The 55,759-nt window shown below is 70.1% G+C and carries 52 protein-coding genes (1 of these 52 only partly in view); 27 read left to right on the top strand and 25 right to left on the bottom strand.

All coding sequences use genetic code 11. The features are described 5' to 3' along the window. From FHW79_RS17360 to FHW79_RS17335, 6 genes are all read right to left on the bottom strand, one after another. Positions 1-921: the 5' portion of an iron ABC transporter permease gene (locus FHW79_RS17360; RefSeq protein WP_183180114.1), read on the bottom strand. The gene continues 873 nt to the left of window position 1, outside the view; the window shows 921 of its 1,794 coding nt (coding positions 1-921); it begins with the start codon at positions 919-921; its stop codon lies off the left edge, out of view. A gap of 175 nt (positions 922-1,096) precedes the next feature. Then, a complete protein-coding gene (locus FHW79_RS17355) occupies positions 1,097-2,152 on the bottom strand; it encodes an extracellular solute-binding protein (RefSeq protein ID WP_183180113.1) in 1,056 nt (351 codons plus the stop codon). A gap of 67 nt (positions 2,153-2,219) precedes the next feature. Then, positions 2,220-2,990, bottom strand: coding sequence for a 3-oxoacyl-ACP reductase FabG (gene fabG, locus FHW79_RS17350; RefSeq protein WP_183180112.1), 771 nt, complete (start codon positions 2,988-2,990; stop codon positions 2,220-2,222). Then, positions 2,987-3,436, bottom strand: a complete 450-nt coding sequence (locus tag FHW79_RS17345) for a MaoC/PaaZ C-terminal domain-containing protein (RefSeq protein WP_149163666.1) — start codon at positions 3,434-3,436, stop codon at positions 2,987-2,989. Before FHW79_RS17345 ends, fabG begins: the two co-directional genes overlap by 4 nt. A gap of 13 nt (positions 3,437-3,449) precedes the next feature. Continuing rightward, positions 3,450-3,851 carry an OB-fold domain-containing protein gene (locus tag FHW79_RS17340; protein ID WP_183180111.1) on the bottom strand — a complete coding sequence of 134 codons (402 nt, stop codon included), beginning with the start codon at positions 3,849-3,851 and terminating at the stop codon, positions 3,450-3,452. Positions 3,852-3,860: 9 nt separating this feature from the next. Continuing rightward, entirely contained in the window at positions 3,861-5,027 is a 1,167-nt protein-coding gene (locus tag FHW79_RS17335; RefSeq protein ID WP_200775580.1) for an acetyl-CoA acetyltransferase, read from the bottom strand. Between the two features lie 443 nt (positions 5,028-5,470). Here FHW79_RS17335 and FHW79_RS17330 point away from each other — a divergent pair, with 443 nt between their 5' ends. The 4 genes from FHW79_RS17330 to FHW79_RS17315 all read left to right on the top strand — a co-directional run bounded on the left by FHW79_RS17330 (position 5,471) and on the right by FHW79_RS17315 (position 11,025). Continuing rightward, positions 5,471-6,673 carry a CaiB/BaiF CoA-transferase family protein gene (locus tag FHW79_RS17330; RefSeq protein ID WP_183180110.1) on the top strand — a complete coding sequence of 401 codons (1,203 nt, stop codon included), beginning with the start codon at positions 5,471-5,473 and terminating at the stop codon, positions 6,671-6,673. After that, positions 6,673-7,731 (top strand): LysR substrate-binding domain-containing protein, encoded by a 1,059-nt coding sequence (locus FHW79_RS17325; protein ID WP_211108343.1) that lies wholly within the window; start codon positions 6,673-6,675, stop codon positions 7,729-7,731. The genes FHW79_RS17330 and FHW79_RS17325 overlap by 1 nt, the downstream gene beginning before the upstream one ends. A gap of 9 nt (positions 7,732-7,740) precedes the next feature. Further along, positions 7,741-8,289, top strand: coding sequence for a thioesterase family protein (locus tag FHW79_RS17320; protein ID WP_183180109.1), 549 nt, complete (start codon positions 7,741-7,743; stop codon positions 8,287-8,289). A gap of 195 nt (positions 8,290-8,484) precedes the next feature. Next, positions 8,485-11,025 (top strand): FtsX-like permease family protein, encoded by a 2,541-nt coding sequence (locus tag FHW79_RS17315; RefSeq protein WP_211108342.1) that lies wholly within the window; start codon positions 8,485-8,487, stop codon positions 11,023-11,025. Between the two features lie 12 nt (positions 11,026-11,037). On the opposite strand, the gene FHW79_RS17310 is transcribed toward FHW79_RS17315, so the two are convergent. After that, on the bottom strand, positions 11,038-12,102 hold the full coding sequence (locus tag FHW79_RS17310; protein WP_183180107.1) for a serine hydrolase: 1,065 nt from the start codon (positions 12,100-12,102) through the stop codon (positions 11,038-11,040). A 147-nt stretch (positions 12,103-12,249) separates the two neighbouring features. Here FHW79_RS17310 and FHW79_RS17305 point away from each other — a divergent pair, with 147 nt between their 5' ends. After that, positions 12,250-13,464, top strand: a complete 1,215-nt coding sequence (locus FHW79_RS17305; RefSeq protein WP_183180106.1) for a putative DNA modification/repair radical SAM protein — start codon at positions 12,250-12,252, stop codon at positions 13,462-13,464. Between the two features lie 2 nt (positions 13,465-13,466). Then, the gene (locus FHW79_RS17300) at positions 13,467-14,894 is read left to right on the top strand and encodes a UdgX family uracil-DNA binding protein (RefSeq protein ID WP_183180105.1); all 1,428 of its coding nucleotides are present in this window, start codon (positions 13,467-13,469) and stop codon (positions 14,892-14,894) included. A gap of 45 nt (positions 14,895-14,939) precedes the next feature. Here FHW79_RS17300 and FHW79_RS17295 read toward each other — a convergent pair whose 3' ends face one another. Then, positions 14,940-15,158 (bottom strand): hypothetical protein, encoded by a 219-nt coding sequence (locus FHW79_RS17295; RefSeq protein WP_035680398.1) that lies wholly within the window; start codon positions 15,156-15,158, stop codon positions 14,940-14,942. A gap of 328 nt (positions 15,159-15,486) precedes the next feature. After that, positions 15,487-15,681, bottom strand: coding sequence for a hypothetical protein (locus tag FHW79_RS17290; RefSeq protein WP_183180104.1), 195 nt, complete (start codon positions 15,679-15,681; stop codon positions 15,487-15,489). A gap of 479 nt (positions 15,682-16,160) precedes the next feature. On the opposite strand from FHW79_RS17290, the gene FHW79_RS17285 reads away from it, so the two are divergent. The 3 genes from FHW79_RS17285 to FHW79_RS17275 all read left to right on the top strand — a co-directional run bounded on the left by FHW79_RS17285 (position 16,161) and on the right by FHW79_RS17275 (position 19,920). Continuing rightward, entirely contained in the window at positions 16,161-18,044 is a 1,884-nt protein-coding gene (locus tag FHW79_RS17285) for a methanol/ethanol family PQQ-dependent dehydrogenase (protein ID WP_183180103.1), read from the top strand. Positions 18,045-18,144: 100 nt separating this feature from the next. After that, the gene (locus tag FHW79_RS17280) at positions 18,145-18,582 is read left to right on the top strand and encodes a cytochrome c (RefSeq protein WP_183180102.1); all 438 of its coding nucleotides are present in this window, start codon (positions 18,145-18,147) and stop codon (positions 18,580-18,582) included. 21 nt (positions 18,583-18,603) lie between these two features. Then, positions 18,604-19,920 (top strand): quinoprotein dehydrogenase-associated putative ABC transporter substrate-binding protein, encoded by a 1,317-nt coding sequence (locus FHW79_RS17275; protein WP_247884455.1) that lies wholly within the window; start codon positions 18,604-18,606, stop codon positions 19,918-19,920. A gap of 30 nt (positions 19,921-19,950) precedes the next feature. Here FHW79_RS17275 and FHW79_RS17270 read toward each other — a convergent pair whose 3' ends face one another. Further along, complete coding sequence (locus tag FHW79_RS17270) at positions 19,951-20,565, bottom strand: hypothetical protein (protein WP_183180101.1); 615 nt, start codon at positions 20,563-20,565, stop codon at positions 19,951-19,953. 49 nt (positions 20,566-20,614) lie between these two features. Between FHW79_RS17270 and FHW79_RS17265 the strand changes: the two genes are divergently transcribed. The 6 genes from FHW79_RS17265 (at position 20,615) to FHW79_RS17240 (ending at position 24,941) form a co-directional block, all read left to right on the top strand. Continuing rightward, complete coding sequence (locus FHW79_RS17265; RefSeq protein WP_183180099.1) at positions 20,615-21,124, top strand: DUF3280 domain-containing protein; 510 nt, start codon at positions 20,615-20,617, stop codon at positions 21,122-21,124. Between the two features lie 63 nt (positions 21,125-21,187). Then, entirely contained in the window at positions 21,188-21,622 is a 435-nt protein-coding gene (locus FHW79_RS17260; RefSeq protein ID WP_183180097.1) for a dihydroneopterin aldolase, read from the top strand. Continuing rightward, complete coding sequence (locus tag FHW79_RS17255; RefSeq protein WP_183180096.1) at positions 21,619-22,305, top strand: aspartate/glutamate/uridylate kinase; 687 nt, start codon at positions 21,619-21,621, stop codon at positions 22,303-22,305. Before FHW79_RS17260 ends, FHW79_RS17255 begins: the two co-directional genes overlap by 4 nt. Then, a complete protein-coding gene (locus FHW79_RS17250) occupies positions 22,298-23,665 on the top strand; it encodes a DUF6513 domain-containing protein (RefSeq protein WP_183180095.1) in 1,368 nt (455 codons plus the stop codon). The genes FHW79_RS17255 and FHW79_RS17250 overlap by 8 nt, the downstream gene beginning before the upstream one ends. Next, the gene (locus FHW79_RS17245) at positions 23,662-24,240 is read left to right on the top strand and encodes a DUF447 domain-containing protein (protein ID WP_183180093.1); all 579 of its coding nucleotides are present in this window, start codon (positions 23,662-23,664) and stop codon (positions 24,238-24,240) included. Before FHW79_RS17250 ends, FHW79_RS17245 begins: the two co-directional genes overlap by 4 nt. Continuing rightward, positions 24,237-24,941 (top strand): (5-formylfuran-3-yl)methyl phosphate synthase, encoded by a 705-nt coding sequence (locus FHW79_RS17240; protein WP_183180091.1) that lies wholly within the window; start codon positions 24,237-24,239, stop codon positions 24,939-24,941. Before FHW79_RS17245 ends, FHW79_RS17240 begins: the two co-directional genes overlap by 4 nt. A gap of 12 nt (positions 24,942-24,953) precedes the next feature. Here the strand turns inward: FHW79_RS17240 and FHW79_RS17235 are convergent, their stop codons facing one another. From FHW79_RS17235 to FHW79_RS17185, 11 genes are all read right to left on the bottom strand, one after another. After that, positions 24,954-25,358: a hypothetical protein gene (locus FHW79_RS17235; protein ID WP_183180090.1), complete on the bottom strand. Its 405-nt coding sequence runs from the start codon at positions 25,356-25,358 to the stop codon at positions 24,954-24,956. A 52-nt stretch (positions 25,359-25,410) separates the two neighbouring features. After that, entirely contained in the window at positions 25,411-25,593 is a 183-nt protein-coding gene (locus FHW79_RS17230) for a hypothetical protein (protein WP_183180089.1), read from the bottom strand. Positions 25,594-25,687: 94 nt separating this feature from the next. After that, positions 25,688-26,503 (bottom strand): ABC transporter permease, encoded by an 816-nt coding sequence (locus tag FHW79_RS17225; protein ID WP_183180088.1) that lies wholly within the window; start codon positions 26,501-26,503, stop codon positions 25,688-25,690. Beyond that, complete coding sequence (locus FHW79_RS17220) at positions 26,500-27,294, bottom strand: ABC transporter ATP-binding protein (RefSeq protein ID WP_183180086.1); 795 nt, start codon at positions 27,292-27,294, stop codon at positions 26,500-26,502. The genes FHW79_RS17225 and FHW79_RS17220 overlap by 4 nt, the downstream gene beginning before the upstream one ends. Positions 27,295-27,476: 182 nt before the next feature. Next, positions 27,477-28,457 (bottom strand): PQQ-dependent catabolism-associated beta-propeller protein, encoded by a 981-nt coding sequence (locus tag FHW79_RS17215; RefSeq protein ID WP_247884477.1) that lies wholly within the window; start codon positions 28,455-28,457, stop codon positions 27,477-27,479. A gap of 39 nt (positions 28,458-28,496) precedes the next feature. Next, on the bottom strand, positions 28,497-29,612 hold the full coding sequence (locus FHW79_RS17210; protein ID WP_247884454.1) for an ABC transporter substrate-binding protein: 1,116 nt from the start codon (positions 29,610-29,612) through the stop codon (positions 28,497-28,499). An 85-nt stretch (positions 29,613-29,697) separates the two neighbouring features. Continuing rightward, positions 29,698-30,522, bottom strand: a complete 825-nt coding sequence (locus FHW79_RS17205; protein ID WP_183180084.1) for a formylmethanofuran dehydrogenase subunit C — start codon at positions 30,520-30,522, stop codon at positions 29,698-29,700. Further along, positions 30,519-31,418: a formylmethanofuran--tetrahydromethanopterin N-formyltransferase gene (gene fhcD / locus FHW79_RS17200; RefSeq protein WP_183180083.1), complete on the bottom strand. Its 900-nt coding sequence runs from the start codon at positions 31,416-31,418 to the stop codon at positions 30,519-30,521. Before fhcD ends, FHW79_RS17205 begins: the two co-directional genes overlap by 4 nt. Further along, the gene (locus tag FHW79_RS17195; RefSeq protein ID WP_183180082.1) at positions 31,418-33,067 is read right to left on the bottom strand and encodes a formylmethanofuran dehydrogenase subunit A; all 1,650 of its coding nucleotides are present in this window, start codon (positions 33,065-33,067) and stop codon (positions 31,418-31,420) included. The genes fhcD and FHW79_RS17195 overlap by 1 nt, the downstream gene beginning before the upstream one ends. After that, positions 33,061-34,362 carry a formylmethanofuran dehydrogenase gene (locus tag FHW79_RS17190; RefSeq protein ID WP_183180080.1) on the bottom strand — a complete coding sequence of 434 codons (1,302 nt, stop codon included), beginning with the start codon at positions 34,360-34,362 and terminating at the stop codon, positions 33,061-33,063. The genes FHW79_RS17195 and FHW79_RS17190 overlap by 7 nt, the downstream gene beginning before the upstream one ends. A gap of 4 nt (positions 34,363-34,366) precedes the next feature. Then, on the bottom strand, positions 34,367-34,744 hold the full coding sequence (locus FHW79_RS17185) for a 4a-hydroxytetrahydrobiopterin dehydratase (protein ID WP_183180079.1): 378 nt from the start codon (positions 34,742-34,744) through the stop codon (positions 34,367-34,369). Positions 34,745-34,877: 133 nt separating this feature from the next. Here FHW79_RS17185 and FHW79_RS17180 point away from each other — a divergent pair, with 133 nt between their 5' ends. The 7 genes from FHW79_RS17180 (at position 34,878) to fae (ending at position 41,346) form a co-directional block, all read left to right on the top strand. After that, on the top strand, positions 34,878-35,873 hold the full coding sequence (locus tag FHW79_RS17180; RefSeq protein WP_183180078.1) for a beta-ribofuranosylaminobenzene 5'-phosphate synthase family protein: 996 nt from the start codon (positions 34,878-34,880) through the stop codon (positions 35,871-35,873). 34 nt (positions 35,874-35,907) lie between these two features. Then, complete coding sequence (locus tag FHW79_RS17175; protein ID WP_183180076.1) at positions 35,908-36,804, top strand: NAD(P)-dependent methylenetetrahydromethanopterin dehydrogenase; 897 nt, start codon at positions 35,908-35,910, stop codon at positions 36,802-36,804. Further along, a complete protein-coding gene (locus FHW79_RS17170; RefSeq protein ID WP_211108341.1) occupies positions 36,770-37,921 on the top strand; it encodes an ATP-grasp domain-containing protein in 1,152 nt (383 codons plus the stop codon). Before FHW79_RS17175 ends, FHW79_RS17170 begins: the two co-directional genes overlap by 35 nt. A gap of 78 nt (positions 37,922-37,999) precedes the next feature. Next, positions 38,000-38,989, top strand: a complete 990-nt coding sequence (gene mch, locus FHW79_RS17165; protein WP_183180075.1) for a methenyltetrahydromethanopterin cyclohydrolase — start codon at positions 38,000-38,002, stop codon at positions 38,987-38,989. Then, the gene (locus FHW79_RS17160; RefSeq protein ID WP_183180074.1) at positions 38,979-39,866 is read left to right on the top strand and encodes a RimK family alpha-L-glutamate ligase; all 888 of its coding nucleotides are present in this window, start codon (positions 38,979-38,981) and stop codon (positions 39,864-39,866) included. The genes mch and FHW79_RS17160 overlap by 11 nt, the downstream gene beginning before the upstream one ends. Further along, the gene (locus FHW79_RS17155; RefSeq protein ID WP_183180072.1) at positions 39,863-40,807 is read left to right on the top strand and encodes a triphosphoribosyl-dephospho-CoA synthase; all 945 of its coding nucleotides are present in this window, start codon (positions 39,863-39,865) and stop codon (positions 40,805-40,807) included. The genes FHW79_RS17160 and FHW79_RS17155 overlap by 4 nt, the downstream gene beginning before the upstream one ends. An 11-nt stretch (positions 40,808-40,818) precedes the next feature. Beyond that, complete coding sequence (fae, locus tag FHW79_RS17150) at positions 40,819-41,346, top strand: formaldehyde-activating enzyme (protein WP_275945596.1); 528 nt, start codon at positions 40,819-40,821, stop codon at positions 41,344-41,346. A gap of 5 nt (positions 41,347-41,351) precedes the next feature. Here fae and FHW79_RS17145 read toward each other — a convergent pair whose 3' ends face one another. Then, on the bottom strand, positions 41,352-42,095 hold the full coding sequence (locus FHW79_RS17145) for a HisA/HisF-related TIM barrel protein (protein WP_247884453.1): 744 nt from the start codon (positions 42,093-42,095) through the stop codon (positions 41,352-41,354). On the opposite strand from FHW79_RS17145, the gene FHW79_RS17140 reads away from it, so the two are divergent. Genes FHW79_RS17140 through FHW79_RS17125 form a run of 4 tightly spaced genes read left to right on the top strand, consistent with a single transcriptional unit; the run spans position 42,094 to position 46,006 of the window. After that, a complete protein-coding gene (locus tag FHW79_RS17140; protein WP_183180070.1) occupies positions 42,094-43,092 on the top strand; it encodes an ATP-grasp domain-containing protein in 999 nt (332 codons plus the stop codon). The two genes, FHW79_RS17145 and FHW79_RS17140, sit on opposite strands and share 2 nt — an antisense overlap. Positions 43,093-43,095: 3 nt before the next feature. Beyond that, positions 43,096-44,193, top strand: coding sequence for a hydantoinase/oxoprolinase family protein (locus FHW79_RS17135; RefSeq protein ID WP_183180069.1), 1,098 nt, complete (start codon positions 43,096-43,098; stop codon positions 44,191-44,193). A gap of 21 nt (positions 44,194-44,214) precedes the next feature. After that, positions 44,215-45,171 carry a quinoprotein relay system zinc metallohydrolase 2 gene (locus FHW79_RS17130; protein WP_247884452.1) on the top strand — a complete coding sequence of 319 codons (957 nt, stop codon included), beginning with the start codon at positions 44,215-44,217 and terminating at the stop codon, positions 45,169-45,171. Positions 45,172-45,175: 4 nt separating this feature from the next. Next, positions 45,176-46,006, top strand: a complete 831-nt coding sequence (locus tag FHW79_RS17125) for a quinoprotein dehydrogenase-associated SoxYZ-like carrier (RefSeq protein WP_183180067.1) — start codon at positions 45,176-45,178, stop codon at positions 46,004-46,006. A 22-nt stretch (positions 46,007-46,028) separates the two neighbouring features. On the opposite strand, the gene FHW79_RS17120 is transcribed toward FHW79_RS17125, so the two are convergent. Continuing rightward, complete coding sequence (locus FHW79_RS17120; RefSeq protein ID WP_247884451.1) at positions 46,029-46,370, bottom strand: hypothetical protein; 342 nt, start codon at positions 46,368-46,370, stop codon at positions 46,029-46,031. A gap of 285 nt (positions 46,371-46,655) precedes the next feature. Here FHW79_RS17120 and pqqA point away from each other — a divergent pair, with 285 nt between their 5' ends. Next, positions 46,656-46,736: a pyrroloquinoline quinone precursor peptide PqqA gene (gene pqqA, locus FHW79_RS33525; protein WP_014242213.1), complete on the top strand. Its 81-nt coding sequence runs from the start codon at positions 46,656-46,658 to the stop codon at positions 46,734-46,736. 143 nt (positions 46,737-46,879) lie between these two features. Here the strand turns inward: pqqA and FHW79_RS17110 are convergent, their stop codons facing one another. Next, positions 46,880-47,728 carry a dihydrofolate reductase family protein gene (locus FHW79_RS17110; RefSeq protein ID WP_348984191.1) on the bottom strand — a complete coding sequence of 283 codons (849 nt, stop codon included), beginning with the start codon at positions 47,726-47,728 and terminating at the stop codon, positions 46,880-46,882. A 61-nt stretch (positions 47,729-47,789) separates the two neighbouring features. Continuing rightward, on the bottom strand, positions 47,790-55,754 hold the full coding sequence (locus tag FHW79_RS17105; protein WP_211108340.1) for an Ig-like domain-containing protein: 7,965 nt from the start codon (positions 55,752-55,754) through the stop codon (positions 47,790-47,792). Between the last annotated feature and the right edge of the window lie 5 nt (positions 55,755-55,759).

Here is a 55,759-nt window from a genome sequence, read left to right as displayed (position 1 = left end):
GCTCTTGCCGGAGATGGTGACGAACTGCTTGCGCCCCAGGATGCGGCGGCGCATCCAGAACAGCATCGCGGTGACCAGCAGCAGCGGCATGCAATAGGCGGCCGCCATGTAGATTTCCGGCGGGAACAGCTGGTAGAACTCGGCCAGCTTGGTCGTCACCACCGGGATGCCGGTCGGCGTCAGCAGGAAGGCCGGGACGCCGAACAGCGTCAGCCCCTGGATGAAGGACAGGATGAAGCTGGCGATCACCGCCGGGGTGACCAGCGGGATGGTGATGCTGAGCATGGTGCGCAGCGTGCCGGAACCCAGCGTGGCGGCGGCGTCCTCAAGCTCCACGGCCATCTCGTCGAGCGCGCTCGACACCATGGTGAAGCTGTAGGGGACGGTGTAGATGCCGCAGATGAAGATCGCCCCGGTCATCGAGTAGATGTTCAGCAGCGGCCCCGCCTCCGCCCCGGCGAGCGAGCGCCACAGCGCGTTCAGCCAGCCCGAGTTGGGAGCCGCCAGCAGAATCCAGCCGGTCGCCCCGATGAAGGACGGGGTGACGAAGGCGGTCAGCGTCAGCACGCGGATGGTGCGGCGGAACGGCAGGTCGGTCCGTGACACCAGCCAGGCCAGGGGCACGCCGATGCCGACGGCGATCACCGCGGTCGCCACGGCGAGGAGCAGCGAATTGAACAGCGGCTCCAGCAGGTCCGCCGACTGGAAGATCCGCGCGTAGTTGCCGAGCGTCCAGGCGCCGGTCAGGTCGTCGTGGAAGCTGTTGTTGAGAACCCAGCCGAAGGGCAGAACCACCAGCAGGAAGAGAAGAAGGGCGACGGCGCCGAAGACCACGGTCCTGGCGAGCGGCACGCGGGCCATCACCGGCCGCGCGGTCGCCGCGGCTGCGCTGTCTGGACTGTCCGTAGAAATGACCCCCATAGGGTCCGCCTCCATTGTCCATCAGAACCCTCTCCCGCCCCGGGAGAGGGTGCCCGCAAAGCGGGCGGGTGAGGGTCGGGCGAGGATCAGTGGATGATCCTAGACGGCACCCTCACCCTTCCCACGCTTCGCGCGGGCCCCTTCCCTCTCCCGGGACGGGAGAGGGAGTCTGGCATCAGCGCACCAGTTCCTTCCACTTGGCGATGCCTTCCGCGACCTCCGGGCCGAGGTCGTCGCCGGTGTTGCGATACCACTTCAACTGGTCCAGCGCCCGCCCCTCCGCCCAGGGCACGTCCTTGCGCAGCGTCGGCCAATAGTTCTTCTGGAGGATCATCGACACCTCCGTGGAGTAGAGGAAGTTGGTGAACAACCGGGCGGCGTTCGGGTGCGGGGCCTTGGCCAGGATGCCGGTGACGCCCAGGTTCAGGATGGCGTCGTCGGACGGCGCCACCACGTCGATGGGGTTGCCGGCGGCCTTCTGGGTCAGCGTGTAGCTGAAGGGCGCGCCGGAGCCGACGACGCGCTCGCCGGCCAGGATGTCGGTCACGGTGTCGACGTTGGACTGGCCGACCTTCGGCTTCTGCTTGCCGAAGGCGCGCAGGAAGTCGTCGCCGTACTTGCGGCGGATGGCGACGACCCAGTTCGCCACGTCGCCGGAGAAGGCCGGGCTGCCCGTGGTGATCTTGCCCTGCCACTGGTCCTCCAACAGAGCCTGCCAGCTCTGCGGCGGCGACGGGACCTTGCCCGGCGCGAAGTTGATGCTGGTCAGGCTGATGGCGCCGACATGGAACATCTTGTCGGGGTCGAGGGTGCGGAAGGCGTCCGGGATGTGCACGCCGTCCACCGGCTCGAAGGGCGCCAGCGCGCCGATCTTCTTCAGCTCCGTGTAGTGCAGCATGTTGGTGGTGCCCAGCGAGTCGCACTCGTGGACGCCGCTCTGCAGCTCCATGCGCAGGCGGGTGTAGACCGTCTGCGAGGCCTGGCGCAGCAGGTTGACCTCGATGCCCGGATACTTCGCCTTGAAGGCGTCGCGGATCGCCTCCATCGTCTGCTGCTCGTAGGAGCCCCAATAGAGGGTCAGCGCGCCTTCCTTCTTCGCGGCGGCGTAGAGCGGGTCGTCCGCCGCCGACGCGATGCGCGAGAAGGCGGTGCCGGCCAGCCCGCCGGTCACCAGGGCGGTGCCGACGAGTCCGCCGGTCTGGAGAAGGCGGCGGCGCGAGAATTCCATCATGTTGCCAATCCCTGTCTTGTGTTGCGGTACCGCCGTTTCGGCGTCGTTCTTCGTTCTTCAGTAAAAATCAGTAGTCGCCGGTGGTCGCCCCACCGTCGGCGACGATGGTCTGGCCGGTGACGTAGGCCGCGTCATCGGACGCCAGGAAGGCGACGACGGCGGCGATCTCCGCCGGCTTGCCGAGGCGGCCGATGGGGGTCTTCTCCAGCCATTGCGAACGCACCGCGTCGGGCACGCCCTCGACGATGGCGGTCTCCACGACCCCCGGAGCGACGGCGTTGACCAGGATGCCGCGGCGCGCCCCTTCCAGGGCGGCGGTGCGGGTCAGCCCAACCACCCCGGCCTTGGAGGCGGAGTAGTTGGCCTGCCCGAAGGTCCCCAGGATCGCCGTGGAGGCGATGTTGACGATGCGCCCCCAGCCGCGGTCGCCGACCAGCCGGAAGGCCGTCTGGCAGCCCAGCCATGTGCCGCGCAGGTTCACGTCGATGACGGCGCTCCATTCCGCGTCGGTCATCTTGGGCAGCGAGCGGTCACGGACGATGCCGGCAACGTTGACCATGATGTCCACGCCCCGGAAGGCCTCGGGCAGGCCGGTCACGGCAGCGCCCCAGCTTTCCCGGTCGGCGACGTTCAGCGCGGTGGCGTGGGCCTGGGCCCCTTCGGCGCGCAGCGCGGCGGCGACGGTCTCGGCGGCCTCCGCGCCGATGTCGGCGACGACGACCGCGGCACCCTCCGCGGCCAGCCGCTCGCAGACGGCGCGGCCGATGCCGCCGCCGCCGCCGGTGACGAAGGCGACACGGCCGGCGAGACGGCTGGAATGAGCGACGGGGGAACTCATGCCTGCGCCTCCTTGCGGGCGATGGAGAGCACGTCCTCGCCCTCCTGCACGGTCTCGCCGCGCTGGTTCTTCACGGTGATGGCGACGCGGACGATGCCGCGATCCGGCTTGGAGGCGCTGGGGCGGACTTCCGCCACCTCCGCCTCGTAATGCACGGTGTCGCCGGCGAAGACCGGGCCGACGAAGCGGCGGCGTGTCTCCAGAAAGGCGAGGATCGCCCAGTCGTCGATGGCCGAGCGCAGACCGGTGCTGAGCGAGTGGGTCAGCATGCCGTGGGCGATGGTCCGCCCGAAGCCGTTGGCCTTGGCGGCCTCGGCGTCCATGTGCAGCGGGTTGAAGTCGCCGGTCAGCCCGGCGAACCAGACGATGTGCGCCTCGGTGACGGTGACGCGCGAGGAGCGCGCCCGGTCGCCCGGCTTGATGTCGTCGAGATGGATGGCGGTCATTCTTAAGGCCCCTTCAGGCGGATGTCCGCGGGCGGAACACGGGAAGGCTGGTGGTCTCGTCCAACTGGTGGAAGGCCACGACGAGCGGCAGACCGGCCCGCAGATCGGCCTCATCCACCCCCTCGACGCGGGAGAAGACGGTGACGCCCTCCTCCAGCCGGATCAGGGCGCAGACGTAGGGATCGCCGCGCTGGTTGCCGCGGTGGACGACCGAATAGGTCAGCAGCTCGCCGCGCCCGCTGGCCTGGACCCATTCGGGACGGGCGTGGGGGGCGTGGATGGAATGGGCGCGCGGGTACCACTGGAACCGTCCGGTCTCCGGGCAGCGCTGGATGAGGAAGCGCCCCTCGCGCGCCGCGTCCCAGAAGGGGGCGGAGGTCTCGTCCTGGACGGGCGGGATGGTCATGGCGGTCATCGGGGCACCTTACCGGGCAAGGATGGCGGTGGCGGCGGAGCAGAAGGTGCCGCCCAGCCCATGGGCCAGGGCGATGCGGGCGTCGGGCACCTGGACGCCCGGCCCCTCGCCGCGCAGCTGGCGGACACTCTCGATCAGGGTGAAGATGCCGCGCTTGCCGGGATGGTTGGACGACAGGCCGCCGCCGTCGGTGTTGGTCGGCAGGCTGCCGCCCAGCGTCAGGTTGCCGTCCGCGACGAAGGCGCCGCTCTCCCCCCGCCCGCAGAAGCCCAGATCCTCCAGCGCCAGCATCGGCGTGATGGTGAAGGCGTCGTAGATCTGCGCCACGTCGATCTCGCCGGGGGTCAACCCGGCCATGGCGAAGGCGCGCGGGCCGGACAGCGCCGCCGGGGTGGTCAGGTCGTCGGGGATCTGGCTGTTCTGGGTGCGCGCCACGGCGGCCCCATACCCCACCAGATGGACCGGCGGCTTCTTCAGGTCGCGTGCCCGCTCCCGGCTGGTCATCACCACGGCGCCGCCGCCGTCGGTCACCACACAGCAGTCCAGCCGGTGCAGCGGTGACGCGATCATCGGCGAGGCCAGCACGTCGTCCACCGTGATCGGCTTGCGCAGCCGGGCGTCGGGGTTCTTCGCGGCGTGCTCGCGGAAGGTCACGGCCACCTGGGCAAGCTGTTCCGGCGTGGTGCCATACAGGTCCATATGGCGACGGGCGAACAGGCCGTAGGTCGAAATCAGCGTCGGCGCGTAGGGAATCTCATACTGGCCGGGGCCGGCGGGAAAGACGAAGGGGTCGAAGGACGGGCTGCTCAGCGGCCACCAGCGCGGGCAGGCGGCGTAGCTGATGACCACCACCTCGGCCAGCCCGGTGGCGATGGCCGCTGCCGCCTGCCCGGCCTGGAGGATGTAGGAGCAGCCGCCGACGTCGGTGCTGTTCACGTAGGTCGGCGCGATCCCGATGTATTCGGCCAGTTCCACCACATCCATGGTGCTGCCGCCCTCGGCCCAGTCGCCGGAGGCCGCGCACAGCCCGTCCACGTCCTTCAGAGTCAGCCCGGCGTCGTCCAGCGCGCCGAGGATGCACTCCATCTGAAGGGCGAAGGGGTGGACGCGCGGCGCATCCCGGCGGGGCGATTCAAAAACGCCGGCGATGGCCGCCTTTCCCGAAAGATCGATCACGCGCGGGTTGTCCTTTCCTGGTTGTGGAAGGCCGCACATCGCTGCCGCGACGCGCGCCGAGCGGCTTCATTGGACAGGCGATGAGAGTAAAGAGATCGCCCGCCTCGGAAATCACGAAGACTATCCGATGGCCGGCAGAGATTTCGTTCAGGCCGATCCGCTCCCGGCAAGATCAAGACTACCGGACACAGTTCGTGTCACAAGCAGAAAAAACGATGCGGTCCGGTGCACGGAACGCACCAATATCATACCAGACAAATCCGCGGAACGGTGCCTTCCATGCACCGGATTGGGCCAAACTAAGCGATTGTTTTCCGGTCGCCGTGGCGCAAGCCTTTGGGTGTCGCATTCCCGCCGCCGCCCTGGACCGGACCGGTTTCCAGCCGGGCGCGCGGCCCCGCCCGGACCGCCTGCGCGGCGTCCGGCCATCCGAAGGATCATGCATGCTCAACACCGATACGCAACGCCGCGAAGGCCCCCTGGCCGGCGTGCGCGTGGTCGATCTCACGCACATGTTGGCCGGCCCCTACAGCACCTGGCTGCTCGGCGCGCTGGGGGCGGAGGTCATCAAGATCGAGCGTCCCGGCAAGGGCGATTTCACCCGCATCATTGCCCCCTTCAGCGAGGAGGAGAGCATTTACTTTCTGAGCGTCAACCGCAACAAGCGGAGTCTGACGCTCAACTTGAAGGAGGAAAAGGGGAAGGAGATTTTCAAGAAAATCGTCGCCACCTGCGACGTGCTGGTGGAGAACAACCGGGCCGGGGCGATGGACCGGCTGGGGCTGGGCTACAACGATCTGAAGGCGGTGAACCCGCGGCTGGTCTATGCCTCGATCTCCGGCTTCGGGCAGGACGGCCCCTACCGCCACCGGCCCTGCTTCGACGTGGTGGCCCAGGCCATGTCCGGCATGATGAGCATCACCGGCGAGCCGGGCGGCGATCCCTGCCGGGTCGGCGCGTCGATCGGCGACATCGGGTCGAGCCTGTTCGCCGCCGTCGGCATCCTCGCCGCCCTGCAGAAGCGGACGGCCACCGGCGAGGGCAGCTTCATCGACGTGGCGATGCTGGATTGCCAGCTCGCCCTGATGGAGAACGCCATCGCCCGCTTCCTGAACGCCGGGGAGACGCCGCGGGCGCTGGGCAGCCGCCACCCGCTGATCGCCCCCTTCCAGGCCTTCCCCACCGCCGACAAGCCCATCGCCATCTGCGTCGACACCAACGAGCAGTGGGACCGGATGTGCCGCGCCATGGGGCTGGAGCATCTGCTGTCCGACCCGCGCTTCCCCACCGGCTCGGCCCGCAACGCCAACCATGCGGAGTTGGAGCCGCTGCTGCGCGAGGTCTTCCTCACCCGCGGGCGCGACGCCTGGCTGGATGCGATGGAGGACGCCGACGTGCCGGCCAGCCCGATCAACAGCGTGCCGGACGCGCTGAACGATCCCCAGGTGATCCACCGGAAGATGGTCGTGGAGGTGCCGGAAGGCTCGGGCAAGCGCTTCGCCGCCGTGCCGATCACCATGCCGGAGGCCCCCCTGCCCGCCGAAAGCCCGGCGCCACGGCTGGGCGAGCACACCGACGCCATCCTGGCGGAGCTGGGCTTCAGCCCCGACGAGATCGGCGCCTTCCGCCGCGACGCGGTGGTGTGATGGCCGGCGGCGCGGGGGGAGAGCGGCGGGCGGCGGGCGGCGAAGGGGCGCGTGCGGTGCTGGCGGAAATGTTTCATACTGCTGTCGAGATCACTGCCGCCGGGATCGCTCCCAGCCTCGCCCCGGCTTCCGTCCACAGCCCAAAGGTCCGCATGGCGCGCCGCCTTCCGCCCCTCCTCGCGCTTCGCGCCTTCGACATCTTCGCCCGGCAGGGTACGGTGCGGGCCGCCGCCGACGAGCTGGCGGTGTCCCACACGGTGGTGTCGCGCCACATCCAAAATCTGGAACAGGCGGTGGGGGTGAAGCTGGTGGCGAAGTCGGGGCGCGGCCTGTCCCTGACCCGCGAGGGCATCCGCTACGCCGCCCAGCTCCGCCGCGCCTTCGACCTGATCGGCGAGGCCAGCAACGAGCTGCGCAACGGCGGGATGGAGGCGGTGCACATCTGCTGCCTCGCCGGGCTGGCCTCGCGCTGCCTGCTCGCCCGCCTGCCGGAGTTGGAGGAGGCGCTGACCGGGCGGGAGGTGATCCTTCAGCCGACCTCGACCCGCCCCGACTTCAGCCGGGAGGAGGCCGACGCCGAGATCATGTATCTGGAGGACGGCGGCTCCGTCGCCGACGGGCTGCGCTCGGAGATGTTCGCGCGGCCGCGCATCCTCGCCATCGCCAGCCCGGAGTTCAAGGCGCGCTACCCCGACGTGCGCACGCCCGCCGACCTCGTCGGCCTGCCGCTGATCCACGAGCAGTCCACCGGCATGTGGGAAGCCTGGCTGGAGGAGGCCGGCATCGCCGACATCCCCCGGCTGCGCGGCCCACGGCTGTGGCAGGCGCACCTGACCATCGAGGCGGCCCGGCTGGGGCGCGGGGTGGCGCTGGTCAGCGACCTGCTGGTGACCGAGCCGCTGGCCAACGGCGAGCTGGTCGAGATGGTCGACAGCAACGTGACCATCGGCGGCTATTACTTCATCGCCCCGGTCCACCGCTGGAACACGCCGGTCATCTCGGCCATCCGGCAATGGCTGCGCGGCGTGTTCCCGCCGGACCAGACCTCCCCCCTCTAAGGCACTTCCATGACCCAGGACCACGCCCTGCCGCCGGACATTCTGCTGTCCGGCGTGCACACCGTCGACGAGAGTTGGATCGACCTCTACGGCCACATGAACATGGTCCGCTACGTCGCCCTGTTCGACGAGGTCGGCTACGACCTGATGGAGCGGTGGGGGCTGGGCGAAACCTACACGCGGGACGAGGGGCTCGGCCTGTTCGTCGTCGACGTGGCGGTGCATTACCGGCGGGAGCTGCGCGCCGGAACGCCTCTGCAAGTGGCCTTGCGGCTGCTCGACGCCGACGACAAGCGGTTGCTGAGTCTGCTGGAGATCCGGCGGGCCGACGACGGCACGGTCGCGGCGACCATGGAACAACTGTCGATCCACGTTGATCTCGGCACCCGCAAGGTGACGCCCTTCCCGCCCGCCCTTGCGGAGCGCCTGCGCGCCCTGGCGGCGGTCCAGTCCGCCCTTCCCCTGCCGCCCCGCCACCGGCGGCGGCTGCATCTGGCATCCAATCCCTCTCCCGCCCCGGGAGAGGGTGCCCGCGCAGCGGGCTCTCGCGCTGGCTGAAAGCCAGCGCTGACGCGGCAGGCGGACCTTCGGTCCGCCGAGAGCGGGTGAGGGTCGCGCGAAGATCAAGGCGCTGATCCTCGGCTTTACCCTCACCCTTCCCACGCTTCGCGCGGGCCCCTTCCCTCTCCCGAGACGGGAGAGGGGATTCTGTATGCGGCCGAAACGGTTGCCGGCCGGCGGGACCTTCACGATATGTCCGCCATGACTCATCTGCGCATAGCGTTGCGGCTGGCTTGGCGGGACCTGCGGGGCGGCGTCGCCGGACTTTGGATCGTCGTCCTTGGCGTGGCGCTGGGGACCGCCATGATGGCCGCCGTCGGCTCGCTCAGCGGCGGCATGTTGGACGGGATGCGGGCGACCGCGCGCGAGGCGGTCGGGGGTGATCTCTCCCTGCGCCTGTTCCACGCACCAGCGACGCCGGAGCAGCGGGCCGTCCTCGACACGATGGGCAGGGTCGGCGAGACCGCAGAACTGCGGCCCGTCGCCTCGACGGTAACCGGCAGCGCCCGCGCCCTGGTCGAGTTGAAGGCGGTCGAGGAAAGCTACCCGCTGGTCGGCATGGCGGCGGTGTCCGGCGCCGTGTCCCTCGCCGAGGCGCTTGCCCAACGGGACGGGCGATGGGGCGCGGCGGTGTCCCCCGACCTTCTGTCCGCGCTGGGACTTTCCCTCGGCGACCGCCTGCGGCTCGGGGCCGCCGAGGTCGCGGTCCGCGCCGTGCTGGCGCATGAGCCGGACCGGGCGTTCCGCGCCTTCACCCTCGGCCCGCGCGTCGTCATCGACCGCCGGGCGCTGGACGCGACCGGCCTCGCGGAGCCGGGAATGCCTGTCTACTGGTATTATCGCCTCGTCCTGCCGGAAGCGGCCCGCTCCGATACCGTCCTGCGCGATCTGGAGCGCCGTTTTCCAGACGCCGGATGGCGGATCGTCGACGCCGCTCACGGCATTCCAGGCGTGGACCGCACCGTCCACCTCGCCCGCGCGCTGTTCCTTCTCGGGGCGCTGTCCATCCTGCTGATCGGTGGTGTCGGCATCGGACGGGCACTGTCGGCGCACCTCGCTCGGCGGTTGCCGGTCCTGGCGACGCTGAAGGCGCTGGGCGGCTCGCCGCGCCTTCTCTTCACCGCTTTCCTGCTGCAGACGCTGGCCGTGGTCGGCGTGGCGCTGCTGATCGGCGTGACGACCGGCGCCGCCCTGGCCGCCATGGCGGTGAACGCGCTGCCGCTCGACTGGATGCCGGAGACGGGCGGTGCCGTCGATCCGGCGGCCTTGCTGCTGGCGGGAGCGGTCGGGCTTCTGGCGGCGCTGCTCTGCGCCGTGCCGCCGCTGACCCGCGCCGCCGGAACCAGCCCTGCCGCGATCTGGCGGGGGGCGGTGGATGGCTTGTCCCAGCGGTTGGGGTGGCGGACCCGTGGCGCCGTCGCGCTTCTGGGGCTGGCGCTCGCCGGCGTGCTCGCCGCCTGGACGGGGATGCCGCTCGCGGTCGCCGGCTTTCTTCTCGTCGCCGGGCTGGTGGCGGCGGGTTTCGCGCTGCTCGGGCGGGGGCTCGCCGGAATGGCCCGCCGGCTGGCGCGTGGACAGACGGCGGTCGTCCGGCTGGCCGTCGCCAACCTCGGGCGGCCCGGCGCGCCGACGGTCCCGATGGCCGTCGCGCTGGGCATCGGCCTGACCCTGCTGGTGACGGTCGGCGTGGTCGGACGGTCGGCAACCAGCCATGTCGAGGCGACGCTGCCGGCGCAGACGCCTTCCGTCGTCGTGCTGAACATTCCACCGCCGGACGGCATCGGCTTGAGCGCACGCCTGTCCGCCCTGCCCGGCGTCGGGCGGGTCGAGACCGCGCCCTTCCTGCACGCCCGGATCAGCCGCCTCAACGGCGTTGCCATCACCGAGGCGGACGCCCCCCGCTCCGTCGGCTGGGCGGTGCGCGGCGACCGCGGCCTGTCCTGGCGCGACCGCCCGGCCTCCACCGACCAGATCGTGGCGGGGGACTGGTGGCCCGAGGGGTACGCCGGCCCGCCGCTCGCCTCGCTGGACGCGCAGGTGGCCCGCCGGCTGGGGCTGGCGGTGGGGGACAGCCTCACGCTGGCCCTGGCGAGCGGCCCGGTGACCGCGACCATCGCCAACCTGCGGCGCATCGACTGGACGCGGCTCGACCTGGACTTCCCGGTCCTCCTCTCCCCTTTCCCCGAACCGCCGCCGCACAGCCTCGTCGCTGCCGTCTGGTCCCCACCCGAAGCAGTTCCCGCCCTAGAGGCGGCGGTGGCACAGGCAACCCCGCAAGCCCCCACGATCCGCATGGCGGAGGTGCTGGACACGCTCGGTTCCACCGTCCGGACCGTGCGGCAGATGCTGGATGGCCTGTCGGCCGTCGCTCTCGGCGCGGCGGCCGTGGTGCTTCTCGGCGCCGTTGCCAGCAGCGCGCAGCGGCGGCGCCATGAGATGGCGATCCTGCACACCCTCGGCGTCGGGCGGCGCTCGATGGTTCAGGCTGTGGTGCTGGAGTTCGCCATCCTGGGCGCCGCCGTCGCCGCGGTCGCGGTGCCGCTCGGCTGGGTCGGCGGCACGGCGGTGGTCGCCAGCCTTGCCGATGGCGCGCCCCTGCCTGGAGGCGCTGTTCCCCTGGCCGCCTTCCTCGGCACCGTCGCCGCGATGGCCGCGGTCGGGGCCGTGCTGGTGGCGTGCCTGCCGCGACGGAACGTGATGCGGCGTTTGCGCAGCGACACCTTGTCCGCCTGACCCGCCGGCCGGTCAGGCCATCTCCGCCGCCGGGATGATGTCGTCGGTCAGCAGGGCGTTGAGCAGGCCAACATGGCCATCCGATCGCGCCGGGCGGGTGGGGTCGGAGGTCACGACGACGGTCAGCCCCAGGCCGGGCACAACATAGAGCATCTGCCCGCCATAGCCGCGCGCGTAGGCGATGCGGTGACCCTTCGCCTCGGCAAGGAACCAGCCGTACCCGTAGTCGTCGCCGGAGAAGGGGGAGCGCGTGCGCGGCATCCACGACGCCTCCACCCAGGCGGCGCTGATGATGCGCTGCCCGTTCCACAGCCCACCCTGCCTCCACAACTCGCCAAAGCGGAAGAGGTCGAGCGGCGACAGCGCCATGTTGTTGCCGCCGAGGTAGAAGCCCTGCGGGTCGCGCGTCCAGGACGGCACCTCGATGCCGAGGGGCTCGCCCAGCCAATCCCGCGCCAAGTCCAGCAGGCTGCGCCCCGACGCGCTGGACAGGGCCGCGCCCAGCAGATGATAACTCCCGGTTGAATAGAGCATCCGCGCGCCCGGCTCGGTGACGAAGGGACGGCGCAGCGCGTCGAAGACCCAATTGTGGCTGTTGATCCAGCGGCCGTAGCCCGGCCCGGAGGTCGGCTCCAGGCCGGCCTGCATGGTCAGAAGGTCGGCGATGGTGATCCGGCGCACCCGCGGATCGACGCCCGCCGGAACCAGCCCCGGCGCCGCCTCGGCGAGGGTGACATCGACGCCGCGCAGGACACCGCGGTCGATGGCGATGCCGGCGAGCGAGGCGGCGATGGTCTTGGACACCGACTTGACGTTGACGGCGCGGTTCACCGCTGGCCCCCGGAAGGCCTCCGCCGACACCACCACGCCGTTCCGCCCGATGATCAGCGCATGGATCTGCTCCAGCGCCGCCGCCCGTTTGACCGCCCTATCCAGCAGGACCGGATCGAACGCGGCCCCGGCCGCCGGTTGGGCGGCAAGCAGCGGGCGCGTCAGAGCGCCGCTGAGGGACGCGACGGTGACAGCGGCGGCGAGGACGGTGCGTCGGCCGAGCCGAAAAGGCGGTATCGAGGTCATCCCGGATATGTGGTCCCGCTTCGGTGCCATCCAAGTTTGCCACAGAGATCCTGATCGGACTTTGTCCCACCCGGCACCGCACGCGCCGCTTGCCTCCCCACCCCATGAGAACATATTAAGAACACACAAGCACCGTGGGATGGGACGATGGACGACGCCTTGATCGAGAAGCTCGGCATTCTGGCCGACGCGGCGAAATACGACGCCTCCTGCGCCTCATCCGGCGCCAAGCCGCGGCGCGGCGGCACGGAAGGGCTGGGCTCGACGACCGGCGCCGGCATCTGCCACGCCTACACGCCGGACGGTCGCTGCGTCTCGCTCTTGAAGATTCTGCTGACCAACCACTGCCTGTTCGACTGCGTGTACTGCATCAACCGGCGCTCCTCCAACGTCCGCCGCGCCCGCTTCACGGTGGCGGAGGTGGTGGACCTGACTCTCGGCTTCTACAAGCGCAACTGCATCGAGGGGCTGTTCCTGTCCTCCGGCATCATCCGCTCGCCGGACCACACGATGGAGCAGATGATGCTGGTGGCGCGGACGCTGCGGCGCGACCACGGCTTCGCCGGCTACATCCATCTGAAAACCATTCCCGAGGCCAGCCCCTGGCTGATCGAGCAGGCCGGGCTGTGGGCGGACCGCCTGTCGATCAACCTCGAACTGCCCACCGACCACAGCCTGAAGGCCTTCGCGCCGGAGAAGAACGGCGGCACCATCAAGGCGGTGATGGGGCAGGTCAACGAGCGCATCGTCGAGGCCAAGGAGGAGCGCCGCCGCTTCTCCCCCGCCGGCCAGAGCACCCAGCTCATCGTCGGCGCCGACGACGCCACCGACCGCTTGGTGCTGGAGACCAGCGGCACGCTCTACCAACGCTATGGGCTGCGCCGCGTCTACTATTCCGCCTTCAGCCCGATCCCGGAGGCCAGTTCGGTGCTGCCGGTCAAGCCGCCGCCCTTGCAGCGGGAGAACCGGCTGTATCAGGCCGACTGGCTGCTGCGCTACTACGGCTTCACCGTGGAGGAGATCGCGTCCGGCGGCGAGGGCGGGATGCTCGACCTCGGCATCGACCCCAAGCTGGCCTGGGCGTTGAAGAACCGCGAGCGCTTCCCGGTCGACGTCAACCGCGCCGACCGCGAGATGCTGCTGCGGGTGCCGGGGCTGGGGGCGCGCGCCGTCGACAAGATCCTGTCGGCGCGCCGCCACACCCGCCTGCGCATGGAGGATCTGGGGCGGCTGTCGAGCGGGCTGAGGCGGGCGCGCCCCTTCCTGATCGCCGCCGACTACCACCCCGTGGGTGGACTGACCGACCGGCTGGACCTGCGCCAGCGGTTGGTGACCCCGTCCAGACAGTTGAGCCTGTTCTGACGATGCACACGATCACCTTGCAGGAGGGCGCGGACCTCGACGGCTTCCGCCGGGCGGTGCGCCGCCTCACCGCCGCCCGGACAGCGCCCGAGGAAGTGCTGTGGAGCGTCGGCGCGCCGTCGCTGTTTGGCGACGATGCACTCGCATCCGACGCGGATGCGCCGGTCTTCTTGCCCCAGGCGGTCGGCCCGTTGATCGAAACCGTTGTCTGCCACGGCGACCCGGAACGCTACGCCCTGCTCCACCGGCTGGTCTGGCGGGTGCTGAACGGGGAGCGGGCGCTGCTCGACCAGCACGCCGACCCGCTGGTGCACCGGTTGGAGCGGCTCGACAAGGCGGTGCGGCGGGACATCCACAAGATGCACGCCTTCCTGCGCTTCCGCGCCCTCCCCCCCACTGCGCCCGGTCCCGAAGGCGGGGAACGCTACGTCGCGTGGTTCGAGCCCGACCACCACATCGTCGAGGCCGTCGCCCCCTTCTTCGTCGAGCGCTTCGAAAGCATGGTGTGGACGATCCTGACACCGAAGGGCTCGCTGCACTGGGACCGCCGGCGCCTGATGACCGGCCCGCCCGCCGAGCGTCCGGATGCGCTGGCCCATGACCGCGTTGCTGATGACCGCTTCGCCGAGGGCTGGCTGCGCTATTACGAGAGCACCTTCAACCCGGCGCGGGTCAACCCGACGGCCATGCGGGCGGAGATGCCGCGGAAATACTGGGCCAACATGCCGGAGACGGCGGCTATCCCGGCCATGGTCCGCTCCGCCCCCGCCCGTGTCCAGGCGATGCTGGAGGCGGAGGCCGCCATCCCACGCCGCCGCATGCCCGAAAAGGCCGTGGCGGCGATGGCCCGACAGGCCCCGGAAAGCCTCGCCGACTTGAACCGCCTGATCCAGCGCTCCGAGCCGCTTGTGCCAGGCGCGACGCAGGCGGTGCTGGGCGAGGGGCCGGAGGGTGCAGCCATCGCCATCGTCGGCGAGCAGCCGGGCGACCAGGAGGACCGTGACGGCCGCCCCTTCGTCGGCCCCGCCGGCCAGTTGCTGACCGCCGCGCTGGAGGAGGCCGGCATCGACCGCGAAAGCCTCTACCTGACCAACGCCGTCAAGCATTTCAAATTCGTCCAGCGCGGCAAGCGGCGCATCCACCAGTCCCCCACCGCCGGCGAGGTCAAGCATTACCGCTGGTGGCTGATGACGGAGCTGGGCTTCGTCCGCCCCCGCCTCGTCGTCGCGCTGGGAGCCACCGCGGCTTTGGCGCTGAGCGGCCGGCCCGTTTCGGTGCTGCGCGAGCGCGGACCGATGGCCTTCGACGGGTGGAACGGCTTCGTCACCGTCCACCCTTCCTACCTGCTGAGGCTTCCGGGAGACGAGGATCGGCGGCGGGCGCAGGCGGAGTTCGTGGCCGACCTGCGCCGGGCCGCGGCGCTGGCGTGAGACGGCACCGAACCGTCCCCCGTCAAAACCCTCACGGTCAAACCCTCACGCGCCCTGCTGCTTGAACCGCTTGCCCACCGTGCATTGGATGCGCTGAAGCTCGTACTTCGGGTGGTCGTTGATCCACTTGGCGCTCTCGATCTGACCGGCGATCGGGCAACTCGACATGGTCAGGGGTTCGGTATCGGGAACCATCGGGTTGATGGTCCGGCACTGGGTCGGGTCGGACGCCAAGCAGAAGATCATCGACAGGGTAACAAACATCGGGCGCTCCAAACTGCAACGGCACGGCTGTGCCAACATCCTGCGGGTCAGCGAGAGCAAGCCGCATGCCATGCCCAAGGGGGAGGACAGGATGCCGGGACTTCGGCTGCTCAGAAATGAGCCACCCCACAGGGCGCCGAAACATTAGGCATCGAAGGTTAACCAATGCCTAAACGTTAGGAGTTTGCGAAGGCGAGGGTGCGGGCGATGAAGCGAAATGGGCTGCGAGGCCCAGAGAATTCTTCGCGCACGTCTAGATCTGGCGCGCCGCAGATCAACGGAACGTTGAATGACGTGTTTCGTTTCCTTGAAGCAACCCGCGACGCAGTCAGGCCCCGGGCTGCTCGCACCGCCATTGGCGGACATTCCAGGTCGGATGCTCCATAAGCCAGTGCACGACATGGACATAGCTGTTTCGGGTGCATTCCACCGCGGTCGGGTACCGTTGGATGGAAAGTGGGCGCTCGATGGCGCATTGGTCAGGCCGCATGGCCAGACAGATCACCAGAACCAGTTCAAACATGGTTCGCGTTTCCTGTACGAATGCTTGATGAGCCGGCGCCTTCGGCGCTTCCGCCAAGGCGGGCGAAGGCCGGAACACACCCATCAACAATCGAGTCCACGGATCGGGCCACGCTGCTTTGCAGCAAATATTGTTGCTGTGCACAAAAATTTCTCTGGAAACTGCAAATAAATAGACTACAAAACCACGCTTTGAAGGATTAATCGCTTACTACCAATTTGCGTTCAGTCATGGATAAATCTGGTGCGGGACGATTGTTGAGCGTTTTCTATTCGGCAGAGCCTTGACGAGAAGATGGTCCCAATATAGCATTAAGTCCCAATTTGGCGTCAGCTTTTCTGAATATTGAATTCAGAACCGAACATACCGCACGAAAACATTCGTGCGACAACGCCCTTTTGCACTCTGCGCCGCGCTCATAAGCAAAAAGCCCATTGGTTTTTGGGTAAACAATAAGCGCCACCACGGGAGGGATCGTCATGAAGGTGTTGTCTCGCTGGCTTCTGGCGTCTGTCGCCATCGTCGCCGCCGGCTCGGTTTCCGCGAATGACAGTATTCTCAAGAATGAAGCGAACCCCAACAACTGGGCGTCCCAGCTTGGCAATTATGCCGGGCAGCGGTACAGCCCCCTCGACCAGATCACCACGAACAACGTCAAGAATCTTCAGGTCGCGTGGTCGTTCTCGACCGGTGTTCTGCGCGGCCATGAAGGCGGGCCGATCGTCGTCGGCGACGTGATGTACATCCACACGCCGTTCCCCAACAAGGTCTTCGCGCTGGACCTCAACAACCCGGGGCGAGTCATCTGGAAATATGAATCGGTCCAGGACCCGACCGTTATCCCGGTGATGTGCTGCGACACCGTCAACCGCGGCGTCGCGGTCGCCGACGGCAAGGTCTTCCTGGCGCAGGCGGACAACACGCTGGTGGCACTCGACGCCAAGACCGGCAAGGAGATGTGGAAGGCCAAGAACGGCGACCACACCAAGGGCGAGACCCTGACGGCGGCCCCGCTGGTGGTCAAGGACAAGGTCTTCGTCGGCATCAGCGGCGGCGAGTTCGGCGTGCGCGGGCATCTGACCGCCTACGACACGAACAGCGGCAAGATGGTGTGGCGGGCCTTCTCGACCGGTCCCGACGCCGACGTGAAGATCGACCCGTCGAAGACGATGATGATGGGCAAGCCGATCGGGCAGAAGGATCTCGGCGTCTCGACCTGGCCGGGCGAGGAATGGAAGCGCGGCGGCGGAACCACCTGGGGCTGGTACACCTACGATCCGGCGCTCAACCTGATCTATTACGGCACCGGCAACCCCGGCACCTGGAACCCGACGCAGCGGGCCGTCGACAAGGACCGGGCCAAGAGCGACAACAAATGGTCGATGACCATCTTCGCCCGCGATCCCGACACCGGGGAGGCGAAGTGGGTCTACCAGAAGACGCCCTTCGACGAGTGGGACTTCGACGGCGTCAACGAGAACATCCTGGCCGACATCACCATGAACGGCCAGCAGCGCAAGGTCCTGGTCAACTTCGACCGCAACGGCTTCGCCTACACCCTGGACCGGGCGACCGGCGAGTTGCTCGTCGCGCAAAAATACGACCCGACGGTCAACTGGGCGACCGACGTCGACATGAAGACCGGACGGCCGAACGTCGTCGACAAGTACAGCACCTTCGCCAACGGCGAGGACAAGAACACCGCCGCCGTCTGCCCGGCAGCACTCGGCACCAAGGACCAGCAGCCGGCCTCCTTCTCGCCGGACACCGGCCTGTTCTACGTCCCGACCAACCACATCTGCATGGACTACGAGCCGTTCTCCGTCTCCTACACGGCGGGGCAGGCCTATGTCGGCTCGACCGTGTCGATGTACCCGACGCCGAACTCGCACGGCGGCATGGGCAACTTCATCGCCTGGGACGCGGCGGCCGGCAAGATCGTCTGGTCGCGGCCGGAGCGCTTCGCGGTGTGGAGCGGCGCCCTGACCACCAAGGGCGGCTTGGCCTATTATGGGACGCTGGAAGGCTACATCGTCGCCGTCGACATGAAGGACGGCAAGGAGCTGTGGCGGTTCAAGACCCCGTCCGGCATCATCGGCAACATCAACACCTACACCCACAACGGCAAGCAGTATGTGGCCGTCCTGTCCGGCGTCGGCGGCTGGGCCGGCATCGGTCTCGCCGCCGGTCTGACCCAGGAATCCGGGGCGAACCAGTGGCATCAGGCCGTCCATCCCAACCGCACCGGAGGAACGGGTGTGGAGACCGCCGGCCTCGGCGCGGTCGGCGCCCACCAGTCGCTGGGCGAGTACACCCAGCTCGGCGGGGTCCTGACGGTGTTCCACGTTCCGGACCAGAAGTGATCGGCAGACCTGCCCCCGGTGCCGCGACGCACCGGGGGCTTTGCTTTACGGCTTTCGGCATTCACTGGGACCCGGCTTCCGGGCAAGGAACTCGACACACATGAAACCCAGACTTGGCTTGCTGACCGGCATGCTGACGGCGGGCACCGTCGCCTGTTTCGCCGCCCTGGCACAGGACGCGCCGACGACACCCGACGGGATGCCGACCTACATCGTCAAGGACGGTCAGGTGGACAAGGGAACCTACAACGGCTACCGGCGCTTTCACGCGACCTGCCACACCTGCCACGGCTTCGACGCCTCGGGCTCGTCCTTCGCCCCCAGCCTAGCGGACTCGCTCAAACGCATCAGCTACGACGAGTTCAAGGAGGTCGTCGTCAACGGCCGCCAGAACCAGGGCGCCACCGGCGACAAGGTGATGCCCTCCTTCGGGCTGGACCCAAACATCATGGATCACCTGGACGACATCTACCGCTACCTGAAGGCGCGGGCCGACGGCGCTCTGCCCGGTGGACGCCCGCAACGCATCGGCGGCTGATCCGGCGGAGGGAAACCGTTCATGGCACATCCTTCCACACCCGCGGCCATCGCCGTCGCCAGCGCCGCGGCTCTGCTGTCCGTCACCCTGCCGGCCCGCGCCGTCGAGGTGACGGAGCGCGAAACCGTGCGCGTCTGCGCCGACGGCAACCTCCTGCCCTATTCCAACGAACGGATGGAGGGTTTCGAGAACGAGATCGCCCGGCTCATCGGCGAGGACCTGAAGAAACCGGTGACCTATTACTGGTGGCCCCAGACCATCGGCTTTGTCCGCAACACGCTGCGCGCGCGGCAGTGCGACCTCGTGATGGGCACGGCGTCCGGCGAGGAGTTGATGCAGAACACCAACCCCTACTACCGGACCGTCTATTCCCTCGTCTACCGCACCAAATCGGGCATCCGGGCGGAGAGCGTGGGCGATCCGTCCCTGAAGGACGCGCGCATCGGCGTCGTCGAGAAGACGCCCGCGGTCAACCTGCTGCGCCTGTACGGAATCACCCGGACGGAGCCCTACCAGCTCAACACCGACACGCGCGCCAACAACCCGGCCCGCGACGCCATTGAGGACGTCGCCGCCGGCAAGACCGACGCCGCGGTGATCTGGGGACCGATCGCCGGTTACTTCGCCGCCCAGCAGAGCGAGCCGCTGACCGTCGTTCCGCTGGTCAGGGAACCGGCGGGCGCCCGGCTGCAATTCAACATCTCCATGGGCATCCGCTCCGACGAGCCGGAGTGGAAACATTGGCTGAATGACTTCATCAAGCGCCGCCAGGACGACATCGACCGCATCCTGCTGCGCTACCACGTCCCGATCGTCGGCCCGGACGGCACGCTGAAGTCCGCCGCCGCCATTGAGCCGCCGGGCTACCGGATGGACCAGTACCGCGCCCCGACCCCCGCCGGACTGTCCGGCGCCTCCACCGTGACCCTGGCGGAACTGCGGCGGCTGATCGAGCGTTTTCCCGACGCGCGGCTGATCGACGTGATGCCGGCGCCGCCGCGCCCGGCCGACCGCCCGGAGCCGGCCGTCTGGGTGCCGCCGCCCCGCCGCAGCCTGCCGGGGGCGGTCTGGCTGCCCAACGTCGGTTATGGCAGCCTGTCGGGCGAGCAAGAGCGCTATTTCCGCGCCGGGCTGGAGACGGTGAGCCACGGCGATCGGGCCGCCCGGCTGGTCTTCTTCTGCGAGCCGGACTGCTGGATGTCGTGGAACGCCGCGAAGCGCGCCGTGGAGTGGGGATACGGCAACGTCTACTGGTATTCCGACGGCGCCATGCGCTGGCAGGAGGCGGGATACGGACTGGAGACCGTCGAACCTTTTGCCGGCGGCGCGTCGAACTGATCGACGCGGTTCGCCACGGTCCAAGCTGGCTCAATCCAGGCGGGCGGCGATGTCCCGGGCGATGCGGCCGGCCTTCTGTTCGAACTGGACAGGCTGCTCGCACAGCGCCGCCTGGTTGCGCCGCCGCTCGTCGAGGATGCGCCGCCGCCACGCGATCTCCTCGCGCAGAGCCACCGCCTCGGGGGCGTCGGCGGGAAGCGCCTGGAGACGGGTCAGCGCCGCGTCGATGCTGTCGAGCAGGACGCGCTGCTGGTGGGCGTAGCGCTTGATGGCCGAAATGGCCTGACCGCGCTCGCGGTTGAGCGCGTCAAAGGCCCCGGCGAACAGGGCGGTGAGGGCGGCGTTGCGGTCCGCCGCCGCCCCGTTGGCCTCCAACTGGTCGGCGAAGCGGTCGATCGCCGCCCGCTCCTGTTCCGGATCGAGCCGGCGGTCGAGAAGCTGCTTCAGGACCGGTTCGGTGCCGGGAATGTCGCGCCAGTCGCCTTCCTTCCCCTCGATGGGGTCGCCGGGCCAGATCTGGCCGGACGACAGGGTCGGCACGAGGATCTGGATGCAAGGCCAGTCCGGATCGCTCCCGGCCGCCCCCGCCGGGACGGGCGCCAGGATAAGCAACGCGGCGGCGAGGACAGCGGAGCGGTGACGCATGATGAGAGCCTGCCGGATATCGGGCGTCCTTGCCCATCCACGCATTCGGATGAGGCCGACGGAATTCGCCGCGACGGCGCTCCTGTTCCTTCTGCTGAGCTGTGCGGCTCCGGCGGCGGCGCAGGCGCCGGCCAAGGCTCTGGTCTTCGATCTGGAACTGGTGGACACCAGCCGGGAAGCCCCCGACCCGGACCATGCCGCACGTCTGGAGCGGGTGACGGCGCTGCTGCGCGACGGGCTGAAGAATGGCGGTTACGAGGTGACCGGCGTTCGCGACAGCGCCGTTGCCGCGGAGGTGCCGGCGTCGCTCCATCGCTGCAACGGCTGCGAACGCGACCTCGGGCGCCGGGCCGGCGCGGACATCGTGGTGACGGGTTTCATCCATAAGATCAGCACGCTGATCCTCAACATGCAGATTATAATGCGCCGCACCGGAGACGGCGAGATCATCGCCGTCGCGAACGCGGACATCCGCGGCGACAACGAGCGGTCCTGGCGGCGCGGCGTCGAATGGCTGCTGCGTCACCGCCTGCTGGCCGCACCGCCGTCCGACCGGTGACGAACCCTGATGACATCCGAGGCGGGGGAGCCAACCTTCGTCCTACACGGGGAGGAGGATCGCTTGGCCGACGACGCTTTGCTCTCCTATGTGCCGTACCGCCCGGCGGCGAGCCGTGTGCGGTATTACGACATCACGCTGCGCGACTATGTGGACCAGTTCCGGATCGGCGTCTGGGATGAGGAGAAGGAGCGCACCCAGCGCGTCCGGATCAACGTCTCGCTGACTCTCCCCTGGCCCGACCGGCCGATGACCGACAGCCTGGACGAGGTGCTGTCCTATGACTTCCTGATCGACGGCATCCGCGCCCTGCGCGACGGCGCCCATGTGAATCTCGTCGAGACGCTCGGCGACCGCATTCTCGCCTTGTGCTTCTCCAACCCGGATGTGACCCGCGCGCGGGTGCAGGTGGAGAAGCTGGACGTCGTCCCGGAATCCGGCGGCGTCGGAATCATCATCGAGCGGTCCCGCCCCGAGGGAGCACGAACGGCATCATGAGCAGCGCGCCGTTGTGGGTCGTGAAGCTGGGCGGCAGCCTGTGGCGCGCCCCGGAGTTGCGGCGCTGGCTGGAAATCCTGGCCGCGGCGCGCCGCCTGCGCGTCGTGCTCGTTCCCGGCGGTGGCCCCTTCGCCGACGCCGTCCGCGACGCCCAGCCGGCGCTCGGCTTCGGCGACCGCGCCGCGCACCGCATGGCCCTGCTCGCCATGGAGCAGTACGGAACCGCCCTGGCCGACCTGGAGCCGCGGCTGTCCCCGGCCCGCAGCCTCGCCGATCTGCGCGGCCGGCCGAGCCCGACCGTCTGGATGCCCCTTCCCCTGGCGGACGACGCCGACGTGGCGGAAAGCTGGGACGTCACCTCCGACAGTCTGGCGGTCTGGCTGGCCGGCGCGCTCGGTGCCACCTGCGCGGTTCTCGTCAAGTCCGCCCCGTTGCCGGACGCGACCGCCCCGGTGACCCGGCTCGTCGCCGACGGCGTGGTCGATCCGGCCTTGCCGGACCGCATGGCGCGCTTCGGCGGGGCGGTTTGGTGCGTGTCGCGAGAGGATCACCGCCGTTTCGCCCGGGCGCTGGACCGCGGCAACCCCTGCGGGACCCGGCTGATGTTGGATGCCGAAGCGCAGGACGCCGATCACCGGAATGCCGATGGCCGGAATACCGATGGCCGGAACGCTTATGGCTGACCCCCCCGAACACATCCTGTTCCTGACCGGCGCGCTGGCCGAGGCCCGCCTGCGCCATGTGCTGGCCTCCCTGGAACCGCTGGAATTCCAGGCGACCGTCGTCAATCTCGGCATCAAAGTCGCGGCGCTGGCGACGACGGAGATCGTGCTGCGCCGCCTCGCCTCGACCGAGGGGGCCGACCGCGTCCTGCTGCCCGGCCGGTTCCGCGGCGACCTCGACCGGCTGTCCGCCCATTTCGGCGTGCCCTTCGAGCGCGGCCCCGACGAGTTGGAGGACTTGCCGCAGCATTTCCGGCGTCAGGCAGCCCCGCTCGACCTCACCCGTTACCACACCAAAATCTTCGCCGAGATCGTCGAGGCGCCACTGCTCGGCGTGCCGGCCATCCTGGAGCGCGCCGCCCGCTTCGCGGCGGACGGCGCCGACGTGATCGACCTCGGCGGGCTGCCCGACCATCCCTTCCCCCATCTGGAGGAAGCGGTGACGGCGCTGCGCGCGGCCGGCCATACGGTCAGCGTCGATTCCCTCGATCCCAGGGAGTTGCTGCGCGGGGCGTCGGCCGGAGCCTCCTACCTGCTCAGCCTGACCGAGGAGACCGCCTGGGTCGCCCGCGAGACCGACGCGGTGCCCATCGTCATCCCCACCACGCCGGGCGATCTGCCGTCGCTCGACCGGGCGCTGGACACCATCCGCGGCGCGGGACGGCGCTGCATCGCCGACCCGATCCTGGAGCCGATCCACCACGGCTTCACCGACTCCCTGCTCCGCTACCGCGAGGTCCGGGCACGCCATCCCGACTTGGAGATCCTGATGGGCGTCGGCAACGTCACCGAGCTGACCGACGCCGACACGCCGGGGATGACCGCGCTTCTGATGGGAATCGTCTCCGAGCTGCGCATCGACCACATCCTGACGGTTCAGGTCAGCCCCCATTGCCGCTGGACCATCCGCGAGTTCGACGCGGCGCGGCGCCAGTTCTTCGCCGCCGCGGAGGCCGGCGCCCTGCCCCGCAACTTCGGCGGCGCTTTGCTCTGCCTGCGCGACCGCAAGCCCTTCACCAGCACGCCGGAACAGGTCGCCGACCTCGCCGCCCGCATCCGCGACCCGAACTACCGGATCGAGGTGACGGAACAGGGGCTCCATCTCTACAACCGCGATGGGCATCATGTGGCCGGCGATCCCTTCGCCCTGCTCCCGCACATCGATCCCCGCATCGATGCCGGGCACGCCTTCTACCTTGGGGCGGAACTGGCGCGCGCGCAGATCGCCTGGCAGCTCGGCAAGCGCTACAGCCAGGACAACGAACTGCGCTGGGGCGTGGCGGTGGGCGCGCCGGACGGTGCCGGAGGGCGCGAGACGTGACCTTCATCCGCGAAACCATCATCACGAGCTGCGACGCGGCGGGCAACGTCCACGTGGCCCCCATGGGGGCCACGGTGACCGAGAGCGGCTATGTCCTGGCCCCCTTCCGTCCGTCGCGCACGCTCGACAACCTGCTCGCCACCCGCTGCGCGGTCGTGAACTTCACCGACGACGTTCGGGTGTTCGCCGGTTGCGTCACCGGGCGGCGACGCGACTGGCCGACCGTCCCGGCGGAGCGCATCCGCGGCGCGGTGCTCGCCGGGGCGCTGGCGCACGAGGAGGTGGAGGTGGCCGCGGTGGAGGATGACGGCGTGCGCCCCCGCCTGGATTGCCGCCCGGTGCATCGCGTCACCCACCGCCCCTTCCGCGGCTTCAACCGGGCGCAAGCCGCGGTGGTGGAGGGGGCGATCCTGGTCAGCCGCCTTCATCTCCTGCCGCCCGAGAAGATCGACCGCGAGATCGATTATCTGTCCATCGCCATCGGCAAGACCGCCGGCCCCGTGGAGCTTGAAGCGTGGGGCTGGCTGCTCGACCGCATCGCCGAGCACCGGGCGGGCGAGGACCGCGAACCATGACCCGGTTGCTCGCCAGTGTCGCGTCTTTGGAAGAGCTTGCGCTCGCCGCGAAGGGCGGCGCGGATATCCTCGACGTGAAGGACCCCCGGGCCGGCGCGCTCGGGGCATGGCCGCTGGACGGCATCGTCCACGCCGTGGAGACGGCCCGCCATTCGCTCATCCACGCGCCGCTGAGCGCCACGGTGGGCGACCTGCCGATGGAACCGGCGGCCGTGACGAGGCGCGTCGCCGAGACTTGGGCCTGCGGCGTCGACTACGTGAAGATCGGGCTGTTCCCGTCCGGCGATCCGGCGGGCTGCGTGGCGGCACTGGCGACCGAGGCCCGGCGTGACGCCCGCATCGTCGCCGTTCTGTTTGCCGATCTTTGGAGCGACCCCGGCACTCTGCTCCCCGATATCGCGAAAGCCGGTTTCGCCGGCGCCATGCTCGACACCGCCGGAAAAAGCTCCGGCGGGTTGCTGCGGCACAAGACGAAGGATGAACTGGCGCGCTTCCTGGCACAGGCGCGCGGTTACGGCCTGTTGACCGGGCTCGCCGGTTCACTGCGCCTGGACGACATCCCGGCGTTGCTGCCGCTCGCGCCGGATTATCTGGGCTTCCGCACCGCGCTGTGCGCCGGTGCTGAGCGGGGCGGCGCGTTGGACCCGGCCGCGCTGGCCGCGGTCCGCAACGCCGTCCCGAGACAGCCCCTCACCGGTTGAACGCGCGCCCCGCTACTGCCCGGAGCCCTGCTTCGGCGGTTCGGAGGTGACGTTGCCGCCCTGCGACACCGAGCCGCCGCCGATGGTGCCCTGCCGCTGTCCGGCCAGGGAGTTGTCCGGCAGAGCGCCGGTGCCGCTCGTGGAACCACCCGACGCACCGGACGCCGGCGTGTCAGGCGTGGAAGTGCCGGACGTGCCGCTTTGTCCACCGCCTTGAGTGACCCCGCCGCCGACGGTGCCCTGCCGCTGCCCGGCCAGGGAGTTGTCCGGCAGAGCGCCGGTCGATGGGCTGGAGCCTTGGCTTCCGGAGCCCTGAGACATCGCGCCGCCCGTGCTTTGGGCCGACGCCGGAACCGCCGCCGCGGCCGACGCAACGGCCAGCAGAGACGCAGCGGCCAGGATGTGCAGATGTTTCATGGACCTGTCCTTCGGCATGATGTTGGACGAATCTGGGGACGATCGGGCACCGCTAACCCACGTCCTTCGTGCTGCGGTTCTGGCGGGACGCCTTGCCCATTCGGCCGATGTCCTCCTTCGCCCGCTCGTCCCGGCCGGCGTCCTGCGGTTGGTCCTTCTTGAAGTCCTGCTCGCTGCCGAGAACGCTCTTCTCGCCGCGCGGCTGGTCCTGAGCCTTGTCGGAATGACCCGTCATGACGTTTCCTCCACCCGAGCCCGCCCGGCGGGATGACCGGACGGTCGTCTGTACCATCAACCGGAGGTCGTCGGGGGCGGTTCCGTCCGTTCTGTCACCCCTGTTCCGCCGGCCCGCCGCGGCGGGCCCAGAAGCCCCGCCCGGGATCGTAGGCGAGGATCGCCCCCCCGAGAAACAGCGCGAGACACGCGGTGACGGCCAGGAACGCCGCGCCGTTGAACTGCAGGTACAGCGCGAAGCGGATCAGCTCGACGGCCTGCGTGAAGGGGTTGACCCCGGCGATCCAGGCGAGCGTCGGGCTGCCCTCACGGATGCGCCACAGCGGGTAGAGCGCGGAAGAGGCGAAGAACATCGGGAAGATGACGAAATTCATCACGCCCGCGAAATTCTCCAACTGCCGGATGAAGGAGGACAGCAGGAGGCCGAGCGCGCCCAGCATCAGCCCACTCAGCACCAGGGCCGGCAGCACCGCGAGATAGCCGAGTTCCGGCGGCTGGACGCCCCAGAACCAGGCGATGGCGAGGAAGACATAGACCTGTGCGATGGACACCAGAACGCCGGCCAGCAGCTTGCAGACCAGCAGGTACCAGCGCGGCAGCGGGCTGACCAGCAGGGTCTTCATGCTGCCCATCTCGCGGTCGTAGACCATGGACAGCGAGCTCTGCATCCCGTTGAAGAGCTGGATCATGGCCACCAGCCCCGGCGTCACGTAATCCTCGTAGAGGATGTAGGTCTCGTAGGGCGGGATGATCGACAGGCCGAGCACGGCGCGGAATCCCACCGCGAAGATGCCCAGCCAGACCAGCGGCCGCACCAGGGCGGCGAAGAACCGCTCGCGCTGGTGCACGAAGCGCAGCCCCTCGCGGACGATGACCGCGCGCAGGCAACGCCAGTGGAGCGTCGCGTTCATTCCCTCCCTCCCGTCGCCGTCAGCCGGACGAAGGCGTCGCCCAGGGTCGCGGCGCCGGTGGCGGCGCACACCTCCTCGACCCGCCCGGCGGCCAGCACGCGCCCGCGGTGCAGCACCACCACGCCGTCGCCGTCGCGGGCCTCGTCGATCAGGTGGGTCGCCCACAGCACGGCCAGCCCACGCTCCCGGCAGAGGTCGTGCACATGGTCGAGGACCTGCCGGCGCAGCGCGATGTCGAGCCCGACGGTCGGCTCGTCCAGCAGCAGCAGGCTGGGGCGATGGAGCAGAGCACGGGCAATCTCCACCCGCCGCCGCTGGCCGCCGGACAGGGTGCGCACGCGCTCGTCGGCACGCTCGGCCAAGCCGATGCGGGCCAGTTCCTCGCGCGCCCGCGCTTCGATGTCGGCGGGCGCCAAGCCGTGAAGCCCGCCGTGGTAGCGCAGGTTTTGGATGACGGTCAGGTCCGGGTCGAGCGTCGGCTGCTGGAACACCACGCCGATGCGCGCCAGCGCCTGGGCCGGGTGCCGGCGCATGTCGGCGCCGAAGACGCGGATGCTCCCCCGGCGGGTGTTGTAGAGCCGCGTGATCAGGGAGAAGAGCGTCGTCTTGCCGGCGCCGTTGAGCCCCAGCAGCACGGTGAACCGCCCTGCGGGGACTCCGAACGACACGCCGTCCAGCGCCGCCCGCGCCCCGAAGCTGTGGCTCAGCCCTTCGACCGCCAGGACCGGGGTCGCCGCGGCGTCACCGGGAACGGCAGGCGGCTCGGGAGGCGCCGTTTCGAAGCAATCCATGTCGTCTCCATCGCCCATCACTGCCGCTGTTCAAACCCTCTTCCCTCCGGGGAGAGGGAGGGACCCGCCGAAGGCGGGAGGGTGAGGGTCGGGCGTGGATCAATGCACTGACCCTTGCCAGTACCCTCACCCGGCCGCTTCGCGGCCACCCTCTCCCGGGGCGGGAGAGGGGAGCGTCCCCATCACGGCTTGACGATCACGCCCCAGGGCGCGCCGCCGACCGAGATCGACTTCACGACCCGGCCGCGCTCCAAATCCATCACCGACATGTCGTTGCTGACGCCGTTGGTCGTGTAGAGGCGTTTCTCGTCCGGCGACAGCGCCAGATTCCAGACGCGCTGGCCGACGAGGTGGTAGCGCTTCACTTCGTAGGTTTTGGCGTCGATCTCGGCGACCCGATTGGCCGGGCCGAGGGCGACGAAGGCCCGCTGCCCGTCGCTGGTCAACTGGATGCCGACCGGCTGGATGGATTCGCGCGGCACGCCCTGGACCGCGAAGCTGATCTTGTGGACGAGCTTGCGCGAGGCCGCATCGATGACGCTGATCGTCCCGCCGACCTCCGACGACACCCAGACGAACCGCCCGTCCCCGGTGAACTGGGCGACGCGCGGGCGCGCATCGACCAGCACGTTGTCGATGATCTTGTGCGATTCCGTGTCGATGAAATGCGCCATGTTCGTGGTCTCGGACGTGTTCACCAGCATCTTGCCGTCCGGACTCACGCCCATGCCCTCCGGCTCCACCCCCACCTGGATCTCGCCGATGATCTTCTTGGCTCCGATGTCGACCACCGAGACCATGTTGTCGTCCTCGTTGGCGACGTAGAGCCGGTGCCCCTGCGGGTCCAGGACGAACAGCTCCGGATCGGGGCCGGAGGGCAGCCGGTCGACCACCTTCTGGGTCGCCACGTCGATGACGTCGATCCGGTTGTCGTCACCGACGCAGACGAAGATCTGCGTCATGTCCTCGTTGAAGGTGATGCCGCGCGGCCGGCGGCCGACCTTGATCGTGGCGACCACCTGCAGCTTGCCGCCGTCGACCACCGAGACGGTGTTGCTCTTCTCGTTCGACACGAAGATGGTGTCCGCCTGCGCGGGCTGGGCGACGGCGAAGCCCAGCAACGCTAACGCGCCGATCCGGGCGGCTCCTCCGGTTAACAACATCACGTTCCCTCCCATGGTTGCCCCCTGCCGGGGCTTTTCTCAGCGGTTGCGGCACCGGCTTTCCGGGCGATCGTCGCCGAGCGTGTCGAGTTCCGAGAACTGGTGCAGGTAGCCCGGCTGCGGCGACACCGAGACGAGCACCCGCGGCCCCGCCAGCAGCACCGGCTGCCGAAGCTGCCCGTCCCAGGCGCGGAAGGTCAGGCCCTGCCCCTTGAAGGCCGGCAGGGTGAAGTCGGGGCCGCGCACGAAGGCGGCGAGCGCCGCGGGGTCGGCGGACTTGGTGCGCGTCGCCGCCTCGCCCACGGCGCGGACGGCCATCCAGGCGGTGTAGTCGCGCGGGCGCATCCAGCGCCCGGCCTGCCGTTCGAAGCGGCTGTGGATCTGCGTCGCCCCCCACTGCTCATGCACGCGCGACCACGCGGTCGGGACGAGCCCATGGGTGCCGACGACCGGGCGGGGCAGCCACGTCTGGTAGAGCAGATATTCGCCGAACCCGTCCGCTTCGTCGGCGACGACCAGAACGTCGTGCTCGGTGCCCTGGGTGAAGGTGAGGATTTCCGACTGGACGGTGACATGGCCAGTGTCGACGCGGCGGTTCGCGTCCTCGAAGGTCCAGCGCTTTTCCTCGACGATCTTGGCGCGGTAGCGCTTGGCGGCGGCGCGGATCGCGTCGGCGTAGGCGGCGTCCTGCGGCGTCCGCCCGACCACCAGCAGCCAGTTCATCCATTTCCGCGACGCGAGATACTGGGCCAGCGCGTCGGCCTGCATCCGCCGGCTGAGCGTCACATGCAGCAGGTTGGCACGGCAGCGCTCGTTGCGCAGGTCGTCGTCCGGAGCGCGCGTGTTGAAGATCAGCATGTCGGCCGCCTCGGGCGCCGCCGCTGCGGCGAGCAGGGCGTCCTCCTTCAGGTCGGCGACGAGCAGCCGCACGCCCTGCCCGGCGAGGTCGCGCACGGCCTCCTCGACGCGCCCGTCCTCCGGCACGGTCACCTCGACCAGATCGAAGCGCTGGTTGAGGAAACGCCCGGTCGTGTTGTTGTCGGCGATGGCGAGGCGGGCGCCCTGGATGCCCTCATCCTCCGACACCGGTTCGAGGAAGGTCTGGGGAATCCGCGGCTCCTCCGCGCGGGTCAGGTAGCCGATCCGGACCAGCATGGGTTCATCGCCCCAGGCCGGGGTCCCGAGCAAGACAGCCACGGCCAGGGTCAGAAGGGCGGCCCGCCACGCGGGTGGGCGTCCGCTAGACCTCCGACACGATAAGCATCTCTCCAATCCCTCCCGTCGACCGGTCGCCGATAAGGCGCCGGGCACGGGTTCCGCCGGTTGGGAATCCACTGGGCCAAGCCCCGCCATCGATCAGCTCCTTCCGCATCAGGTCCAGAAACAGCCAGTCGTTCATGCCGCCGTCGACGAAGCCGGACGGAACGGACGCCGGCGCTTGGGGCAGCAGGATGGAGCCGCGCCGCATGGCCTGCCCTGCATCGGGACCGCAACCGGCGCCGACGACTATGGTCCCAGCGATCATCCGGGCGCCGCACAGGCTCCCCACGCGGCCGTGAACGGCGATCAGGCCGCGGCGCATCCGCTCGCCGACGCGGTCCCCGGCGTTGCCCGCGACGACGACGGAACCGCCGCTCATGCCACGCGTGCCGCCGGCCAGCGGCGCCCCCAGGAAATCGCCGGCATCGCCCGCGACGCGCAGGTTCCCGCCGGCCATCCCGGCCGCAGCGAAGGCGCCGCAGTTCCCCGAGACGGTCAGCGTGCCGCCGCGCATGGCACTGCCGGCGTAGGCGCCGCACTCCCCCTCAACCCGGAGTTCCCCGGCGGTCATGCCGGTCCCCACCCCGTCGAGCACCGCACTGCCGGGATGCAAGACCAGGGTGCCGGGAGGGCCACCGTCCTCCAGCTTGAACAGCGTATCCAGCCGATGGCGCCCCCGCCCACGGACCAGCATCAGCCCGGCCAGTGCTTCCCGCCCACCCTCAAACAGCCGTTCGGGCAGGACGCCGGTCATGTCGATCGGCGGACCGGAAGGATCCCGCGTGGTGAGGACAAGGCTGCTCATGCCATCACCTCGTGGAGATGGAACTGGTAACGGCCGAGTTTGCCGCCGTAATTGCCGGCGGTGACCGACACCACGCCACCTGCGGCGCCCAGCTCCGCCACCGCGGCGATGCCCGCGCGCATGGCGGCGGCGACCGCCGCTTCGCTCACCCCGTCGATCACCAGTTCGAGGATGGATTCCACCCCCTCCGGCACCAGCGAGACCGGCACCGCCGCCCGCAGGGTCGGGCAGAAGGCGGTGTTGGTGGAGGCGATCATGCCCTTGTACTTGCCGCCGATCTTGGAACCGGACCGGACCACTCCGCCGGGAAAGGGCAGGATGGCGCCCGGAACGTCACGGATCGCCAGGACCGCGGCCTGCGCCGCCGCCAGCCCGGCGCGGCGGTCGGCCGCCAGGATGATGACGTTGCCGCCGCCGACGCCGTCGACCGCAGCCGTGGCCGCCTCGCACAGGAACTCGCCGTCCATCACCGGGATGCGCCAATAGCGGCGGGACCCAACCCGCTTGGCAATCTGCCAGCCGTCACCGAAATAGCGCAACGCGTTGCCGAGCGGGATTGGCGCCCCCTCCCGCAGCCCCGCGTAGCAGGCCGTCCCAGGGCAGGTCATCACGCATTGCCCGACGCGGCGCGCCACCTGCTTCGCCAATTCCGCCTTCGACATGGCGAACAGCAGCACTGCGGCACCGGGCCGGGAGTCCGGCGTCTCCTCGGGTGGCAGCGGGCGCTCCATCGCCGCCTCGCAGCCGCAGGCGATCACCGAGGTGGCGAAACCCGTCATGCTGACCACCGCCGCCTGCACCCAGGCCGGCGTGTCGGCGGTGATCACCAGCCGCGTGCCGAGCATGGGGAAGGCCTCGGCAAAGGTGTCCTCGATGTGGACGCCGTTGAGCCGCATCAGAAGGCCCCCGGCTGACACGCGTGGCGGAGCAGGCCGTTGCCGCCGCGGATCTCCTCCTCCGCGATGCGGAAATGCGTCAGCCGCTGGCCCATGCGCTCGTCGAAGCGGCGCGCCATCCAGGACTCGATCGTCGGGTCGTAGGCGGGCTCCACCACATGCGTGCGCCCCTGGACCAGCGCCACCACCACGCCGTCGCGGACGATCAGGCGGCCGTCCTTGAAGACGAGGTCCGGTGTCTCGAACATGGCGCGGCGGTCCGGCCGGTCGGTGTAGACGGTGATGTCGGCGACCGCCCCCGGCCCGAGATGGCCGCGATCGGTCAGGCCCAGGATGCGCGCCGGGGCGGCGCGGGTCATGGTGGCGATCTCGCCCAGCGAATATTCGCGCGTCAGCGATCCCAGGATGGTGTGTTCCGGCAACGCCGGGTGCAGCTCCGCCATGTGGGCGAGGCGGTGGTCGCGGTCCATCAGCAGGCGGATCAGCTCGGGATAGCTGGTGAAGGGCGCGCCGTTGGGGTGGTCGGTGGTGAGGAATATTCGCCAGGGGTCCTCGATCAGCAGGAACAGCTCCAGCCCGATCGCCCATTGCAGCGCGTTGACGAAGGCCTTGTCGCGGTAGCGGAAGGGCACGACGCCGCAGCCGGCGTCGCATTCGATGTCCATCATCACCCATTTCTTCGGGTGGGCGAGCCCGGCGTTGTTCATCTGCGCCATGGTGTCGGCGGACGCGGTCACCGTCTGGCCGAACATGATCTGCCCGACATCCACCGAGATGTTGGGCCGGCGATTGACCGCCTCCGCCACCCGCGCGGCGGCGGAGGAGAATTTCCGGTCGCCCTCCGCGCCATAGGCGTGGAACTGCACATGGGTGAGGTGAAGGCGCAGGCCATCGACCGCCGCGATGCTGTCGAGCGTCGCCTCGACGTTGCCCGGCACGCCGAGGTTGAAGCCGTGCAGATGCAGGGGATGCGGGATGCCCAGCCGCTGCACCGCCCCCGCCAGAGCGGTCAGAATGCGGCGCGGCGTGATGGCGTGGAAGGGACCGGTCTCGTCCACGTCGAGGCGGCGCTGGTTGTACTTGAAGGCGTTGATGCCGCCGGGATTCACCGCCTTGACGGCGAGGCTGCGCGTGGCGTTCAGCATGAAGCCGACGTAATCGGCCACCGCCTCCTCCCCGGCGCCGGAGGCGAGAAGCTCCAGCAGCAGGTCGTCGTTGCCCAGCACCAGATAGCCGCCGGTGTCGATCAGCGGGATATCCGCCATCTCCAGATGGGCGTGGCGGGCGTTGCTCGGCAGCATCGCTGGCTCGAAGGCCGCCGTGTAGCCCATCTGGGCGTAGCGGCAGCCCGTGGCGTGGGTGGACGGGGTGGCGAGGCCGCCGCAACCGCAAGGCCCCTCCGCCGTCGGGCGATGCTCCTCCGCCATCAGCAGGCGCGCGATGTTGACCTTTCCGCCGGCGATGTGGCTGTGGATGTCGATGGCGCCGGCCATCACAACCCGCCCGGACAGGTCATGGACCTCGTCCGGGGCGGCGCCGGGTCCGGGATCGGCGACGATCCGCCCGTCCCGGACGAACAGGTCGCCCACCGCGCCGTCGCGCCCGTTGGCCGGGTCGTAAACGCGCCCCCCGGCGAGTTTCGTCAGCATGCGGGAGCCTCCTGCGGCAGAGTCCCGGCGATGGCCGCCAGCACGGCCGCGACGTCCGGCAGACCACGGTCGATGAGGCCCCGCGCGCGCAGGGCGACGACCGTGTCGCTGCGGAAGACGTGGGCCGCATGATCGATGCCCGGCGTCCCGACGGGAATGAACACCGCCGGCTCGTCGGCGAAAACCGTTCCCGGCGGGGCCAGGGCGATGACAGTCTGTCCCGCTGAAAAGGCAGGCACCTCCGGCTGGAAGGCGGACACCCAGACGACGGCGTCCGCCACCGCCCCATAGCGCGTCCAGGCAAAGCGGTGGGGATCGTGCAGCGGCGCCCCTCCGGCGAGGGATGTGCGCAAGGGCACTCCAAAGCGCCACGTGCAGACTTGGTTGACCCCGACCACGTTGTCGTGCCCGGCCAGCGGCAGGCCGGCGCAGCGGGTGTGCCGGTTCGCGTCGTGCACAAGGCGGACCAGCCGCTCCACCGTCAAGTCGGCGTGTGGCGCCTCGAAGGCGGCGGCGGCCCAGGCCACGACCGCGTAGCGCGCCTTGCGCACCCGCTCCGCCAGGGCGGCGATGTCCTCCGCGGCGATGCCGGCGGCTCCCGTAACACGGGACGGATCGGCTAAGGCCGCGGCCAGCGCTGCCGCCGCCTCCCCAATCTTCGCAGGGTCACCGGCCAGCACCGTGACGGGAAGACCCGAGAGCGTGACCCGCGTGGCGTCCAGCGGCTCGCCGCACAGAAACACCACCTCGCGCGACGGCGGCGTCTGGAAGGCCGGCGCGGGCGCCACCCAGCGCTCGAAGAGGCGTGGGTGCAGCGCCGCCGGGTCCGGTCCGGCCAGCAGCAGCAGATCGCAGCGGTTGCGCAGTTCGGCCAGGGTCGTCGCGATCCAGCCCGTCCGTTGGAGCACCGCCAGATTGCGGTACAGCCCGTCAGACAGCGCGTGATCGACCACCGCCCCCAGCCGTTCGGCAAGCGACAGGGCGGCCCGCGCGCCATCGACGTCGGTGCCGAGACCGGCCACCAGCGGTGCTTGCGCCGCCGCCAGCACCGCGGCGGCAGCCTCCAGGGCCTCCGCCAGCGGCACCGGGACGCCCGCGACGCGCGGCGGTTCCGCCGCCGGCGTGCGGGAAAACCGTTCGCGCGCCACCGGGCAATCGGTGGAGCACACCGCCAGCGTCGCAGGCGGTTCCTCCTCGACAATCAGGTCGTCGCAGCCAAGGCCGCAGAACGGGCACACGACGTCACGATGGACGACGGGTCGCGCGACGGGAGGGGTTGGCCGCTCGCTCGCCATGCCGTCAGTCGTACTTGATGTAGGCGAAGCGCGGATCGTCTTTGGGCGTTCCCTCCAGCGCGCCGCCGTCGCGGGTGGGCTGCCACTGGATGACCTCCTCGATCTTGCGAGCGAGGTCGAAATCCTTGTCGGTGATGCCCTTGGCCGAATGGGTCTTCAACCGCACCTCGACCCAAGCGTAGGAGGCGGTGAGGTCCGGGTGATGCCACGCCGCCTCGGCCAGATGGCCGACCGCGTTGATCACCATCAGGGTGCCCTTCCAACTGTTCGTCTTGTACTTCCGCCGGATCCAGCCGTCCTCGAACCGCCACCGCGGCAATATTTGCTGCAGTCGCTCAGCGATTTCCGTATCGGAATAGGTGGTTTCCTGAACCGCGGTCATGTCTTCCTCCCCGAAGTGACCGAACAGTCCTCACCCCGAAGAGGTATATACTATTGGATCGGGGTCTTTTTTTAACGCAAGATTATCATGACCAAAAGAACGACGCAACTTTCCTTAAACGAGTGAGGTCCTCATGCCACTCGGCGTCGATGAAGTCACGGAGTTGAGGATCACGGCGCCCGCGCGCCTGCATCTGGGTTTTCTCGACATGAACGGCGGCCTGGGCCGCCGTTTCGGCAGCCTGGGGCTGACGCTCGACGGGATGGCGACAACCCTGCGGGCGCGCCCGTCCGACCGCCTCTGCGCGAGCGGCCCGTCGGCGGAGCGCGCGCTGAAGGCCGCGCGGGCGGTCTGCGACCGCTTCCGCTGGCCGGCCCGCGCCGAATTGACGGTGGAGGAGGCCATTCCCGAGCATGTCGGGCTGGGGTCCGGCACCCAGCTTGGTCTGGCGGTCGGCACCGCGCTCGCGCATCTGCACGGGCGGCCCTCGACGGTGCGCCGCCTCGCCGCGGAGCTGGAGCGCGGCGCCCGCTCCGGCATCGGGATCGGCGCCTTCGAGAAGGGCGGCGTCATCCTGGATGGTGGCCGCGGGCCGGACGACGCGCCGCCGCCCATCGTCGCTCGCCTGCCCTTCCCGGAGGCGTGGCGCGTGCTGCTCATCCTGCACCGCGACGGCCAGGGGTTGCACGGCACCGCCGAGCTGCAGGCCTTCAAGGCGCTGCCGCCCTTTCCGGCGGAGCGGGCCGGACATCTCTGCCGCCTGATCGTCATGGCGGCCCTTCCGGCGCTGATCGAGGGCGACGCCGACCGTTTCGGGCGGGCGGTGGGTGAGTTGCAACGCACGGTGGGCGACCATTTCGCCCCGGTCCAGGGCGGGCGCTTCACCAGCCCCCTGGTCGCCGAGGCGCTGGCATGGTTGGAGGCCGAGGGCATTCCCGGCGTCGGACAGACGTCCTGGGGGCCCACCGGCTTCGCCATCGTCGGCGACGCCCGACGGGCCGAGGCCCTGCTGGCGGAGGCGCGGCGCCGCTGGGCGGGGTCCGCGCTGGACTTCCATCTGGCCCGCGGCCGCAACGACGGCGCGACTCTGGAATCCACCACCGACCGGGTGGTGCTGCGGGCCTCCTGACCCCTCCACCCCCGAGCCAAGCGGGAGGCGCGCGATGGCCGCACCCTACGTTCTGCACATGCTGACGCCGCTGAAGCACGTCAGCCCCTTCGACGTCAACATGGCGGCGGACGCCGGCATGGGCCCCCTGTTCCCCTACACCGGCGTCGCGCTGGAGGAAGTCACCGGCATCACCCAGGACGCCATGTTTTCCCGCGACCCGGCGAACGCGGCGCGCACCGGGCTGTTCATCGGCGGGCGCGACGCGGTCTTGGCGCTCGACATGATGGACGCCGCCCGGAAGGCCATGTTCGCGCCCTTCACCATCTCGGTCATGGTCGATCCGTCGGGCGCCTTCACCACAGCCGGCGCCATGGTCGCCGTCGTCGAGCGCGCCCTGCGCCGCAGCCACCCGGACGGGATCAAGGGGCTGACCCTCAAGGTGTTCGGCGCGACCGGCGTGGTCGGCGGAATTGCCGCCGTGATCGCGGCGCTGGCCGGCGCCCGCGTCACCCTGGTCAGCCACCGCGGCCTGTCGGGGGTGGAGCCCAAGGCCGCCGAGTTCCGGCGGCGCTTCGGGGTGGAGTTGGCTTGCGCCGACGCGCCCGACGACGCGGCGCGGGAGGCGCTGCTCGCCGATGCCGAGGTGGTGTTCGGCTGCGGGCGGGCCGGCGTGCAGATCCTGTCGGCGCGCAACCTCGCCGCGGCGGGCCGCCTGCTGGTTGCGGCGGACATCAACGCGGTTCCGCCGTCCGGGATCGAAAGAGTCGGCGCCAAGGACAACGGCACGCCGCTTCCCGGCGGGCGCGGCGTCGGCGTCGGCGCGCTGGCGGTCGGCGCCGTCAAGTTCCGCGTGCAGCACGCCTTGCTGACTCGCCTCGCCACGGCGAAGACGGCGGTGTATCTGGATTTCTGCGATGCCTACGACGCCGCCCGCCAGATCGCCGGCTGACACGGTGGCGGAGGGGCCGGACATCGTCGTCGCGGCCCTGTCGGCGCGGGCACTGGCCGCCGCCGCCCGCCGCGCCGGCCGGCGGCCGGCGGCCATCGATCTGTTCGCCGATCTGGACACTAGACAGCTCGCCGAGTCCTGTCTGCGCCTGCCCTCCGACGCCTTGCGCCTGGAATCCGGCCACCTTCGGGATTCCCTGGCGCGGATCGATCTGCGCGGCCTGCCACTGGTCTACGGCGCCGGCTTCGAGGATGATCCGGCGCTTCTGGCGGCCCTCGCGGAAGACCGCCCGCTGCTCGGCAACCGGGCCGAGGTGGTGGCGCGCGTCAAGGACCCGTTCCGCTTCGCCGCCGCCCTGAACCGGCTCGGCATTTCCCATCCTACGGTCGCGCCGGCCTTGGACGGATCGCCCGGCGTCCATCTGCGGAAGCGGATCGGCGGCAGCGGTGGCGCGCACATCACCGCCGCGACGGACGCCCAGGCCAAGCCGGGCTGGTACGTCCAGCGCCGTGTCGCCGGCCATGCCGTGTCGGTCCTCTTCCTCGCGGACGGCGACCGCGCCGTCGTCGTCGGGCTGAGCCGGCAGTGGACCGCGCCGACCGCAGCAAGCCCCTACCGCTACGGCGGGGCGGCCGGACCGTGGCGCTGTCCGGAACGGTGGACCCCGACCTTGCCCGCCATGATCAATCGCCTTGCGGCGGCGTTCGAGCTGGTCGGACTGAACAGCGCCGATTTCCTGGTGACCGGATCGGCCGTCCATCTGTTGGAGATCAACCCGCGACCGGGCGCGACGCTGGACGTCTTCGACCGCCCGCCGCTGCCGCCCTTGCTTGGCCTTCACCTGGACGCCTGCGCCGGGCGCCTTCCCGATCGCCTGCCGGCCTTGTCGGGATGCCACGCAGCGGCGGTGCTCTACGCCGACGCGCCCATCCGGATCGAGACCGGACGGCGTTGGCCGGCCTGGACCGCCGACCGGCCGTCGGCGCCGACCGTCATCGGGTGCGGCGAGCCGGTCTGCACGGTGTTCGGGGAGGGGCCCAGCGCCACCGCGGCACGGCATCATGCCGAGCGGCGGCAACGCGAACTGGCGGCCCTCGCCGCGATGGAGATGCAGTGATGACCATGGAAAGCCCGTCCGACGTGAATCGGCAGCACGCGCATTTGATCTCCCCTCTCCCCAGAGGGGAGGGCTAACATGACCAAGCCCAACAACCCCGATCCGCGCCCGAGCCTCGCCGCGCTGTCGGCTCCGCTGGTCGAGCGGCTGATAGCCGATGCCCCGATGCTCCGTCTCGGCGTCCAGAAGGTCGGCGGGGCCTGCGTCGTCGATGCCGGGATCGGCCATCCCGGCGGGCTGGAGGCCGGACGGCGCATCGCCGAACTGTGCATGGGCGGCCTCGGCCACGTCACGCTTGGTCCGGTACCCGGCCCGCAGTCCTGGCCGTTCGGAGTCACCGTCCACAGCGCGCAGCCGGTCCTCGCCTGCCTCGGCAGCCAGTATGCCGGCTGGAGCCTCAGCCACGGCAGCGGCAAGGGCGCCTTCTTCGCGCTGGGCTCCGGTCCCGGCCGCGCGCTGGCCCGGCAGGAGGCGCTGTTCGACGAGCTGGCCTACCGCGACAGCGCCGACGCGGCGGCCTTCGTCATGGAGGCGACGGCGGTGCCGCCCGCCGACCTGATCGCCCACATCGCCGCCACCTGCGGCATCGCCGCGGACCGGCTGACCCTGATCCTCACACCGACGCAGAGCCTCGCCGGCAGCACCCAAGTGGTCGCCCGCGTGCTGGAGGTCGCCCTGCACAAGCTGCACGCCCTCGGCTTTCCGCTCGACCGCGTCGTCGACGGCATCGGCATGGCGCCGCTTCCCCCACCCGGCGGCAAGTTCCTGACCGCGATGGGCCGCACCAACGACGCGATCCTCTACGGCGGCACGGTCCACCTGCACGTCACCGGCCCGGACGACGCGGCGGAGGATCTGGCGCGCCGCCTGCCCTCCTCCTGCTCGCGGGACCACGGGCGCCCCTTCGCCGAGGTCTTCGCGGCGGCGAAGGGGGACTTCTACGCCATCGATTCCATGCTGTTCAGCCCGGCGCGCGTGACCGTCACCGCCCTGGACAGCGGGCGCAGCTTCCACGGCGGAACCCTGGCGCCGCACCTCGTGGAGCGCTCGTTCCGCGATGTCCGATGAACGCGCCGCCCTGATCCTCACCGAGCGGCCCGACTGGCACACGCCGCGGCTGGTCCAGGCCATCGAGGCGCGCGGCCTCCCCTGCCGCTGCGTTTCGCCGCGGCGCTGCGGGATCGCCGTCGGTCACACGGCGACGGGCCTGCTGATCCCCGGCTTCGAGGATACGCTGCCGGCGGGCGTCTTCGTCCGCGCGGTCGGCCAGGGCAGCTTCGAGCAGGTGACGCTGCGCCTGGGCGTGCTCCACGCGCTGCGCGACCTCGGGGTGCCGGTCTGCAACGACGCGCGGGCCATCGAGCGCTGCGTGGACAAGAGCATGACGAGCTTCCTGCTGGACCGCGCCGGCCTGCCCACCCCGCCGGCCCTCGCCGTTCAGGAGGCCGAGCCGGCCCGACACGTCTTGGGCCATGCGCCCGACCATGTGTTGAAACCGCTGTTCGGCGCGCAGGGACGCGGCCTGCAACGGTTGGACGGTCCGGAGGCGTTGCCCGACGCGGACGCGCTCGGCGGGGTCTACTACCTCCAACCCTTCATCCCGCCACGGACCGAAGGCGCGTGGCGGGACCGCCGCGTCTTCGTGACAGGCGGGCGGGCGGTCGCCGCGATGACCCGGCACGGGCGGAGCTGGATCACCAACGTCCATCAGGGCGCGGCGTGCGAGGCCGCGCCCGCCGACGACGAACCCGCCGCGCTCGCCGTCCGCGCCGCGGCGGCGGTCGGCGCGAGCTATGCCGGTGTCGATCTGATCCAGGACCGGGCGGGGCGCTGGCTGGTGCTGGAGGTCAACAGCATGCCGGCGTGGCAAGGGTTGCAGCGGGTCAGCGCGGTGGACATCGCCGGCGCGCTGGCCGCCGACTTCGTGAAGCGGGTCGGCTCATGATCGGCGGGCGCTTGATCGACTGGGCGCCGATCCCCCCCGACCCGGCCTCCGGCGTGGCCGGCGCCTACCGCGCCGCCTGCCATCTGGAGTTGCGCGCGCTGAAGCCCGGTAACGTCCACATCCACGCCGAGGGGCACCGCATGACCGTCGCCCAGTTCCTCGCCAGCGCCGAGGCGACCGCGTCCATCCTCGCACGGCCGGGGCTGGGCGTCGGGGAGCGGCTGCACGCCGCCGTCCGCGCCACGCGGGACGCCGTCGGGTGCAACACCAACCTCGGCATCCTGGTGCTCGCCGCGCCGCTGGCCCAGGCCGCACTGACGACCGGCGGCGGTTCGCTGCGCGACCGGCTGGGCCATGTCCTTGCCGGCCTGACGGTGGCGGATGCGGAGCTGGCTTTTCAGGCCATCGCGCTGGCCGAACCCGCCGGGCTGGGCCGCGTCGAGGGGGCGGACGTGCACGCCGCGGCGCAGGTGACCCTGCTCGACGCCATGCGGGAGGCGCGGGACCGCGACACCATCGCCCGGCAATACGCGACGGGCTTCGCAGACATCTTCGACACCGGCGTGCCGAGCCTGCGGCGATGGCTGGACGCCGGGGCGGATTTCGAGCAGGCCACGGAAATGATTTATGTCGAATTCCTCGCCACCCTGCCCGACAGCCATGTCATCCGAAAATACGGGCGGGAGCGCGCTGAATGGTTACGCGCGCGGGCTTCGGAATTGAGGGAAAATTCTGTCCCGGACCGTGCATTCACGCTAACGCGATCGCGCTTGGCGGAACTGGACCGGGACCTCAAATACAATGGCGTCAACCCGGGAACGACCGCGGATATTGTCGTGGGTTGCCTCCTTGCGTTCTGGCTCATGCAATCCCCGCAGCCGCCCGTCATAACGGACGTTCTTCAAAACGGCGCGCTCCGCGAAGAACGCCGGCAACGCTAGGGAGAGAGGACATGCCGATGTGGGGAGGACAATCCACGAAGATCAACCGCGTGCTCGTCGGCGAGTCGCTGGTCGGTGATGGGAACGAGGTCGCCCACATCGACCTGATCATGGGACCGCGCGGCAGCGCCGTGGAAACGGCCTTCTGCAACGCGCTGACCAACAACAAGGACGGCTTCACCGCCCTTCTCGCTGTCGTGGCGCCCAACCTGATGTGCAAGCCGGCGACGATCCTGTTCAACAAGGTCACCATCAAGGGCGCGGAGCAGGCGGTCCAGATGTTCGGCCCCGCCCAGCACGCCGTCGCCAAGGCGGTGGCCGACTGCGTCTCGGAAGGCACCATCCCCCAGGACGAGATCGACAACATCTTCATCTGCGTCGGCGTCTTCATCCACTGGGAAGCCAAGGACAACGCCAAGATCCAGGACTACAACTACCGCGCCACCAAGGAGGCGATCGAACGCGCGGTCGCCAGCTTCCCGAGCGCGCAGGACCTGATGAACCAGAAGGACAAGGTGAAGCACCCCTTCGCCGCGTGATGGGCTTATCGGGACAGGGCTTCCAACTCCGCGCCGCCGATGCGGCCGTCGTGCAGCGCCGTCGCCACCAGGGCGCCGGCGCTGCCCCGCGCCGCGAGATCGCGCAGATCGTTGCCGTCGCGGACCCCGCCGGCGGCGAACAGGCTTGCCTGCGGCTTGGCCCGGCCGATCTCCGAAAGCCGGTTCCAGTCAGGCCCCTCGCCCGAGCCGACGCGGGCGAGGGTCATGGCGATGATCCGCCGCGGCCACAGGTCTGGGCGGTCGGGCAGGTCCGGCGGTCCGACGAAGCGATCGCGGAAATCGAGCGAGAGGATCATCCGCTCCCAGGCCGGATCGGCCTTCAGCGCGAGCAGCGGCGCCAGCCCGTCCAGGCTCTCGCTGCCAAGCACCGCGTCGCCGAGCCCCGACGCGACGAAGCCCCGCACCGCATCGGCGGTGCGGAACCCGGCATCCACCCAGAGTTCAATGTCCGGAAAGCCCGCCTTCAGCCGCGCCAGCGCCGGCCGGTTGTCGCCGCTGCCCTGGATGGCGTCGAGGTCGGCGGCATAGACAACGCGGAATGGATGCAGGCGGAGCAGGCCACCGACCACCTCCACCGGGTCGTTGCCGGTGCACAGCGCCGAGCGCAGGGGCGGGTAGCGGCCGCGGTCGCCGCGGCGGGCGTGCACCACGCCGCCATCCCTGAGGTCGATCACCGGAACGACGTGGAACATCTCGCCCTCCCTCGGCTGCATGGTGGCGGACCGCATGCGCATCCTGGTTGTTGAGTTCGTGACCGGCGGCGGCATGCCACCGGACGATCCAATCCCCGCCAGCCTCGCCCGCGAAGGCGACCTGATGCTCCACGCCCTGCTGGCCGACCTGCTGGAGGTGCCGGGGGTGGCGGTGACGGTCACCCGCGACGCCCGCCTTCCGCCACCCATGGCCCCCGTGAGCAGCATAACCATCACCGACCCGCGCGAGTCCTGGTCGCTTTGGGAGGACCTCGCCCGGCAGGCCGACGGCGTCTGGCCGATCGCTCCCGAGACGGACGGCGCGCTGGAGCGCTTCAGCCGCATGGTCGAGGCCAGCGGGCGCACCCTGTTCAACAGCCGCGCCGACGCGGTGGCCGTCGCGTCCAGCAAGGCTGCGACGGCGGCGGTGCTGTCGGAAGCCGGGATGCCCGTCGTCCCGGTCTGGCGGGTCGGTGCCGTCGTTGCGGACGGCCCACCGGAAAAAGGTCCCTGGGTGGTCAAGCCCGACGACGGGGCCGGCTGCGTCGACACCCGGCTGATCCGCGACCACACCGAGTGGCGGGGCTGGCTGGGAGAGGCGGACCGCAGCGGTTTCGTGGCGCAGCCCTTCCAACCGGGCACCCCGGCCAGCCTGTCAATGTTCTGCCGCGATGGACGAGCGTGGCCGCTGACCGCCAATCGTCAGACCGTTTCGCTGTCCGGCGGCCGCTTCTCCTACGGCGGAGGGATTGTCGGCGGGATGGCATTGACCCCTGCCCTTGCCGATCTCGCGCAGGGCGTTGCGGCCGCGCTGCCCGGCCTCTTCGGCTGCGTGGGCGTCGACATCATCATCGGTCCGGAGGGGCCGACGATCATCGAGGTCAACCCGCGCCTGACCACCTCCTTCGTGGGGGTGCGGCGCGCGACCGGGCTGAACATCGCCGCCACGGTGCTGGATCTGGCGCGTGCCCCACCGGTTCCGCCGCCGCCGGTGGGGCGCATCGAACCAATCCATCTGACGCTGGAGGGATGAGCCATGGATGGAGGCGCATTGATCGGGCTGGACGTCGGCGGGGCGCATCTGAAGGCGGCCCTGTTCGACGAAACGGGAACGCTCCGCGACCTCGACCAATGGCCCTGCCCGCTCTGGTTGGGCCTCGACCGCTTGGAGCAGGCCGTCGCGACGGTGCTCGCCCGTTGGGGCCGACCACAGCGGGTTGCCGCGACGATGACCGGGGAACTGGCCGACCTGTTCGACGACCGCGCGGACGGCGTGCGCCGCATCGCCGCCGCCATGCGGTCCGCCCTGCCCGCCGCGACGCTTACCATTTTCGCCGGTCCCCGTGGGCTGGTCCCGGTCGATTCCGTGACGGATTGCGCGGCGGCGGTGGCGTCGGCCAACTGGTACGCCACGGCGCTGCTGACCGCGGCGGCTGGGGACGCAATCCTGCTGGACGTCGGAAGCACGACGACCGACATCGTCCCGCTCAGCGGCGGCGGGCCGCGCCATGCCGGCTATTCCGACGCGGAGCGGCTGGACAGCGGTGAGTTGGTCTACACGGGCGTCGTGCGCACCCCAGTCATGGCGGTCGCCCGCGCCGTCCCCTATGGTGGAGGCCGGCGCGCTCTGATGGCCGAGCTGTTCGCGACCATGGCCGACGTCCATCGCCTGACCGGGACGCTGCCGGCGGACGCCGACCAGCACGCCACGGCGGACGGGCGCGACCACGGCATCAACGCCAGCGCGCGGCGTCTGCTGCGGATGGTCGGCGACGACCTGGAACCGGACAGCCTCCCGAAGGCCCGCCGCCTCGCCGGCCATCTCGCGGAACGCCAGCTCCGCCGGATCGAGGACGCGCTCGACCAAGTGCTGTCGCGCGACCCGATGGGCGACGACCTGCCGCTCGTCGGCGCCGGGGTCGGCCGCTTCCTGGTGCGGCGTCTGGCCGAGCGCCGGGGATCGGCCTACCGCGACTTCGAAGCGCATTTGCCGGTGGCGCCGGCCTTGCGGGAGCGCGCGGGATGGTTCGCCCCCGCCGTCAGCGTCGGCTGGCTGGCCTTTGACGGTGCGCCGCACAAACACCTTTGCCCGGTTGCCGGGCCCGCCGGCGCGGTTTCATACTCGTCCGATTGAACACAAATGCAGGACCGGACGATGGCTGCTGCGGCCACGTTCCTCCGGCCGTCCCCGCGCGCGGCGCTGGCCGGCGCCTGGCTGTCCGTCTGGCTGTTTGGGGCGGCGGCCCCGGCGACGGCCGATCCCCTGCCCGTGTTCGAGGTCGCCCCCGGCGTGTTCGTCCACGCCGGCCGCCACGAGGAAACCGACGCGACCAACGGCGGCGACATCGCCAACTGTGGGTTCGTCGTTGGGGACGGGGCCGTCGCGGTGATCGACAGCGGCGGCTCCCCGACCATCGGCCATCGCCTGCGCGAGGCGATCCGCGCCCACACCGACCGGCCCATCCGCTACGTCGTCAACACCCACATGCACCCGGACCATGCCCTGGGGAACGCGGCCTTCCTGTCCGACCGGCCGGACTTTGTCGCGCATGTCCGTTTCCAGGCGGCACTGGCTGCGCGCATGGACCATTACCGGCAGGCCTTCGACTCCGCGGTCGGTGCCCCCGCCGCAGAGGTCCGGCTCGTCCCGCCGACCCTCGTCGTCACCGACCGCCTGGAACTGGATCTGGGCGGACGCGTGCTCGACCTCGTCGCGTGGCCGGTGGCCCACACCGACAACGACCTGACGGTGCTCGACCGGCAGACGAAGACGCTGTGGGCCGGGGACCTGCTGTTCATGGAACGGGCGCCGGCCATCGACGGCTCCGTCCTCGGCTGGCTCCGCACACTCGACGCTCTGGCCGCAACGCCGGCGGCGCGCGTGGTTCCCGGGCACGGCCCGCCCTCGGCCCCCTGGCCGGACGCGGCGACGGACCTGCGCCGCTACTTGAGCCGGGTGGTTGAGGGAGTCCGCAAGGTCCAAGCCGCCCACGGCACGATCCAGCAGGCGGTCGATACGGTCGCCGCCGACGAGGCGCCGCGCTGGCGCCTGTTCGACTCCTACAACCCGCGCAACGTGACGGCGACCTTCGCCGAACTGGAATGGGAATGACGCCATGACCACACCACACCGGACGATTTCAACGCTGTCGGTCACCGCGCTGGCGGGAGCGGCGCATCTGTGCCTGAGCGGTGCGGGTGCTCTGGCCGCCTCGCCGCAGGACGAGCGCTGGGACATGCTCCGCGACATGTATTTCTCGGGACGCACGGTCGAGGAGGCCGGGTCGCTCCTCACGGTGGAGGCCCCGAAACGGGCCAACGACGCGGCGGTCGTGCCCATCCGGATCGTGACGGCACCCGGCAATGGCGTCAAGGTGACCGCGGTCCATCTCATCGTTGATGAAAATCCGGTGCCGATGGCCGCGACCTTCCGTTTTGCCCACGGCGACAGCCCGCAGGCGGTCGACACGCGCGTCCGGGTGAACGCCTACACCAACATCACCGCCGTTGCGGAGACCGGCGACGGGCGGCTGCTGCGCACCACGCAATTCGTCAAGGCGTCCGGGGGATGCTCCGCGCCAGCGCTGAAGAACGCCCAGCTCGCCGTCGCCCGCATGGGCAAGATGAAGCTGAACCTGCCCGACGGCATCGTCGCCGGAAAGCCTCTGACCGCGCAGCTGCTGATCAGCCACCCCAACTACACCGGCATGCAGTACGACCAGCTCAACTACTATTTCATCCCGGCCCACTACGTGAAGACCGTCGCCATCCGCTACAACGGGGCGCCGGTGCTCGACGTGCAGTCGGACATCTCGCTGAGCGAGGATCCCAGCATCCACTTCTCCCTGGTGCCTGAGGAGCAGGGAACGCTGGAGGTCACCGCCGAGGATTCGAACGGGCGGGTTTTTCGGGAGAGCTGGCCGATCCGGGCCAATTCCGGTTCGTGAAGGGACGGCGCGGTACGTTCGCTCAGAAGCATTTCAGGTCGGCGGCGACCTGGGCTTGCCGGAACTCGTTCAGCAGGTCCTTGATCCACCCGACATCGCGCATGAGAGCGGCGCGCTCGCCGGGTGCCTCCTGCATGCCCCGCGCGGTCTCCACCGCCACATAGCTGTCGTAGGGGAAATGCGCGGCGATCTCGTCGATGCTGCAGGAGCATTTGCGCACGACGTCCGGCCCCTGGCCGTTGGACAGCATGCAGCCGAGGACGTAATCGACGCGGGCGTAGGTGGGGTAGCCGTCCTCGGCCTGCGCCGTGCCGCCGCCGATCAACAATGCGATCAACGCAACCGGAACGCCATTCCTCGTCATCGGATCGGGTCCATGCTGGTCTGCCCAAAGAAACGCGCTATCATGGTGTGACCATAGATCACGTCGTCTCAAGCACGCATTTGGAGACGATTACGGGAAAGATTGGCCGTTCACAGCCGGAACAGAATAAATTCGGCGCTCTTTCTCCACAAAAAAAACTATACGCAATTTCCTTACCGCTATCCATTCGTATGATGGCCGTACGAGGATTGAGCCAGTAGGCTTTCTTAAGGAGACCGAGCAGCCGGTGGTCCTTTTTACCCCCAGAAAACGAGGGAGCGCATCATGAAGACTTGGCGCAAACCGAAAATCCGCGTGATCGCCGTCGGCACCGAAATAAACGCCTACGCCTGCGCTCAGCTTTGATGGCATGGCAACGGCGAGCCGCGAGTCTCGTCATGCCCACACCCGACTTTCCCGCGGGCAGCGGTTTGCCTGGTCTCCGCTGCCCGCCCGCCTGTTTCAACAGGGCCGCCTATCATGTTCCGGCCTGAGCTTGGGCACCGGACTCATGTCGGGCGCAACGGCTCGAACCGGGCAAACCATTGGCCCGCCCCATCCGGCGCCGCGCTGTCGTAGTACAGCGAGGACAGGTGCAGGCGGCCGGCGCCCTCCAGCCGTGGCCCCGTCGCCATGGTGTGAAAGCCCTCTCCCCCCACCACACGGTGCGCGATGGTGAGGTAGAGTCGCGACAGCGCGCCGTCCCGCAGCATGGTCGACAGCATGCGCGGGCCGGTCAGCAGATAGACGCTGCGAAAGCCGAGCGTGCCGAGTTCCCGGACCAGCGGCGCCCCCTCCACCGACGCGCCCTCTCCGGCGACGATCACCGGATAGCCGCGTGCGCGCCACGCATCGACGCGATCGCTCGGGGCCTGTCGGCCGGTCGCGATCAGGACCCGCTGCTTTTCCCGGATCACCGACTCCGGCACAGGAAAATCCAGGCTCGCGCTGGCGATCACGACGGCGGGCTGGGCGGACAGGCCGTTCTCCTGCCGCCACCGCGCGAGGTCCCGGTCCATGGCGCGCGTCCCGATCTGCAACACATCGTCCAGCCGCCCCGCCGCAAGATCGCGCAGATAGCCGCCGTGCGTGACGAGGCAATCGGCCTGTGCCTGCAGTTCGAGGAAGAGGCGGAAATCGCTTTCGCTGGTGATCTCGGCCGGAAGGTGGCTCGCTTCGCCATCCCGCAGCGCAATGCGCCCGTCGAGGCTGCCGACGAAGCTCGCATAGACGAACGGCGCGGCGGCGCCGCCCAGGGTGTGCAGCGCGTCGGCCACATAGAGCCCGGTCAGCGCCACCTCTTCGGGCGGTCCCGGGAAAAGTCTCAGAACGCGCGCAGCCATGCCCGACGATAGCACGGCCGTTTCCTCGGCCAACGACGCGGAAGGAGGGGGCGGGCTTGCGGCCGCCCCCGTCCCGTCAGGCGAACCAGCGGGCGGCGTCGCCGGTCTGCCCGACGATGGTGACGCTCACGCCCAGCCGCAGGTCGAGCACGGTGTTGCCGTTCACCACCCTCGCCGACGCAATCACGCTCCTGAGGTCGAGCGAGGGGTCGAACAGCGCCAGCCGGTCGGTGCCCGGAGTGAAATCCATCACCATCGATCCGCCGGACGCCCCGCCGAGAGCGAAGACGTCCGCCCCAGCACCGCCCCACACCGTGTCGGCTCCCTGGTCGAGGAACAGCAGGTCGTTCCCCGCCCCGCCGGCCAGCAGGTCGTCGCCCGCTCCGCCAAACAGCGTATCGTCGCCGTCCTCGCCGAACAGCGTGTCATTGCCCGTTCCGCCATCGGCCAGATCGCTGCCCGACCCCAGCGACAGGATGTCGTTTCCCGCGCCACCGAACAGCGTGTCGTTGCCGTCCTCGCCGAACAGCGTGTCGCTGCCGGCCCCGCCGTCGGCCAGGTCGTTGCCGGTTCCCAGCGACAGGATGTCGTCGCCGTCCTCCCCGAACAGCGTGTCGTTGCCGTCGCCGCCGAAGAGGGTGTCGTTGCCCGCTCCACCGAACAGGGCGTCGTTGCCGCCCTCGCCGATCAGGATGTCGTTGCCGGCCGCGCCCCCCATCGTGTCGTTGCCGGCCCCGCCGCCCATCGTGTCGTTGTCGGCGCCGCCATCCATCAGGTCGTCGCCGTCGCCCCCGTGCATCAGGTCGTCGCCGTCGTCGCCGTACAGCGTGTCGTTGCCGAGCGTGCTGGCCACCGTGTCGTTGCCGCCGCCTCCCGACAGGAGATCGTCGCCGGGGCCGAGGATCATCGACTGGCTGCCGGAGTCGCCATACACCACCTGGTTGCCCTCGCCGCCGGCCAGCGTCGCCGAACCGATGACCGCGGCGAACGACACCGTGTCGAGCCGGATGGTCAGCGGCCCCGCGACCCCGGCCGTGTCGATGACCAGGGCCATCGGCGAGGTGGACTCCGGCATCGCGCCGGTGACCCGGACCGCCGCCCCCGGCGTGCCGGGCGCGGTGAAGGCGAGCGTGCGCATCAGCAGCGACGTCTGCCGCGACAGGGTGTCCAGGTATCGCAGGCCGCCGCTGGAGAGGCCGGACCGCGACACCGATCCCGCCGTCGTGCGCGCCTCGATCGCGCGGATCAGGTCGGCCTGCGCCAGGGTCGTCCCCTCGCGAGACTCCGGGCCGCTCGCCGTCACGCCGACCCCGGTCGGCAAGCCGACCTGCAGCGTCGTCACCACCGTCGGCTGTCCGCTGGCGGGATCGGTCACCGTCTCCCGGACCAGCGGCACGTCGGCCAGCCCGGCGTTCGGGCTGCCGGGGTCTTCCAACTGGCCGTCGGCGGGCGCCTGGACCACCACCGTGGTGACGGCCTGTCCATTGGACTGGGACGAGAGCGTCTGCACCGGCGTGCCGTCCACCAGCCTTCCCGCCGCCTTCGCCGCGGTCGCCATCCCGGCCGCCGAGACATTGCCCGCCGCGTCGGTCAGCGTGACCGAGAGCGACAAGGTTCCGTCCAGCAGGCCGGACACGTCGATGCCGCCAACGGCGCCACCCGCCCCCGTGAGGGTCCCGGTCCCCGTCAGCGCACCGCCACCGCCCGAGGAGGACAGCGTCCAGCGATAGGTCGTCCCGCTCTCCCCGCCGGACAGGGCGAACCCGACGCTGCTCTGCTTGGCGCGGTCGATCGACGTGTCGTTGAAAGCCACCATGGGCGCCGTCGGCGCGATGGTGTCGATGACCACCGACCGGGTGCCGGAAGCTGGACCGGTGTTGCCTGCAGCGTCGGTCGCCCGCGCGGTGAAGGCGTGGGTGCCGTCCCCCAGCGGAGTCCCGCTGAGATCGGCGACCCAGGCGCCCTGCGCGTCGGCGGTGGCCGTCGCCAGCTCCGTCCCGCCCTCGGACAGTGTGATCCGGCTGTTGGCTTCCGCCGTGCCGCGGAGGAACAGCCGGTTCGTGTTGGTGACCGCCAGCGGGCGCGTACCGGCGGCGTCCGCGCTCACCGTGATGATCGTCGGGCTGTCCGGCGGGGTGACGTCCACCATCGGCAGCGTCAGCGTGCCGGTGGCGGGGATGGTGACCCCGTCGCTCACGGTCACCGCGACCGTCGCCGTGGCGGCGGTGCCGCCGGTGATCCGCAGGGCGGCCAGCGTCGCGTTCACGTCGGCGACCGACCCGCTGATCGTCAGCGTTCCGTCGCCCGCCGTCGCGACGGCCGCCTGCCCTGCCGCCGTGGCACCCAGGGTCGCCTGGGACGGGGTCAGGGTCACCGAGATCGACGGGCTGTCCGGGTCGGTGACCTGGATGCCGGTCAGCGCCGTGGCAAGCCCCTGGTCGAGGGTGATCGGTTGCGGCAGGGTGAGCGTCGGGGCGATCAGGGTCGCCGGATCGACGATGGTCACCACGATGGTCGCCTCGGCGTCGGTCGTCAGCGTGCCGAGATCGCTGGTCGTCACCCGGATCGTGCCGGAGGTCTGGCCTGCCGTGCCGGTGAAGGTCAGGGTGGCCAATGTCGCCGTGATGTCGGTCGGCGTGCCGAGCAGGCGCCAGACCCCCGCGGTGGGTTGGGTCAGCGTCACCCCGCCCTGTGCCGTCAGGGCCAGCGCGCCGTTGGTGGGGGTCAGCGTCACTTGCAGGGTCGGGCTGTCGTAATCGCTGACCGCCAATCCGGTCACCGCCGTCGCCAGGCCGGACACCACCGACAGGGTGGCGGGCGCGCTGTGCTCCGGCGAGGACAGGACGCCGATGACCAGCAGGCTGTCGGAGTCGGGGGTCAGCGGCTGATTGTCGGAGGATTCGAAGCGGATCGACGCGCTGCTGACGTTGCGGGACGCGGTGAACTCGAGCTGCTGGAGCGTGCGGTTCACGTCCTCCAGCGAACCGGTGAGCCGGTTCTTGCCGTTGCCGAGGTCGCTCGTCGTGGCCGAACCGAAGAGCGGCAAGGTGAGCGTGCCGTTGGTCGGCGTCAGCACGACGGTCATGGTGCCGCCGTCGACGTCGGTGATCTCCAGCCCCAGCACCTCGGTCGAGCGGCCGGCAACCAGGGTCGGGCTGCTCGGCAGCACGTTGGCCGGCGGCGACTGGATGGCGATGGCGAGCGTGCCCGAGGCGTCCGGCGTCGCAGGGTCGCCATCGGCCACCGTCACCGCGATGCTGCCCGCCGCCTGCCCGCCGGACCCGGTGAAGATCAGCGCGGCCAGCGTCGTGTTGACGTCGGCGACGCTGCCGCTGACCGTCACGGTGCCGTCGCCGGCCGCGCTGACCGCGGCAGGGCCGGCGAGACCGAGGCTGCCGTGGCCGGGCGTCAGGGTCACCGTCACCGTGGCGCTGTCGCCGTCCATCACCGACAGGCCGGCGATGGCCGTGGCCGTCCCCGCCACCACCGTCGGCGCGATGGGCAGGGTCAGCCTCGGGTCGATCGGGTCCTCGTTGCGGATGGTCCCCGTCGCCGACGCCGTCTCGATCGCCGTCGCGGCGACGGACGGGTTCGACAGGGTGACGGTGAAGGTCTCGTCCGGCTCGATGTCGGCGTCGCCCGACGCCAGGATGGTGACGGTCTTGGTCGCCTCGCCGTCGCCGAAGGAGACGGTGCCCGACGGCAGGGTCCCGCCGAAGTCAGCGGCGTCGAGCGTGGCGCCCCCGCTGCCGGGGCCGGCGGCGACCGTCCAATCCACCGTCAGGGCGCCGCTTGTGCTGCCCGCGCGGGTGACGGTGAAGGTGAAGGCGGTGTTGCCCCCCGGATTGGTTCCGTCGCCCTCGCGCTTGTCGGCGTCGGTCGCCGCGATGGCGAGGCGCGACGGGACGACCACGGCCACCTGGGCCGCGCTGATCTGCTGCTGGAGGTTGGTGCCGGTGAAGGCGGCGACCGCGCCCGACACGTCGCCCGCGGCGGTGCCGTTGCGCAGCTCGTCGGCCGCCGTGCCCTGCGCCACCACCTGGGCCTGGGCCATCTGGATCAGCCCGTCGACGCCGCCGCTGTTGGTCGTGCCCGCGGTGATCACCGCGCCGTTGGACGCGGCGATGACGTTGGCGGCACCACCGATCACCGCGGCCAGCTTCACGCTGTCCACAGCCCCGATGCGCGCTCCGGCAGCAGCCAGGATGGCGGCCAGGACCGTCGGATCGGCGAGGTCGATGGTACCGCCGGCCGGAACGGCCTTGACCGCGTCGGCGATGGCGCCCACCAGCGCCCGTCCGATCACGCCGCTGGCCCGCGGCGCGCCGATCACCACCCCGGCGAGCACGGCGCTGCCCTGGACGATCACGTTGGCGACGCTGGCGGCGGCGGCCTGGGTCTTCAGCGCGGTCGCGATGGCCGCGGCGTCCGCCCCGGCCGTGGTCACCGCCACGATCGGGTCGTAGGTGAGCAGGTCGAGGCCGGCGTCGAGGCCGAGCTTGCTCTTCAGCTCGGTTGCCGCCGCGGCGATCTCGCTGTCCGTACCGGCAAGCCCCGCCATCCCCATGATGATGGTGGAAAGCGGCGTGATGACCGACGCCGAGCCCGGCGCCTCGTAGACGCCGGTGAAGGGCAGATTGGTCGAGATGTCGGTGCCGCCGATCATGACGATGGGGCCGGACCCGCCGGGAATCGACCAGCTTCCCACCGCGCTGGTCGTCCCGAACGCCTCCCCGGCGTCGAGCTCGCCGTTGGCGTTGGCGTCGGCGAACACCGTGGCGCCGGCGATGTAGCCGTCGATGGCGTGGCCGCCGCGGACGTTGACGAGCACGTGGCTGGTGAGCGGCGCGGCGCTGCCGAAGGACAGGGTGGTGACGGCGTTGCCCGCGCTGTCGCGGATCTGCGCGCCGTTCAGGTCGATGGCCCCGGCAACGACGATGCCGTCGCTGTCCAGATCGCCCGTGCCGACGGCGTAGCGGAAGACCAGCTTGCCGGACTCCACGCGCAGGAAGGTGGCGTAGCGGGTCTGGGTCCCAATGGTCAGCGCCAGCCGCGGCACGCCGGCGCCGGAGACGCTGACCGCGTCGCTGAAGGCGATGGTGAAGTCGAGCGTATCGCCGCGCGCCGCCAGATAGCGGCCGGCCGCCGGGCCGGACACCGTGGTGATCGTCGCGGGCCGGTCGTCGTTGAGGATGGTGCCGATCGCCGTCGCGTTCTCCACCGTGATCTTGGCGTCGGCCACCGTGGTCGAGGGTGAGAAGAGCAGGACCCGGAACTGTTCGTTGCCCTCGACCTGCCGGTCGCCGCTGATCGGAACGGTGATGGTCTTGCTGGTTTCGCCGGCGGCGAAGGTGACGGTGCCGCTGGGCAGCGTGCCGCCGAAGTCAGCCGCGTCGGCGAGGCTGCCGCTCAAGCCGGTCGTGTCCACCTGCCACTTGACCGTGGTGGCGCCCGAACTGTCGCCGCGCCGGGTGATCGTGCAGGTCAGGCTGGTCGACCCGCTGTTGCCTTCGGCGATCGACAGGCTGGACGGGGTGAGGCTCAGCCATTGCACCGGCGTCAGGCTGATCGTTACCGCCCGGCCGACCAGGTTGGTCCCGTCGGACACGGCGTAGCTGAAGGACCCGGCGGCCCCGGTGGCGCCGAAGGGCGGCGTGTAGATCACCGCGGCGAGTTGATCGGGCGTCAGCGTGTCGCCGACGGCGAGCGCCGTACCGTCGTAGCGCTGGAGCGTCCCGACCGTCGGCAGACCGGTCACCGTGATGGTCAGCGGATCGCCTTCCGGATCGACCGGCTTGTCGATCGACAGGCCGACGCGGCTGGAATTCTGGTCGATGGCGACATGTTTGGCCTCCTGCACCGCCGGTGCGGTGTTGACGCCCCGCACGGTGATGGTCAGCGTCGCGGTGGAGGTTGCGCCCGTCTCGTCGGTGACGGTGTAGCTGATTGTCTCCTGCCGGGTCTGGCCGAACAGCAGCGTGCCGTAGGCTCCCGTCGGGTCGAAGCTGTAGCCGCCATCGGCGTTCAGCGTCAGACGGCCGCCGCCGGCCAGCGTGATGGCCCGGCCGACGTTGGCGGCGTCACCGTTCACCGCGCTGACGGCCATGCGGTCGCCGACGTCGGGGTCCGTGTCGTTGGCCAGCACGCCGCTCGCCGCGACCACCGTGACCGGGGTGAGCCGGTCGGTGCCGCCCGCGTCGTTCGCCGCGATGGGCGCGTCGTTGACCGACAGGACATGGATGCTGGTCGCGCTGTCCGTCGCCACCGCGCCCCCCGCGTCCGTGACCGTCACGGTGAAGGCCGTGGTTTCCTGGGTTCCTGGAACGACCCGATTGGCCGTCGGCTGAAAATCGAGCAGCCGCAGGGCGGCCTGAGCCGCCGCCGCCGAACTCGCGGATAGGAGGTACGTGCCGGCGGCCGACTTTACGAAGCCACTGGCGCTAAGGCTGGCGGCGGTGAAAAGGCCGGTGCCATCGCCGACCGTGCCGCCTGAACCGCGGACGCTCACCACGACCGTCTGGGCCTGGGCGGACTCGTTGTCGGAAACGGTCAAGGTGGCGAAGGGCCGGCGGCCGACCGTGTCGTCGGCCGCTTGGCCGGACACGGCGCCGCCGATTGCAGGAGCCGTGTTGCTGGGCGGGCTCCGGGTGTCGATCGCATAGCCGGCCGAGGTCACCGTGCCGCTCGGACCGTTCCCGGCGGCGTCGCTCCACACCGTTGCCACGGTGATCCGGCTGTCGGAGGCAACCGTCTCCACGCTCGGGGTCAGGGTCGCGGAATAGACCAGCCCGTTGCTGTCGGGCAGGACAGCCAAATTGGACAGCGTCCCGTTCTGTGCGGTAACGGCCGAGAGCGAGAATCCAACCGGCGCCTCGCTGAACGTAAAGGTGACGGTTGCCGTCTCCCCCACCCCGAGCGTGGTCTTGCTCAGGGCAATAGCAACGGATGGTGCCTCGCTGTCGATGGTCACCGTAAGCGCGGAGGAAGCCGGCGACGTGTTGCCCGCCACGTCGGTCACCGTGGCGGTCAGCGTGTGCGCGCCGACGCCCAGCGAGGCCGCCGTGATGCTCCAGGCACCCGCCGCCGAAGCCGTCACCGTACCCAGAGCGGTCGCGCCCTCGTACAGCACAACCACGCCCGCCTCGGCCGCCGTCCCGATGATGACGGGAGCAGCCACGTTGGTCAGTGTGTCCGCCGTCGACCCGCTGTTCGAACCCACGGCAAGCGCCAAGCCGGAGGGAGCGCTGGCGCCTGTATCGATGGTCACGGTCAGAGCCGTCGATGCGGCCGACGTGTTGCCCGCCGCGTCGGTCACCGTGGCGGTCAGCGTGTGCGCGCCGTCGCTCAGCGAGGCCGCCGTGATGCTCCAAGCGCCCGCCGCCGCAGCCGTCACTGTGCCCAAGGCGGTCGCCCCCTCGTACAGCACGACCACGCCTGCCTCGGCCACGCTGCCCGTGATCACCGGGGCCGTCACGCTGGTCAGCGTGTCCGCCGTCGACCCGCTGTTTGATACAGCCGCCAGCGCAAGATCGGAAGGAGTGTTAGTGGTCGTGTCAATAGTGACAGTCAGCGCAGTGGAAGCGGCCGACGTGTTGCCCGCCGCATCGGTCACCGTAGCAGTCAGCGTGTGGGTGCCGTCGCTTAGCGAAGCCGCCGTGATGCTCCAGGCGCCCGCCGCCGCAGCCGTCACCGTGCCCAGAGCGGTCGCGCCCTCGTACAGCACGACCGTGCCTGCCTCGGCCACGCTGCCCGTGATCACCGGGGCCGTCACGCTGGTCAGCGTGTCCGCCGTCGACCCGCTGTTTGAACCCACGGCAAGCGCCAGACCGGAGGGAGCACCAGCGCTTGTGTCGATGGTCACCGTAAGCGCGGTCGATGCGGCCGACGTGTTGCCCGCCGCGTCGGTCACCGTGGCGGTCAGCGTGTGGGTGCCGTCGCCCAGCGAGGCCGCCGTGATGCTCCAGGCGCCCGCCGCCGCAGCCGTCACCGTGCCCAGAGCGGTCGCGCCCTCGTACAGCACGACCGTGCCTGCCTCGGCCACGCTGC

Origin of the sequence: Azospirillum sp. OGB3, from assembly GCF_014192915.1 — a bacterium.
Classification (GTDB): domain Bacteria; phylum Pseudomonadota; class Alphaproteobacteria; order Azospirillales; family Azospirillaceae; genus Azospirillum.
Note: the sequence above shows the minus strand (reverse complement) of the source record. Positions and strands in the feature narration are given on the sequence as shown.

What these genes read in the sequence shown, in the direction of transcription:
- FHW79_RS17355 (WP_183180113.1), bottom strand. Translation starts at nt 2,152, where the DNA reads ATGATGGAATTCTCGCGCCGCCGCCTTCTCCAGACCGGCGGACTCGTC.
- fabG (WP_183180112.1), bottom strand. Translation starts at nt 2,990, where the DNA reads ATGAGTTCCCCCGTCGCTCATTCCAGCCGTCTCGCCGGCCGTGTCGCC.
- FHW79_RS17345 (WP_149163666.1), bottom strand. Translation starts at nt 3,436, where the DNA reads ATGACCGCCATCCATCTCGACGACATCAAGCCGGGCGACCGGGCGCGC.
- FHW79_RS17340 (WP_183180111.1), bottom strand. Translation starts at nt 3,851, where the DNA reads ATGACCGCCATGACCATCCCGCCCGTCCAGGACGAGACCTCCGCCCCC.
- FHW79_RS17330 (WP_183180110.1), top strand. Translation starts at nt 5,471, where the DNA reads ATGCTCAACACCGATACGCAACGCCGCGAAGGCCCCCTGGCCGGCGTG.
- FHW79_RS17325 (WP_211108343.1), top strand. Translation starts at nt 6,673, where the DNA reads ATGGCCGGCGGCGCGGGGGGAGAGCGGCGGGCGGCGGGCGGCGAAGGG.
- FHW79_RS17320 (WP_183180109.1), top strand. Translation starts at nt 7,741, where the DNA reads ATGACCCAGGACCACGCCCTGCCGCCGGACATTCTGCTGTCCGGCGTG.
- FHW79_RS17315 (WP_211108342.1), top strand. Translation starts at nt 8,485, where the DNA reads ATGTCCGCCATGACTCATCTGCGCATAGCGTTGCGGCTGGCTTGGCGG.
- FHW79_RS17310 (WP_183180107.1), bottom strand. Translation starts at nt 12,102, where the DNA reads ATGACCTCGATACCGCCTTTTCGGCTCGGCCGACGCACCGTCCTCGCC.
- FHW79_RS17305 (WP_183180106.1), top strand. Translation starts at nt 12,250, where the DNA reads ATGGACGACGCCTTGATCGAGAAGCTCGGCATTCTGGCCGACGCGGCG.
- FHW79_RS17300 (WP_183180105.1), top strand. Translation starts at nt 13,467, where the DNA reads ATGCACACGATCACCTTGCAGGAGGGCGCGGACCTCGACGGCTTCCGC.
- FHW79_RS17295 (WP_035680398.1), bottom strand. Translation starts at nt 15,158, where the DNA reads ATGTTTGTTACCCTGTCGATGATCTTCTGCTTGGCGTCCGACCCGACC.
- FHW79_RS17290 (WP_183180104.1), bottom strand. Translation starts at nt 15,681, where the DNA reads ATGTTTGAACTGGTTCTGGTGATCTGTCTGGCCATGCGGCCTGACCAA.
- FHW79_RS17285 (WP_183180103.1), top strand. Translation starts at nt 16,161, where the DNA reads ATGAAGGTGTTGTCTCGCTGGCTTCTGGCGTCTGTCGCCATCGTCGCC.
- FHW79_RS17280 (WP_183180102.1), top strand. Translation starts at nt 18,145, where the DNA reads ATGAAACCCAGACTTGGCTTGCTGACCGGCATGCTGACGGCGGGCACC.
- FHW79_RS17275 (WP_247884455.1), top strand. Translation starts at nt 18,604, where the DNA reads ATGGCACATCCTTCCACACCCGCGGCCATCGCCGTCGCCAGCGCCGCG.
- FHW79_RS17270 (WP_183180101.1), bottom strand. Translation starts at nt 20,565, where the DNA reads ATGCGTCACCGCTCCGCTGTCCTCGCCGCCGCGTTGCTTATCCTGGCG.
- FHW79_RS17265 (WP_183180099.1), top strand. Translation starts at nt 20,615, where the DNA reads ATGAGGCCGACGGAATTCGCCGCGACGGCGCTCCTGTTCCTTCTGCTG.
- FHW79_RS17255 (WP_183180096.1), top strand. Translation starts at nt 21,619, where the DNA reads ATGAGCAGCGCGCCGTTGTGGGTCGTGAAGCTGGGCGGCAGCCTGTGG.
- FHW79_RS17250 (WP_183180095.1), top strand. Translation starts at nt 22,298, where the DNA reads ATGGCTGACCCCCCCGAACACATCCTGTTCCTGACCGGCGCGCTGGCC.
- FHW79_RS17240 (WP_183180091.1), top strand. Translation starts at nt 24,237, where the DNA reads ATGACCCGGTTGCTCGCCAGTGTCGCGTCTTTGGAAGAGCTTGCGCTC.
- FHW79_RS17235 (WP_183180090.1), bottom strand. Translation starts at nt 25,358, where the DNA reads ATGAAACATCTGCACATCCTGGCCGCTGCGTCTCTGCTGGCCGTTGCG.
- FHW79_RS17230 (WP_183180089.1), bottom strand. Translation starts at nt 25,593, where the DNA reads ATGACGGGTCATTCCGACAAGGCTCAGGACCAGCCGCGCGGCGAGAAG.
- FHW79_RS17225 (WP_183180088.1), bottom strand. Translation starts at nt 26,503, where the DNA reads ATGAACGCGACGCTCCACTGGCGTTGCCTGCGCGCGGTCATCGTCCGC.
- FHW79_RS17220 (WP_183180086.1), bottom strand. Translation starts at nt 27,294, where the DNA reads ATGGATTGCTTCGAAACGGCGCCTCCCGAGCCGCCTGCCGTTCCCGGT.
- FHW79_RS17215 (WP_247884477.1), bottom strand. Translation starts at nt 28,457, where the DNA reads ATGTTGTTAACCGGAGGAGCCGCCCGGATCGGCGCGTTAGCGTTGCTG.
- FHW79_RS17210 (WP_247884454.1), bottom strand. Translation starts at nt 29,612, where the DNA reads ATGCTGGTCCGGATCGGCTACCTGACCCGCGCGGAGGAGCCGCGGATT.
- FHW79_RS17205 (WP_183180084.1), bottom strand. Translation starts at nt 30,522, where the DNA reads ATGAGCAGCCTTGTCCTCACCACGCGGGATCCTTCCGGTCCGCCGATC.
- fhcD (WP_183180083.1), bottom strand. Translation starts at nt 31,418, where the DNA reads ATGCGGCTCAACGGCGTCCACATCGAGGACACCTTTGCCGAGGCCTTC.
- FHW79_RS17195 (WP_183180082.1), bottom strand. Translation starts at nt 33,067, where the DNA reads ATGCTGACGAAACTCGCCGGGGGGCGCGTTTACGACCCGGCCAACGGG.
- FHW79_RS17190 (WP_183180080.1), bottom strand. Translation starts at nt 34,362, where the DNA reads ATGGCGAGCGAGCGGCCAACCCCTCCCGTCGCGCGACCCGTCGTCCAT.
- FHW79_RS17185 (WP_183180079.1), bottom strand. Translation starts at nt 34,744, where the DNA reads ATGACCGCGGTTCAGGAAACCACCTATTCCGATACGGAAATCGCTGAG.
- FHW79_RS17180 (WP_183180078.1), top strand. Translation starts at nt 34,878, where the DNA reads ATGCCACTCGGCGTCGATGAAGTCACGGAGTTGAGGATCACGGCGCCC.
- FHW79_RS17175 (WP_183180076.1), top strand. Translation starts at nt 35,908, where the DNA reads ATGGCCGCACCCTACGTTCTGCACATGCTGACGCCGCTGAAGCACGTC.
- FHW79_RS17170 (WP_211108341.1), top strand. Translation starts at nt 36,770, where the DNA reads ATGCCTACGACGCCGCCCGCCAGATCGCCGGCTGACACGGTGGCGGAG.
- mch (WP_183180075.1), top strand. Translation starts at nt 38,000, where the DNA reads ATGACCAAGCCCAACAACCCCGATCCGCGCCCGAGCCTCGCCGCGCTG.
- FHW79_RS17160 (WP_183180074.1), top strand. Translation starts at nt 38,979, where the DNA reads ATGTCCGATGAACGCGCCGCCCTGATCCTCACCGAGCGGCCCGACTGG.
- FHW79_RS17155 (WP_183180072.1), top strand. Translation starts at nt 39,863, where the DNA reads ATGATCGGCGGGCGCTTGATCGACTGGGCGCCGATCCCCCCCGACCCG.
- fae (WP_275945596.1), top strand. Translation starts at nt 40,819, where the DNA reads ATGCCGATGTGGGGAGGACAATCCACGAAGATCAACCGCGTGCTCGTC.
- FHW79_RS17140 (WP_183180070.1), top strand. Translation starts at nt 42,094, where the DNA reads ATGCGCATCCTGGTTGTTGAGTTCGTGACCGGCGGCGGCATGCCACCG.
- FHW79_RS17145 (WP_247884453.1), bottom strand. Translation starts at nt 42,095, where the DNA reads ATGCGGTCCGCCACCATGCAGCCGAGGGAGGGCGAGATGTTCCACGTC.
- FHW79_RS17135 (WP_183180069.1), top strand. Translation starts at nt 43,096, where the DNA reads ATGGATGGAGGCGCATTGATCGGGCTGGACGTCGGCGGGGCGCATCTG.
- FHW79_RS17130 (WP_247884452.1), top strand. Translation starts at nt 44,215, where the DNA reads ATGGCTGCTGCGGCCACGTTCCTCCGGCCGTCCCCGCGCGCGGCGCTG.
- FHW79_RS17125 (WP_183180067.1), top strand. Translation starts at nt 45,176, where the DNA reads ATGACCACACCACACCGGACGATTTCAACGCTGTCGGTCACCGCGCTG.
- FHW79_RS17120 (WP_247884451.1), bottom strand. Translation starts at nt 46,370, where the DNA reads ATGACGAGGAATGGCGTTCCGGTTGCGTTGATCGCATTGTTGATCGGC.
- pqqA (WP_014242213.1), top strand. Translation starts at nt 46,656, where the DNA reads ATGAAGACTTGGCGCAAACCGAAAATCCGCGTGATCGCCGTCGGCACC.